48 protein-coding genes, 1 other RNA gene and 1 pseudogene (1 of these 50 running past the window's edge) are annotated in these 57,671 nt (G+C 64.1%); 36 read left to right on the forward strand and 14 right to left on the reverse strand.

The features are described 5' to 3' along the window. Positions 1-133 (forward strand): annotated as a pseudogene (locus tag AB4097_RS13445) (IS630 family transposase); the annotation flags it as partial. On the opposite strand, the gene AB4097_RS13450 reads toward AB4097_RS13445, so the two are convergent. From AB4097_RS13450 to AB4097_RS13460, 3 genes are all read right to left on the reverse strand, one after another. Further along, the gene (locus AB4097_RS13450; protein ID WP_442040304.1) at positions 105-1,649 is read right to left on the reverse strand and encodes an acyl-CoA synthetase; all 1,545 of its coding nucleotides are present in this window, start codon (positions 1,647-1,649) and stop codon (positions 105-107) included. The pseudogene AB4097_RS13445 and the gene AB4097_RS13450 overlap by 29 nt on opposite strands. A gap of 87 nt (positions 1,650-1,736) precedes the next feature. Beyond that, complete coding sequence (gene eda / locus AB4097_RS13455) at positions 1,737-2,402, reverse strand: bifunctional 4-hydroxy-2-oxoglutarate aldolase/2-dehydro-3-deoxy-phosphogluconate aldolase (RefSeq protein ID WP_442040306.1); 666 nt, start codon at positions 2,400-2,402, stop codon at positions 1,737-1,739. A gap of 36 nt (positions 2,403-2,438) precedes the next feature. Then, a complete protein-coding gene (locus AB4097_RS13460; RefSeq protein WP_442040308.1) occupies positions 2,439-3,335 on the reverse strand; it encodes a sugar kinase in 897 nt (298 codons plus the stop codon). A 410-nt stretch (positions 3,336-3,745) separates the two neighbouring features. On the opposite strand from AB4097_RS13460, the gene AB4097_RS13465 reads away from it, so the two are divergent. After that, positions 3,746-4,216, forward strand: a complete 471-nt coding sequence (locus AB4097_RS13465) for an HU family DNA-binding protein (protein ID WP_442040310.1) — start codon at positions 3,746-3,748, stop codon at positions 4,214-4,216. Between the two features lie 800 nt (positions 4,217-5,016). Here AB4097_RS13465 and AB4097_RS13470 read toward each other — a convergent pair. Continuing rightward, positions 5,017-5,256 (reverse strand): hypothetical protein, encoded by a 240-nt coding sequence (locus AB4097_RS13470; RefSeq protein WP_162820471.1) that lies wholly within the window; start codon positions 5,254-5,256, stop codon positions 5,017-5,019. Between the two features lie 287 nt (positions 5,257-5,543). Between AB4097_RS13470 and AB4097_RS13475 the strand changes: the two genes are divergently transcribed. Next, entirely contained in the window at positions 5,544-6,356 is an 813-nt protein-coding gene (locus AB4097_RS13475) for a DUF1194 domain-containing protein (RefSeq protein ID WP_442040313.1), read from the forward strand. A 23-nt stretch (positions 6,357-6,379) separates the two neighbouring features. On the opposite strand, the gene AB4097_RS13480 is transcribed toward AB4097_RS13475, so the two are convergent. The 3 genes from AB4097_RS13480 to AB4097_RS13490 form a co-directional block, all read right to left on the reverse strand. Beyond that, entirely contained in the window at positions 6,380-7,588 is a 1,209-nt protein-coding gene (locus AB4097_RS13480; protein ID WP_442040315.1) for an extracellular catalytic domain type 1 short-chain-length polyhydroxyalkanoate depolymerase, read from the reverse strand. Positions 7,589-7,827: 239 nt separating this feature from the next. Then, a complete protein-coding gene (locus AB4097_RS13485; RefSeq protein ID WP_442040317.1) occupies positions 7,828-9,663 on the reverse strand; it encodes a DEAD/DEAH box helicase in 1,836 nt (611 codons plus the stop codon). A 54-nt stretch (positions 9,664-9,717) separates the two neighbouring features. After that, on the reverse strand, positions 9,718-10,035 hold the full coding sequence (locus tag AB4097_RS13490; RefSeq protein ID WP_114946193.1) for a hypothetical protein: 318 nt from the start codon (positions 10,033-10,035) through the stop codon (positions 9,718-9,720). 158 nt (positions 10,036-10,193) lie between these two features. Between AB4097_RS13490 and AB4097_RS13495 the strand changes: the two genes are divergently transcribed. The 22 genes from AB4097_RS13495 (at position 10,194) to metH (ending at position 39,858) form a co-directional block, all read left to right on the forward strand. After that, positions 10,194-11,069, forward strand: coding sequence for a hypothetical protein (locus tag AB4097_RS13495; protein ID WP_442040320.1), 876 nt, complete (start codon positions 10,194-10,196; stop codon positions 11,067-11,069). A 77-nt stretch (positions 11,070-11,146) separates the two neighbouring features. After that, the gene (locus tag AB4097_RS13500; RefSeq protein WP_442040322.1) at positions 11,147-12,394 is read left to right on the forward strand and encodes an extracellular solute-binding protein; all 1,248 of its coding nucleotides are present in this window, start codon (positions 11,147-11,149) and stop codon (positions 12,392-12,394) included. Between the two features lie 367 nt (positions 12,395-12,761). Continuing rightward, on the forward strand, positions 12,762-13,646 hold the full coding sequence (locus tag AB4097_RS13505; RefSeq protein ID WP_442040324.1) for a carbohydrate ABC transporter permease: 885 nt from the start codon (positions 12,762-12,764) through the stop codon (positions 13,644-13,646). Further along, positions 13,643-14,497 (forward strand): carbohydrate ABC transporter permease, encoded by an 855-nt coding sequence (locus AB4097_RS13510; RefSeq protein WP_442040326.1) that lies wholly within the window; start codon positions 13,643-13,645, stop codon positions 14,495-14,497. The genes AB4097_RS13505 and AB4097_RS13510 overlap by 4 nt, the downstream gene beginning before the upstream one ends. Positions 14,498-14,507: 10 nt before the next feature. Next, entirely contained in the window at positions 14,508-15,179 is a 672-nt protein-coding gene (locus AB4097_RS13515; protein WP_442040328.1) for an N-acetylmannosamine-6-phosphate 2-epimerase, read from the forward strand. Between the two features lie 61 nt (positions 15,180-15,240). After that, positions 15,241-16,209, forward strand: coding sequence for a protein-methionine-sulfoxide reductase catalytic subunit MsrP (gene msrP / locus AB4097_RS13520; protein ID WP_442040330.1), 969 nt, complete (start codon positions 15,241-15,243; stop codon positions 16,207-16,209). Continuing rightward, positions 16,209-16,853 carry a protein-methionine-sulfoxide reductase heme-binding subunit MsrQ gene (gene msrQ / locus AB4097_RS13525; protein WP_442040332.1) on the forward strand — a complete coding sequence of 215 codons (645 nt, stop codon included), beginning with the start codon at positions 16,209-16,211 and terminating at the stop codon, positions 16,851-16,853. The genes msrP and msrQ overlap by 1 nt, the downstream gene beginning before the upstream one ends. Positions 16,854-16,917: 64 nt before the next feature. Next, on the forward strand, positions 16,918-17,733 hold the full coding sequence (gene modA / locus AB4097_RS13530) for a molybdate ABC transporter substrate-binding protein (RefSeq protein WP_442040334.1): 816 nt from the start codon (positions 16,918-16,920) through the stop codon (positions 17,731-17,733). Continuing rightward, the gene (modB, locus tag AB4097_RS13535) at positions 17,730-18,425 is read left to right on the forward strand and encodes a molybdate ABC transporter permease subunit (protein ID WP_442040336.1); all 696 of its coding nucleotides are present in this window, start codon (positions 17,730-17,732) and stop codon (positions 18,423-18,425) included. Before modA ends, modB begins: the two co-directional genes overlap by 4 nt. Then, positions 18,425-19,531 carry a molybdenum ABC transporter ATP-binding protein gene (gene modC, locus AB4097_RS13540; RefSeq protein WP_442040427.1) on the forward strand — a complete coding sequence of 369 codons (1,107 nt, stop codon included), beginning with the start codon at positions 18,425-18,427 and terminating at the stop codon, positions 19,529-19,531. The genes modB and modC overlap by 1 nt, the downstream gene beginning before the upstream one ends. 83 nt (positions 19,532-19,614) lie before the next feature. Then, positions 19,615-20,880: an aminopeptidase gene (locus AB4097_RS13545; RefSeq protein WP_442040338.1), complete on the forward strand. Its 1,266-nt coding sequence runs from the start codon at positions 19,615-19,617 to the stop codon at positions 20,878-20,880. Positions 20,881-21,051: 171 nt separating this feature from the next. Beyond that, on the forward strand, positions 21,052-22,932 hold the full coding sequence (locus tag AB4097_RS13550) for an ABC transporter ATP-binding protein (protein WP_442040340.1): 1,881 nt from the start codon (positions 21,052-21,054) through the stop codon (positions 22,930-22,932). A 27-nt stretch (positions 22,933-22,959) separates the two neighbouring features. After that, positions 22,960-24,486 (forward strand): ABC transporter substrate-binding protein, encoded by a 1,527-nt coding sequence (locus AB4097_RS13555; RefSeq protein ID WP_442040342.1) that lies wholly within the window; start codon positions 22,960-22,962, stop codon positions 24,484-24,486. Between the two features lie 107 nt (positions 24,487-24,593). Next, positions 24,594-25,514 carry an ABC transporter permease gene (locus AB4097_RS13560; protein ID WP_442040344.1) on the forward strand — a complete coding sequence of 307 codons (921 nt, stop codon included), beginning with the start codon at positions 24,594-24,596 and terminating at the stop codon, positions 25,512-25,514. A 4-nt stretch (positions 25,515-25,518) separates the two neighbouring features. Beyond that, positions 25,519-26,376: an ABC transporter permease gene (locus AB4097_RS13565; RefSeq protein WP_442040346.1), complete on the forward strand. Its 858-nt coding sequence runs from the start codon at positions 25,519-25,521 to the stop codon at positions 26,374-26,376. Next, on the forward strand, positions 26,373-28,121 hold the full coding sequence (locus AB4097_RS13570; protein ID WP_442040348.1) for a M14 family zinc carboxypeptidase: 1,749 nt from the start codon (positions 26,373-26,375) through the stop codon (positions 28,119-28,121). The genes AB4097_RS13565 and AB4097_RS13570 overlap by 4 nt, the downstream gene beginning before the upstream one ends. A gap of 143 nt (positions 28,122-28,264) precedes the next feature. Further along, a complete protein-coding gene (locus tag AB4097_RS13575; RefSeq protein ID WP_442040350.1) occupies positions 28,265-29,608 on the forward strand; it encodes an erythromycin esterase family protein in 1,344 nt (447 codons plus the stop codon). A gap of 593 nt (positions 29,609-30,201) precedes the next feature. Then, the gene (gene ettA, locus AB4097_RS13580) at positions 30,202-31,854 is read left to right on the forward strand and encodes an energy-dependent translational throttle protein EttA (RefSeq protein ID WP_442040352.1); all 1,653 of its coding nucleotides are present in this window, start codon (positions 30,202-30,204) and stop codon (positions 31,852-31,854) included. A gap of 560 nt (positions 31,855-32,414) precedes the next feature. Then, positions 32,415-33,893 carry an AMP nucleosidase gene (locus tag AB4097_RS13585; RefSeq protein ID WP_442040354.1) on the forward strand — a complete coding sequence of 493 codons (1,479 nt, stop codon included), beginning with the start codon at positions 32,415-32,417 and terminating at the stop codon, positions 33,891-33,893. 189 nt (positions 33,894-34,082) lie between these two features. Beyond that, complete coding sequence (locus AB4097_RS13590) at positions 34,083-35,096, forward strand: ArsR/SmtB family transcription factor (RefSeq protein ID WP_442040429.1); 1,014 nt, start codon at positions 34,083-34,085, stop codon at positions 35,094-35,096. Further along, positions 35,096-36,001 (forward strand): methylenetetrahydrofolate reductase [NAD(P)H], encoded by a 906-nt coding sequence (gene metF, locus AB4097_RS13595; protein WP_442040356.1) that lies wholly within the window; start codon positions 35,096-35,098, stop codon positions 35,999-36,001. Before AB4097_RS13590 ends, metF begins: the two co-directional genes overlap by 1 nt. 101 nt (positions 36,002-36,102) lie before the next feature. After that, the gene (metH, locus tag AB4097_RS13600) at positions 36,103-39,858 is read left to right on the forward strand and encodes a methionine synthase (RefSeq protein ID WP_442040358.1); all 3,756 of its coding nucleotides are present in this window, start codon (positions 36,103-36,105) and stop codon (positions 39,856-39,858) included. A 186-nt stretch (positions 39,859-40,044) separates the two neighbouring features. Here metH and AB4097_RS13605 read toward each other — a convergent pair whose 3' ends face one another. The 7 genes from AB4097_RS13605 to AB4097_RS13635 form a co-directional block, all read right to left on the reverse strand. Further along, positions 40,045-41,277, reverse strand: a complete 1,233-nt coding sequence (locus AB4097_RS13605) for an ABC transporter permease (RefSeq protein WP_442040360.1) — start codon at positions 41,275-41,277, stop codon at positions 40,045-40,047. Continuing rightward, positions 41,274-41,996 carry an ABC transporter ATP-binding protein gene (locus AB4097_RS13610; protein WP_442040362.1) on the reverse strand — a complete coding sequence of 241 codons (723 nt, stop codon included), beginning with the start codon at positions 41,994-41,996 and terminating at the stop codon, positions 41,274-41,276. The genes AB4097_RS13605 and AB4097_RS13610 overlap by 4 nt, the downstream gene beginning before the upstream one ends. Before the next feature lie 11 nt (positions 41,997-42,007). Further along, entirely contained in the window at positions 42,008-43,432 is a 1,425-nt protein-coding gene (locus tag AB4097_RS13615) for an efflux RND transporter periplasmic adaptor subunit (protein ID WP_442040364.1), read from the reverse strand. Positions 43,433-43,513: 81 nt separating this feature from the next. After that, on the reverse strand, positions 43,514-44,281 hold the full coding sequence (locus tag AB4097_RS13620) for an N-acetylmuramoyl-L-alanine amidase (RefSeq protein ID WP_442040366.1): 768 nt from the start codon (positions 44,279-44,281) through the stop codon (positions 43,514-43,516). A gap of 4 nt (positions 44,282-44,285) precedes the next feature. Beyond that, complete coding sequence (locus tag AB4097_RS13625; protein ID WP_442040368.1) at positions 44,286-45,011, reverse strand: TerB family tellurite resistance protein; 726 nt, start codon at positions 45,009-45,011, stop codon at positions 44,286-44,288. Positions 45,012-45,234: 223 nt separating this feature from the next. Next, positions 45,235-45,513, reverse strand: coding sequence for a hypothetical protein (locus AB4097_RS13630; RefSeq protein WP_442040370.1), 279 nt, complete (start codon positions 45,511-45,513; stop codon positions 45,235-45,237). Between the two features lie 103 nt (positions 45,514-45,616). Beyond that, positions 45,617-46,000 carry a glycine zipper domain-containing protein gene (locus AB4097_RS13635; RefSeq protein WP_442040372.1) on the reverse strand — a complete coding sequence of 128 codons (384 nt, stop codon included), beginning with the start codon at positions 45,998-46,000 and terminating at the stop codon, positions 45,617-45,619. Positions 46,001-46,290: 290 nt separating this feature from the next. On the opposite strand from AB4097_RS13635, the gene AB4097_RS13640 reads away from it, so the two are divergent. From AB4097_RS13640 to AB4097_RS13690, 11 genes are all read left to right on the forward strand, one after another. Beyond that, positions 46,291-47,088, forward strand: a complete 798-nt coding sequence (locus AB4097_RS13640; protein ID WP_442040374.1) for a transglycosylase SLT domain-containing protein — start codon at positions 46,291-46,293, stop codon at positions 47,086-47,088. Positions 47,089-47,134: 46 nt separating this feature from the next. Further along, positions 47,135-47,529: RNase P RNA component class A (gene rnpB / locus AB4097_RS13645), an RNA gene on the forward strand. Between the two features lie 311 nt (positions 47,530-47,840). Next, the gene (mraZ, locus tag AB4097_RS13650; RefSeq protein WP_114943002.1) at positions 47,841-48,338 is read left to right on the forward strand and encodes a division/cell wall cluster transcriptional repressor MraZ; all 498 of its coding nucleotides are present in this window, start codon (positions 47,841-47,843) and stop codon (positions 48,336-48,338) included. Further along, positions 48,335-49,384 (forward strand): 16S rRNA (cytosine(1402)-N(4))-methyltransferase RsmH, encoded by a 1,050-nt coding sequence (gene rsmH / locus AB4097_RS13655; protein WP_442040376.1) that lies wholly within the window; start codon positions 48,335-48,337, stop codon positions 49,382-49,384. The genes mraZ and rsmH overlap by 4 nt, the downstream gene beginning before the upstream one ends. After that, positions 49,381-49,776, forward strand: a complete 396-nt coding sequence (gene ftsL, locus AB4097_RS13660) for a cell division protein FtsL (protein ID WP_114943000.1) — start codon at positions 49,381-49,383, stop codon at positions 49,774-49,776. Before rsmH ends, ftsL begins: the two co-directional genes overlap by 4 nt. A 95-nt stretch (positions 49,777-49,871) precedes the next feature. Beyond that, complete coding sequence (locus AB4097_RS13665) at positions 49,872-51,662, forward strand: peptidoglycan D,D-transpeptidase FtsI family protein (RefSeq protein WP_442040379.1); 1,791 nt, start codon at positions 49,872-49,874, stop codon at positions 51,660-51,662. Beyond that, positions 51,659-53,128, forward strand: a complete 1,470-nt coding sequence (locus AB4097_RS13670; RefSeq protein WP_442040381.1) for a UDP-N-acetylmuramoyl-L-alanyl-D-glutamate--2,6-diaminopimelate ligase — start codon at positions 51,659-51,661, stop codon at positions 53,126-53,128. Before AB4097_RS13665 ends, AB4097_RS13670 begins: the two co-directional genes overlap by 4 nt. Continuing rightward, complete coding sequence (locus AB4097_RS13675) at positions 53,125-54,558, forward strand: UDP-N-acetylmuramoylalanyl-D-glutamyl-2,6-diaminopimelate--D-alanyl-D-alanine ligase (RefSeq protein WP_442040383.1); 1,434 nt, start codon at positions 53,125-53,127, stop codon at positions 54,556-54,558. Before AB4097_RS13670 ends, AB4097_RS13675 begins: the two co-directional genes overlap by 4 nt. Before the next feature lie 3 nt (positions 54,559-54,561). Next, on the forward strand, positions 54,562-55,647 hold the full coding sequence (mraY, locus tag AB4097_RS13680) for a phospho-N-acetylmuramoyl-pentapeptide-transferase (RefSeq protein ID WP_442040385.1): 1,086 nt from the start codon (positions 54,562-54,564) through the stop codon (positions 55,645-55,647). Between the two features lie 5 nt (positions 55,648-55,652). After that, complete coding sequence (murD, locus tag AB4097_RS13685; RefSeq protein ID WP_442040387.1) at positions 55,653-57,044, forward strand: UDP-N-acetylmuramoyl-L-alanine--D-glutamate ligase; 1,392 nt, start codon at positions 55,653-55,655, stop codon at positions 57,042-57,044. A gap of 2 nt (positions 57,045-57,046) precedes the next feature. After that, positions 57,047-57,671 carry the 5' portion of an FtsW/RodA/SpoVE family cell cycle protein gene (locus AB4097_RS13690; RefSeq protein ID WP_442040389.1) on the forward strand. Its footprint extends 521 nt past the window's final position, so only the first 625 of its 1,146 coding nucleotides appear in the window; its start codon is at positions 57,047-57,049; its stop codon lies off the right edge, out of view.

The following is a 57,671-nucleotide window of genomic DNA, read 5'->3' on the forward strand; positions in this document are numbered from 1 at the left end:
CAAGGCACTGCTGCGCAAGGCAGCCGCCCGCACGAAGGACGTGCTCTGGCAGACCATCGGTGAGCTCCTGGACGAGTTCTCGCCCGACGAATGCGCCAACTACTTCAGAGCCGCTGGATATGAACCGGAGTAGGCGGAAAGGGCTCTAGGATGTCTTCTGCCGGGATCGATTGATCGGGTTTCAGCTCGACGAAGGCGCAAGGCGTCTCGCCCCATTTCTCGTCCGGCATCGCGACGACGGCGGCCGCCTGGATGGCAGGATGCCGGTAAAGGGCGTCCTCCACTTCGATGGAGGAAATGTTCTCGCCGCCGGAAATGATGATGTCCTTGGAGCGGTCCTTCAGCTGCACATAGCCGTCGGGGTATCTCACGCCGAGATCGCCGGAATGAAACCAGCCACCCTCGAACGCCTTTGCCGTGCCCGACGGGTTCTTGAGATAACCCTTCATGACCACGTTGCCGCGGAACATGACCTCGCCCAGGGTCCGTCCGTCGGCCGGCACGGGCCGCATGGTGTCCGGGTCGAGCACGTCGAGGGCTTCCAAAACCGGATAGCGCACGCCCTGACGGGCCTTCTTGGCCGCGTAGTCGCTGGAGTCGAGCGCCTCCCAGTCCTCGTGCCATTCGTTGACGACTGCCGGTCCATAGACTTCTGTCAGGCCGTAGAGATGCGTCACGTCGAAGCTCGCAGCCTTCATGGCCGCGAGCACCGCTTCCGGCGGGGGAGCCGCAGCTGTTAGGAATTTGACCGTGTGGGGCAGGGGCCGCTTCTCGGAAGCCGGCGCATTGAGCAGTGCCGACATGACGATGGGCGCGCCGCAGAGATGCGTGACCCTGTGGTCGGCAAGCGCATCGTACATGGGCTTCGCGCGCACGGCTCGCAGGCAGACATGGGTGCCCGCGACGATGGACAGCGACCAGGGAAAGCACCAGCCGTTGCAATGGAACATCGGCAGGGTCCAGAGATAGACGGGATGCTGCCCCATGCCGGCGGTGAGGATGTTGCCCAGGGCGAGCAGATAGGCGCCGCGATGATGATAGACGACGCCTTTCGGATCTCCCGTGGTGCCAGAGGTGTAGTTCAGGGTGATCGCGTCCCACTCGTCCCGGGGCGGAGTCCAGGCGAAATCGGGATCGCCTCCGGCAAGAAACTCCTCATATTCCACGGTGCCCAGCCGCTCGCCCGGGCCGGTGAATTCCGGATCGTCATAGTCGATGACGAAGGGTTTGACCGAGGACAGTTCGAGAGCCGCCTTGATGGTGGCCGAGAACTCCCGGTCCGTGATCAGCACCTTGGCTTCGCTGTGCTCCAGGGAGAAGGCGATGATCTTGGCATCCAGGCGGGTGTTCAGGGTGTTGAGCACGGCACCGGCCATGGGCACGCCGTAATGGCATTCAAGCATGGCGGGCGTGTTGGGAAGCATGACCGAGACGGTATCGCCGCGGCCGATCCCGCGCCTGGCGAGCGCCGAGGCAAGCCGCCGGGTACGCGCGTAGAAATCACGATAGTCACGAACGAGCGGACCGTGGATCACAGCTGGGCGGTCCGGATGAACGCTTGCGGCCCGCTCCAGGAAAGAGAGCGGCGTCAGCGGCTGATAATTCGCCGGATTCTTGTCGAGGTTCGTGTCGTAGATTGTTGAGGTCACTGGCGTTCCTCCCGCTGGCGAGTATCGCCATGAGGGGGGAGACTGACAATCCTACGAAATGTCAGCCTTTGAACGGCCTGCGGAGCCTCATTCCTTGATCGACATCATGGCCCGCTGCGCTTTCGCCGTGATCTCACCCCAGGCCTGGGCACGGATGTCGGCGGGCTGACAGACCCACGATCCACCGATGGCCACGACATTCGACAGCGCAAGCCAATCCCGGGCATTCTTCTCGTCGATCCCGCCCGTCGGGCAGAATCGCGCCTGCGGGAACGGTCCGGCAAGGGCTTTAAGAGCCGGAATGCCGCCGGCTGCAACCGCCGGGAAGAACTTGACGGTCTGAAAGCCATGGGAGAGGGCCGCCATGAGCTCGGAGGCAGTGGCGATGCCGGGAATGAACGGCATCTCGCTCCGGCTCGCCGCTTCGAGCAGGTCGGGCGTGGCGCCGGGGCTCAAGGCATAGCGTGCGCCGAGCGCCTGAGCGCGCTCGAGATCCTTCGGAGTCAGAACAGTCCCGATGCCGACGATGGCCTCCGGCACCTCTCGGATGATGGCCGCCGCTGATTCTGCCGCCGCGGCAGTGCGCAAAGTGATTTCCAGCAGACGCAGCCCGCCCGCGACGAGAGCCCGCGCGAGGGGAACCGCATCCTCCACGCGCTCCAGCGTGATTACCGGAACGATGGGGCCGGCGCGGAGGAGGTCGGCCAGCGTCTTGCTGCGGGCGCTGGCGAGGTCCTTCTGATCTTGGGGCATGAGAGGAACTCCCTGGATGGAGATGGTGTCAAGATTTTATGGCATGGCCTCGCGCGGAATGATCGCGCCGCGATAGCGCACGACCTGTCCGGCGAGGTGATGTCCTGCCGCCGCGGCGGAACGAGGGCTTTCCCCCGAAAGGCGGGCATGCAGATAGGCGGCGGCGAAGCTGTCGCCGGCCGCCGTGGTGTCGACCACGTCGTCTGCAGGCTTGCCGGGCACGAGGATGTCCTCACCTTGCGACATGACACGGCAGGTCAGGTCGGGATGCTTGAGGACGATCTCGGCCCGGTCGGAGAAGGCCAGCAGCTCCTCCACACCCTTGTCGCCGAACAGGAGATCGAGGTCTTCCGTGGATGCGAGGATGATGTCGGCGCATGCGAAGGCCTGACGGAAGGCGGTTCGTGCGACTTCAGGATCCGGCCAGCCACGCGGGCGGAAATTCGTGTCGAAGGCAACCCGCCGGCCCTTGGACCGAACGTTGCGGAGAACGTCGAACAGGCGCTCGCGTCCGCTCTCCCCATAGAGAGAGAGGGAGATGCCCGACAGGTAGACGAGATCGTAGGTCTCGATGGCTTCGATGATGCTCGCGGCTTCCGGCGCCTGGAACAGCAAGCGCGCGGCCGCGGTTTCGCGCCAGTAGGAGAAACGTCGCTCGCCATTCGGGTCCGTCTGGATGATGTAAAGCCCCGGGAGGCGCCCGGGCAGGCGCAGGACCCGTTGTGTGCCAACGCCTTCCTTGTTCCAGGCCGCGATCAGCTCATCGCTCCAGCTGTCGTCTCCCAATGCGGTGATGTAGTCGGTTCGGGTCCCGAGACGGGCCAGATAGACGGCGGTGTTGAAGGTATCGCCGCCATAGCCCCTGGATAACCGGCCGTCGGCCTCCTCCCGAAGCTCGATCATGCATTCACCGATGCAGGCGACTTTTGTCATGTTTCCACCGTGGCGCTTTTCGGAACGTGGCGAGCTTCAGCCCTTTTCGATCCAATACCCGGAATACTGCGATTTTGCGACAGGGAAGGTGACATCAAAATATCCTCGAATGTCCAGCCCAAAGACGAGAAAGAGGCAGGGCATCGCGGGATAACCGGCCCCGGACTCGAAAGGCGGTTCTGCCATCGATATTTCTCGACAGGCGAGCCACTTCGATCCCCCCAGGGTTGCGCATGGAGCGCGCTTCAAAGCCCTGCGGAACCAGCATTCAGGCGCTTCTTGACGAGAAATCGACAAGTAACTCGTACTATTGTGCGGAAAGCTGGCTTTGCCATCTTTAATTCTTGGCTGAAAGCGTTATTGAGATTCTGCTGTCTTACGCATTCACCATCTACGATAAGGAGTTTCTGATGGCCAAGACTGCAACCAAGGTTTCCAAGAAGGCCCCGGCCAAGAAGGCTGCGGCCCCTAAGGCTGCAGCGAAGGCATCGTCGAAGGCTGCAAAGGCGCCCGCAAAGACCGCCGGCAAGGCTGCTGCGACCAAGGCACCGGCGAAGAAAGCGGCTGTGAAGAAGGTTGCGAAGGCTTCCTCCTCGGCATCGTCCCCGATCCTGACGCTGCGCCACATCGCTGAGAAGCTCTCCGAGCTGCACGAGGTTCCCAAGCGCCAAGCCAACGAGATGCTGACCCAGGTTGTCGAGATGATCGCCAAGAGCCTGAAGAAGGGCGATAAGATTCGCCTGAGCGGCCTCGGCATCCTTCAGGTGCGCAAGCGCGCCGCTCGCATGGGCCGCAATCCTCAAACCGGTGAGCCGGTGAAGATCAAGGCTTCGAAGAAGATCGCCTTCCGCGCGGCCAAGGACCTCAAGGAATCGATCTGATTCTCGGACAACGGGGCACGCTCGACGCGTGTCCCGATGAATTCCAGTCAGAGAGCAAGGCGGTCGTCGCCTTGCTCTTTTTCGTTCCGGAGCAATTTCCGGCAAGTGGATCAGGTTTACGGTCGAAGAATGCGCTCAGCAAAGGGATGAGTTGATTCCACGCAAGTGGCTCCGTGTCGTCTTCCTGAATGACAGGTTGGAATCATCCCAATTCTCACTGAGATTGAATGGAGCGTTCTCCACCACTTGCCTGCTCACGGTTACCCGGGCCGCTATCCGACACGCATCTCCTCCACTCCACGACCCAGCCGCACTTTAAGCGGGAGGTGTGGTGCTGGCTGCATTTCAGCGTAGCCATCTTTCGAAATGGCAGTGATCGCAGAAGCATCCGGTGCCGCGAAGAGGACGTCGACATTGCAGGTTCATTGTGGTCGGTGGAACGTGACGATGATCGAAGGGGGTTAGCGGGAAATACCCGTCTATCGGCGTTCCTTACCGCCCTCGAGCATCGGACTCGATAGCGTGTTCTTTTGGAATTGACTCGAAAGTGCGCCCAATGCGCTAGAGCATCGTCGGCGAAGTTGATCCGGTTCTCAGTCGAAAATGCGGCAAAGCAAAGAAGGGAGATGATTCCACGCAAGGGGAAACAGCTCTAATAAACGGTTCGCAATTCTTTGAAGTCTTGCTCAGCCCTGGCTGCGATGAGGCTTACCTCAATCGCATTCATTTCAATATGGATTCGTACCGGGCATGTCGCTGATGAGCGAATGATCTTCACGCCTCTGAAGGAGAGGCGTCGATCAGTTGAATGCGTAGCTCGGGGCCTCGCCCATCTGGGCCGCCTTGGCTGCGAGCAGCAGAGCCTCGCCGAGTTCCCGGGCATGCTCGGGTGTCATGGCAACGGGCATCTGGTGGCGGATGCCACGCTCGTATTCCTCAGGGGTCGTTGCGAGTTCGATCACCATCATCGCATCGCGACCGTCGAGCGTACCGACAGAGAAGCTGGTGAGAGCGCCGATCAGATCCATATCCGGTTTCATGGTTTTGCCCTTTGCGTAGCGTAAGAAATCAATACTCGACCCGGCACCCCCTGTCTGCTCTGCGTATAGAGGGTGGATTTTGTTACGTTATCTTTGGCCTTCCGGAACGGGGCGGCCGTGAAGCGTCTCGTCGTCTCGCAGGGATCACGGGTAAGAAAAAACGATCTGCTTCAAGTAAATTCGCCGATAAATCGACCAAGTTTGCGTATCAAATGCCTGACTGGAACGTTGACAGACAGGAATCTTGGCCGCGATCGCGAGATTGAGGGCCGGGAACGGAGGTGGTCATGGCGAACAGGTTCCTGAGTACTCTCGCGTTCTTTCTGCTGGCCGGTGATGTTCTTGCCGGGAGCCCCGTCGCACCGGAAAGCCAGCTCGATGTCGCTCTCGTGATCGCAGTCGATATCTCGTCCTCCATGGAAAGTGACGAGCAGGGTCTCCAGCGCGAAGGCTTCATCGATGCCTTCCGGTCCTCTCTTGTCCATGAGGCCATCGGGAGCGGCCTGAATGGCCGTATCGCCGTAACCTATGTCGAGTGGTCCGGCGTCAAGGATCAGCGGGTCATCGTACCGTGGATGATCATCGACAGTCCTGAGAAGGCCATGTCGTTCTCCAACCAGCTCGCCTACCAACCCATCCGCCAAGCGGGAATGACCTCGATCTCAGGCATCATCGACCAGGGCAGGAAGCTGTTCGAGCCGCTGGGAAGCGCCCCGCTTCGCCGCGTCATCGACATATCCGGAGACGGTCCCAACAATGACGGCCGCCATGTCACTTACGCGCGCGACGAAGCAGTTGCGGACGGCATCATCATCAATGGGCTGCCCATCATGTTCAATCGTGGATCCGGTAGTGCCGAGCAGGATGATCTGGATCTCTACTATAGGGAGTGCGTCATCGGGGGCGCCGGCTCCTTTGTGATTCCCGTGCATGATCCGGAACAGTTCGCCATGGTGGTGCGCACGAAGATCATGCGTGAGGTCGCGGGAATCGGCGATGCGCGGTCCTTGATCGTGCCGGCTCAGTCGGGAAGCATGAACTGCATCACGGGGGAAAGACGCAAGCAAGAGGATCTGCTGAGCCAGGAGAAGAAGCCCTGAGCGGCGCTTCGACTCCCCTATGCTCATTTCATGAGGCCCGCGGATCTGAGCGCCTTCGTGATCACCGAACCGATATCCAGATGAGACTGTGCCGGACGCCTGTTCTGCCGTGCCTCGCGCGGTGCGTCTTCCACGTATGGTGCTTCCGTTGGAGGGGGGAGGACATGCACGGTCGCGGTCGTGTCACGAGCGACGGCATTCTCTGGAGCCCGACGGATTGCCTTTTCTTCGACGTGCTCCGTCAGCCCCCAGAACTTCGCGATTCGGTAGCTCGACGAGATGCCCACGTCGAGCAGGAAGGGGCCGGCCGCACCGTAATTGTGCTCGTCATTGCCGACGGCTAGGGGCGTTCCATGCGCCATCCCGGTGATGACATATTCCTCAATGATCTCGTTGCCTTCTGCATCGGTCCAGGCGCGCCTCGGATAGCCGTCCACGACGTCGCTGCGGCTGGCCTCGCTACGCAAACCATGGACATTCGTCCATTGCTTGATGATCTCGCCCGCATTCATCGGCTTGACCGTCGCGTCGGCGCTGCCGTGCCACACGGAAACCTTGGGCCAGGTTCCTTTATGGGATGACGCCTCGCGCACCAGGGTGCCCCATTCCTCAGCGGAACGCGTCTGCCCCTGGAACATGCACTCGAAAGCTTCCGGAATGCTGGTGGCGCAGCGATAGGGCAGACCGGCAACGATGGCGCCTCCGGCAAAGACCTCCGGATAGGTTGCGAGCATCGTCGATGTCATGGCGCCGCCGGCCGAAAGCCCGGTCACGAAGATCCGGTTGCGATCCAGATTGTGCCGCTCGATCGCATGATCGACCATCTGCCGGATCGAATGAGCCTCGCCGTGATCCCGTTCGATGTCGGCAAGCTGAAACCAGTTGAAGCAGCGCTTCGGGTTGTTGGTCTCCTGCTGCTCGGCATAGAGGAGGACGAACCCGTAGCGGTCCGCAAGCGCCGACCAGCCGGAGCCATGATCGTAGCCTGCCGCCGTCTGCGTGCATCCATGCAGGACAACCACGAGTGCAGGAGAGGGCGGCAGACTTTCCGGAACGTAAGTCAACATTCTCAGATTGCCGGGATTGGAGCCGAAGCCGGTGACTTCAGTCAGGCGTGACGGCACCGACGGATGTCCCATGACAGGGGATGCCGCGTTCGACGCGTTCATCGCGGTTTCCCACTGGCGGCGGTATTGTGCCAACTGGCGAAGCATCTGCCCTAAGCGTTTCATAATGACTGGGCCCTTTCGGGTAAGGAGTTGTCTCGAAGTCAACGCCTCATATGGGGTCTATGTTGCAATGCACAATAGATTTGCTGCATCGCGTCATGTGGCCGATTTTTCCGGCGACCCTAGGGGAACTGGGCCGTTTCGCACACGAAACACGCATGGGAGGCGTGACCGGCTCACCGCAAAGGCCCGCAAGAAAAGTTCAGGCCGGGACACGCTGATGTCCCGGCCTGTTTCCTTCATCAGGAGCGCTTCTCCGAAGGTCTCTTCTTGTCCTTCGGACTTTTGTGATCTTTGGGCCCCTTACCTTCTTTCGCCGCCCGGTATGGAGGAGGACCGCCTCTCTCCTGCGGTCCCTTGCCTTTCGGCTTGTCCCACGGCTTGCCTTCGCGGGGGCGCCGGTCATGGGACTTGCCCTGTCCGGCATCGGCGGGCTCGATGCGAATGTCCTCGTCATTGGACTTGCGTGCGGCTGCGGCGAATTTCGGCGCATGCGACTTGACGATCTCGAACTTGGTCTCGCGATCGAAGATCTTGATCGAGCCGATTTCCTTCTTCGTCACGTGACCCAGGCGGCAGATGATCGGCAGCAGCCAGCGAGGATCGGCGTTGTTGCGGCGCCCGACGCTCATGCGGAACCACACCATGTCTTCGGACGAGCGTTCGAAACCTTCTCCCGATGAGCCGCGGCCTCCCTCCTTGAAGCCGCGCTGGCGATCCTCCTGCCGCTCGCGCTTGTCCTTGCGCTGGCGCGGCTCGCGATCCGCGCCCGCATCGACGATCTCTTCAGGCGCAGGCAGGCGCGCACGAAAGAACCGCGCCAGGGCATTGGCGATATCCTCGGCCGAGCGCTCCGCCAGAAGCGCCCGCGCCATGGCGAGATCCTCGTCCGTCACCTCTTCGGAGAAGATCGGATCCTGCATCATCCGCTCGCGGTCGCGCTGGCGGATCTCGTCGGCGGAGGGCGGGCCGGCCCAGGTCACGTCGACGCCGGCCATGTCGATCAGCCTCTCGGCCTTGCGCCGGCGCGTATAGGGCACGAGCATCACGCAGACGCCCTTGCGGCCCGCGCGGCCCGTGCGGCCGCTGCGGTGCAGGAGGGTCTCGTGATCGTTCGGCAGGTCGAAATGGATCACGAGGCCGAGATCGGGCAGGTCGATGCCGCGGGCGGCCACGTCGGTGGCCACGCAGACGCGGGCGCGGCCGTCGCGCAGCGACTGCAGGGCGTTGCTGCGCTCGTTCTGGGTCAGCTCGCCCGAGATGGCGACCGCCGCGAAGCCGCGCTCGATCAGGCTGGCATGCAGATGCCGCACCGCCTCGCGGGTGTGGCAGAACACCATGGCGCCACGGCTCTCATAGAAGCGCAGCACGTTGACGACCGCATGCTCGACCTCGTTCGGCGCGATCCGGAGCGCGCGATACTCGATATCGCCATGCGGCTCGTTCTCGACCAGGGTGTCGATGCGATGGGCCTCGCGCTGATAGCGCCGCGCCAGGGTGATGATGTTCTTCGGCAGGGTGGCGGAGAACAGGAGCGTGCGCCGATCCTCGGGCGTGGCGTCGAGGATGAACTCCAGATCCTCGCGGAAGCCGAGATCGAGCATCTCGTCCGCCTCGTCGAGCACCACGACGCGCATCTTCGACGTGTCGAGGCGGCCGCGCTCCAGGTGGTCGCGCAGGCGGCCCGGCGTGCCGACGACGATATGGCAGCCGTCGGCCAGGGCCCGCTGCTCCCGGCGCACGTCCATGCCGCCGACGCAGGAGACGACCCGCGCGCCCGCTGGGCCATAGAGCCAGATGAGCTCCCTGTTGACCTGGAGGGCGAGCTCGCGGGTCGGGGCGATGATCAGAGCCAGAGGCTCGCGCGGGGCGTCGAAGCGCTCGGCGTCGCCCAGGAGCGTGGACGCCATGGCGAGGCCGTAGGCGACGGTCTTGCCCGAGCCGGTCTGGGCGGAGACGAGGAGGTCGCGGTCGCGGGCATCCGGTTCCAGCACGGCGGCTTGGACCGGGGTCGGATCGTTGTAGCCTCGGTCGGCAAGGGCGCGTTCAAGGCTGGGATTGGTCTTGGGAAAAGGCATGTGAATAGGGCTGAACCGTGTTTGGGAGCCTCCTAAGGGCTCCGGTAAGGATGATCAGCCGGAGGCAGCGGCGTCGTCAATTTCGTCGATGGACACCAGGAACACGACATCGATATCGAGGTCGCCGTCATTGTCTTCGTCGTCTTCGTCGACCTCGTCCTCTTCGTCCAGGGCCTCATAGAAGGCATCGATCTCATGTTCCGATGCGGGCCGTGTCGTCAAGGCAGCTGAGCCGTCCCACAGGGACCGGCCCTCGCTCTTAAACGACTTTAAGTCATCTTTAAAGCTCTCACTGAAAAAGAGTTCGCGGGCTTGTTCCTCGTCCGCGTTCGTCACGGCAGCCGCCTTGCCGTCGATTTCCAGGGTGACCATGGCTCTTCCTTCGACAATAGGTTGATCAAAGCACTAACGCCTAGGTGCGGGATTCGATCAAACTGAGCTGTCTCAAGACTTTCGGGCCTCAGGAAGCATGTGAAAAGCACGTGAGACCAGTATAGACACGAAGCAACCAATATGAGACCAGTTAAGCCGTGAACCCGACTGGACTCATTCCCCATTTCCGGTCCTTGGACCGGCTGTCCCTGCCAGGCTCCCGTGTCAATGAGGACGGGATCGGCCTGCATGGACCTTTTGCCTGGGTCATCGACGGGGCGACCGGCCTCTCGGAGGAGCGGCTGACCTCCTGCGGCAGCGATGCCGCCTGGCTCGCCGGAATCGTCGGCGACTGGCTGATGGACCTCGCGGGGGACGTGGGTGCCGATGCGGTGCTGCGCCGGCTCGAGGCCGCTATCGATGCGGACTTCCGGGAAGCAACGGCCCATGTCCGGGAGATCGACGACCATCAGGCGCCGTCCGCCTGCCTCGGCCTGATCGAAACGATGCAGGGGGAGGGAGGGCGCGTCCACATCCAGGGCCGCTTCCTCGGCGACGTGATCGCCCTCGTGCCAACGGAGCAGGGGGTCCTTCGGTGGAGCGACGAGCGGGCAAAGCCCTTCGAGAGGAAGACCCTGGCGGCCCTCGGAGCCCGGGATCATGAGCCGGGCTCGATCCCCGAGGCGGTCAGGCTCCAGATCCTCGAGAACCGCGGCAGGCTCAACCGGCCGGACGGTTACTGGGTCGTGAACCCGCGCCGTCCATGGGCCGGGCAGGAGCTGCGCTTCGACGCGCAGGTGAAAGCGGGCGCCCCGATCGTGCTGGCGACCGATGGATTCATGCGGCTCGTCGATGTGTTCGGGGCTTATTCGGACGGTGCCCTTCACGCCCGGCTCGCGGCGGGCAAGGGGGCCGATCTGATGCAGGAATTGCGGGAAAGAGAGCGGGGCGACCTCATGGCGGGCGCCTATCCTCGTGTTAAGACCCACGACGACGCGACCTTTCTCGTGATCTCAGCCGAGCCATCCGGCTGAAGAAATTCCGTCCGGCATGGTCGAGGATCAGGCCGGACGGTGGGACGACAAGGACTTCAACGATGAGGGAACCGACAATGAAACTGACCCGACGCATTCTGATGGGCGCTGCCGCCGCAGGCTTCCTGCTTTCAGGCACGGCCGCCATGGCCCAGACCGAGCTGACCTTCTGGAGCTGGCGCCAGGAAGACAAGGCCTTCTACCAGGACATCATCAAGAAGTTCCAGGCCACGGAGCCGGGCATCACGGTGAAGTTCGAGACCTACGCACCCGAGAACTACCAGACGATCCTGTCCACGGCGCTTGCCGCCGGTCGCGGTCCGGACGTGATCCAGGTGCGCGCCTACGGCAACCTGGAAACCATCGCGACCCCCGGCTACCTGCTCGCCCTCGACAAGCAGAACGTGCCGGAGCTGGCGAATTTCCCCGAAGCGGCGCTCGCGGCCGAGACCCTGCGCTCGGACGGCAAGGTCTATGCGGTTCCCTTCGCCATGCAGGCGCAGCTCGTCGTCTACAACAAGAAGATCTTCAAGGATAACGGCCTGAACCCGCCGAAGACCTGGGACGAGATGATGGCTCTGTGCCAAGCGCTCAAGGCCAAGAACATCAACCCGTTCTCCAACGGCACGGCAACGGCCTGGCAGAACGAGACCATTGTGGGCGGCCTGCTCTCGTCCATACTCGGCAAGGACTTCGAGTCCGATATCGTGTCCGGCAAGGCGAACTTCACCGATCCGCGCTTCGTCAGCGCCCTCGCCAAGCTGAAGGACATCAGCCAGTACTTCGCGCCGAACTTCACCGGCGTGGATTACCCGTCCTCGCAGCAGCTCTTCGTGGCGGGCCGCGCGGCCATGTTCGCGGGCGGCTCCTACGAGGTGGCGAACTTCAAGAACCAGAACCCCACGCTCGATCTCGGCGTGTTCCCGGCCCCCGTCCTGAAGGCGGGCGACCAGGCGCTGATCGCCACCTATTACGACGGCGGTTATGCGGTGAACGCGAAGACCGAGAAGAAGGATGCCGCTCTCAAGTTCGTGCGCTTCCTGGCGACCCCCGAATACGGCACGGCCTTCACCAACACGCTGAAGAACCTGTCGCCGATCAAGGGCATCAAGATCGAGGACTCGATCACGCAGGACGTGGCGAAGCTCGCCGAGAACTCCATGTCGTACCTGATGCTCGTGCGCTTCCGCTATCAGGAGCCGAGCGGTTCGGTGCTGCTGCAGTCGAACGTGCAGAAGATGCTCGCCGGCCAGCAGACCCCGGAGCAGGCCGCTGCCGAGATCAACAAGGGCATCGCGACCTACTACAAGCCGTTCCAGAAGTAAGCGTCTGACACAGGCGGCGGCGAACTCATCCGTTCGCCGCCGCTCGAGCTCCAGCAGAATGCCACGAGAGCCCTCATCCTGAGAGGCAGGCCCAAGGCAAGGACAAAAGCCTCACCAGCCTTTCGTAGGCAAACTTTGGGTGTCATTCCCTCCTACGTCATGGCCGGGCTAGTCCCGGCCATCCCGATACTGTGAAGCGCTGCGCTTTACCAATCGGGATCACCGGCACAAGGCCGGTGATGACGACGGAGGTGAATGCTCGGTCAGCCTCTGAGGAGGTCGGTGTTTTGTCAGACGTTCACCCCGTAAGGTTTCACACATGCAAGCCTCGCGCCAACAGCCCCGCACATTGAAGCACCGTTTATGGGTGGCGTTCCTTGTCGTCCCGCCCATCGTCTTCATGTCGCTGTTCGTGGTCTATCCGATCCTGTCGGCCTTCGCCTATGCCTTCTACGACTGGCAGGGACTGGCGCGCGGGCCGTTCGTCGGCCTGAAGAACTTCAAGGAAGTGCTGTTCGGCGCCACCATGGCGCCGGTGGTGTGGAACGCCTTCCTGCACAACGTCTATGCGCTGATTGCGCTGATGATCATCCAGAACGGCGGCGGGTTCCTCCTCGCCTGGCTTCTCTACAAGGAGCCCTTCGGCTTCCGCTTCCACCGCATCGCGGTCTTCGTGCCGGTGGTGCTGTCGACGATCATCGTCGGCTTTCTCTGGAAGCTTTTTCTCAATCCGAATTTCGGCATCATCAATCAGGCCCTCTATTCGGTCGGGCTCGATTCATGGGCCAAGCCGTGGCTCGGTGATTCCTCGACCGCCCTGGGGGCGCTCATCCTGGCCAATGCCTGGCACTTCGTCGGCTTCCCGGCGCTCGTCTATCTCGCCGGCATGCAGCGCATCCCGCCGGAGGTCATCGAGGCGGCGCGGCTCGACGGCACCAACGAGTGGCAGCTTCTGAAGAACATCGTGTGGCCGCTGGTGGCACCGAGCACCACGATCCTCTTCACGCTGCTCTTCATCGGCGCGTTCAACTGGTTCGAGATTCCCTATGTGATGGTCGGCCTCGACGGTTCGCCCTTCGGCTCCACGGACGTGCTCGGCCTCGTCTTCTACCGCACGGCTTTCGGCAACCAGAGCGCCAGCATCCAGAATTTCGGCATGGGTTCGGCCCTGGCCACGCTCCTCTTCCTCTTCATCGTCGTCTTCGCGTCCATGCTGACCCTGTGGCTGCGCCGTCGGGAGATCCAGTTTTGACCGCCATCACGTCCGATACGCCGGCCACGCGGCAAGCCATCCCCTTCGTCCTGCTCGCCCAGGTCATCCTGATCGCGAATTCCTTCATCATGCTCTATCCGGTCGTGGTGATGGTCCTTTCCGCCTTCAAGACGACGGGCGAGATCTTCGAGCATCCCTTCGCGCTACCGGATTTCACGCAAGTTCAGAACTTCGCCAAGGTGCTCGGCGAAACCGCGATGCCGACCTACTTCGTCAACTCGGTCCTCGTGACGGGCACCTCGATCATCCTGATCTTGGTACTCGGCACGATGGCGGGCTACGCGGTGGCGCGTTACGAGTCGCGCACCAACACGTTCATCCTGCTGTTCTTCCTGGCAGGGCTGATGCTGCCCCTGAAGCTCGCCGTGATCCCGCTCTTCATCCTGCTGCGCGACCTTGGACTTCTGGACAGCCGCTGGAGCCTGATCGTCACCTATACGGCCATCGGGTTGCCTTCGACCGTGTTCATCATGGCGGGCTTCCTGCGCACCCTGCCGGCGGAGCTCGAGGACGCGGCTCGCATCGACGGCGCGTCCGAGCCCCGCATCATGTGGTCGGTCATGCTGCCGCTGGCGCGTCCCCCCATGGCGATTGCCGCGATTCAGAATGCGGTGCCGATCTGGAACGACTTCTTCTTCCCGCTGGTCTTCATCCAGACGGATAGCCGCAAGACCCTGCCGCAGGGCCTGACCTCCTTCATGGGCGAATACACCACCGATTGGGGCATGCTGTTCGCGGGTCTCACCATCGCGGCGGCGCCGATCACGCTGCTCTACATCGCCCTTTCGCGCCAGTTCATCCAGGGCATGACAGCAGGCGCCGTGAAGTAGGAGACGGATAATGCTGATCCCGAAAGGCGCCCTCGTGGTCTCCTGCCAGGCCCGGGCCGACAACCCGCTGCACGGTCCCGTCTACATGTCCGCCATGGCGCAGGCTGCGGAGGCAGGCGGCGCGAAAGGCATCCGCGCCAACGGCGAGGCCGATGTGGCGGCGATCCGCGCCGTGACGAGGCTCCCGATCATCGGGATCTCGAAGGTGTGGGACGAAAGCTTTCCGGTCTACATCACGCCGGGTTTCGCGCAGGCGGAGCAGATCGCGAAAGCCGGCGCGGACATCATCGGCATCGACGCCACGCCGCGCCCGCGCAACGGCGATCCGGTGGAGCGCCTGATCGGACGCATTCGAACGGAACTCGGCCGGGAGGTCTTCGCCGACATCGCCACCCTGGAGGAGGGGCGGTCTGCCCATGCGGCAGGTGCGACCTATGTCGCGACGACGCTTGCCGGCTACACGGAGGAAACGGCGTCCCGCAAGGGCCCAGGGCCCGATCTGGAGCTTCTGTCGGCTCTCGTTGTGGAACTTCCTGTGCCGGTCGTTGCGGAAGGCCGGTTCGATACGCCTGATCTCGTTGCGGAAGCTTTTCAGCGTGGAGCCCACGCGGTGGTAGTGGGGACTGCCATCACGAACCCGCGCGAGATCACCAGGCGGTTCGTTCAGGCCGTCCAGCATTGAATGAAAACTTGTAACGGAAACGTGAGACTACTTCTGGCGTTCTCGGGTGTACCCATTCACAATGGGTCCCAAACGAGGTGATGCCGTGCTGATCCGCCGCCCTGACGATATCCTGCCCTCCGAAATCACCCCTCGCGAGGTGTATTTCAATCGCCGCCAATGGATGACGGGCGCTGCCGGGCTGGCCTTGGCCGCGGCCCTTCCCAGAGGCCTGGAAGCCGCGCCCCTGTCCGCCGCCAAGAGCCCCTTCTCGACGGACGAGAAGAAGACGAGCCGCGAGGACGTCACGAGCTACAACAACTACTACGAGTTCGGGACCGGCAAGGAGGATCCGGCGGCCAAGGCCGGCCGCCTCAAGTCCTCGCCCTGGACGGTCAAGGTCGACGGCATGGTGGGCAAGCCTGCCGAATTCGCCGTCGAGGATCTCATCAAGTCGTCGGCCCTGGAGGAGCGCATCTATCGCATGCGCTGCGTCGAGGGCTGGTCCATGGTCATCCCCTGGGTCGGCTTCCCGCTGGCGGACCTGATCAAGCGGGTGGAGCCCCTGGGCAACGCGAAATACGTCGCCTTCGAGACCGCCTTCCGGCCCGAGGAGATGCCGGGCATGGATTCGATCTTTCCGGTGCTCGAATGGCCCTATGTGGAGGGACTGCGCCTGGACGAGGCCATGAACCCCCTGACCATCCTGGCGGTCGGGCTTTACGGCGAGACCTTGCCGAACCAGAACGGCGCGCCGATCCGGCTGGTCATTCCGTGGAAGTACGGTTTCAAGGGCATCAAGTCGATCACCCGGATCAGCTTCGTCGACAAGCAGCCGGCGACCTCCTGGAACAAGCAGGCGCCGAGCGAATATGGCTTCTACGCCAATGTGAACCCGAATGTGGACCATCCCCGCTGGAGCCAAGCCACCGAGCGGCGCATCGGCGAGGGCGGCCTGTTCGCGAAACGCCGCCCGACGCTGATGTTCAACGGCTATGCCGAGCAGGTGGCGAGCCTTTACACCGGCATGGACCTGCGGAAGCTCTACTGATGGCGGGACGAGCCTCCGTTCAGGGCGGGAGGAAAGGCTTCGTCCTGCCTCAGGTGCCGAAGATCGCCGTCTACATCGTCGGCTTCATCCCGGCCGTCTGGCTGTTCTATGCGGGCATCGAGGATCGCCTCGGGGCCGACCCGATGCGCTATCTGGAGCAGGCGCTGGGTCTTTGGGCCCTGCGCTTCCTGATCGCCACCCTGGCGATCACCCCGCTGCGCCAGCTTTTCAACGTCAACCTGCTGCGCTACCGCCGGGCCTTGGGCCTGCTGGCGTTCTATTATGCCGCCCTGCATCTCACCACGTATCTCGTGCTGGACCAGGGACTCGATCTCGCGGCCATCGGGGCCGATATCGTGAAGCGGCCTTACATCACCATCGGCATGGCGACGTTCGTCATACTCATTCCCCTGGCGGTGACCTCCAACAATGCCGCGATCCGGCGAATGGGGGGACAGGCCTGGGCAAAGCTGCATCGCCTGGTCTATCTCGCGGCCATCGGGGCGGCGCTGCATTTCCTGCTGGTGGTCAAATCCTGGCCGACCGAGCCAATCGTCTATGCGGCCATCGTGGCCGTGCTGCTCGGCTATCGGCTGCTCCGCCCGATGGTGAGGAAGCCGTCTCCCCGGCGGCGCGCCGCTTGAAAGGGCCGCCAGCTTCGTTAGGATAGCCGTACCGGGTGGGCCACCGCCAAGCGTGAGACAGAGAATGCATTCGAAAGGGCTTTCGATCGGAAAGTTTGCGAAGACGCTGGTCTTCGGGCTGCTTCTCTCAGGCTTCGCGTTGGTCGGCGGTGCTTCGGCCCAGACCAGGGACGTCGTGGTATTCGCCGCGGCCAGCCTGAAGAATGCGCTCGACGACGCCGGCGCCGCCTGGATGCGCGAGACCGGCAAGCGGGTCACGATCTCCTACGCGGCCAGCAATGCCCTCGCCAAGCAGATCGAGGCCGGCGCCCCGGCGGATCTCTTCTTCTCCGCCGATCTCGACTGGATGGACTATCTGGCCTCGAAGGGTCTGATCAGGCCGGAGAGCCGCGTCAGCCTGCTCGGCAACGCGCTTGTCCTCGTCGCGGCCAAGGGCTCGACCATGCAGGTTGCGCTCCAGCCCGGAATCGATTTCGCTGCTATCCTCGGCAGCAATCGCTTGGCCATGGGCCATGTGGATGCTGTGCCGGCGGGAAAATACGGCAAGGCCGCGCTCCAGTATCTCGGCGCCTGGGCCGGCGTGAAGGACAAGGTCGCGCAGGCGGACAACGTGCGCGCCGCTCTCCTGCTCGTGTCGCGTGGCGAGGCGCCGCTCGGCATCGTCTACAGGACCGATGCGGTCTCCGATCCGAATGTGAGCATCGTCGCGACGTTCCCGGAAGAGAGCCATCCCCCGATCGTCTATCCGGTCGCGCTCACGAAGGATTCCGCCAATACTGACGCCGCGGCGTTCCTGGCCTTCCTGCGCTCGGACAAATCCAGGCCGTTCTTCGACAAGCAGGGCTTCACGTTCGTCGGCAAGGCGGCCTCCGGTTCGTGACGGATTGGCTGTCTCTCGAGGAATGGACGGCCGTTCGCCTCAGCCTGAAGGTCGCCCTCGTGGCGATGACGGCAAGCCTCGTTCCCGGCATCGCCATCGCGCTGCTGCTGGAACGCGGCCGCTTCTGGGGACGGCAGGCGCTCGACGTGATCGTCCATCTCCCGCTCGTGCTGCCTCCGGTCGTGGTCGGCTGGTTTCTCCTCATCGGCTTCGGCCGCCGTGGACCCATCGGGGCCTTTCTTGCCGAGCAGTTCGGCATCGTCCTGTCGTTCCGCTGGACAGGAGCCGCGCTCGCCTGCGCCATCATGGGCTTTCCGCTTCTGGTGCGTGCCATCCGCCTGTCCATCGCCTCGGTCGATCGCAAGCTCGAGGACGCCGCCGGCACATTGGGCGCGCATCCCGTGTGGGTCTTCGCGGTCGTGACGCTGCCCCTGATCCTTCCCGGCCTCATCGCCGGCATGATGCTGTCCTTTGCGAAGGCCATGGGCGAGTTCGGCGCGACGATCACTTTCGTGTCCAACATCCCCGGTGAGACGCAGACCATCCCGAGCGCCATCTATGCCTATACGCAAGTGCCGGGAGGCGAGAGCGGCGCGATGCGGCTGACGCTCGTGTCCATCGTCATCTCCATCGCGGCGCTCTGGATGTCCGAATGGCTGGCCCGGCGCGCGCGCTCGCGGGTTCATGCGTGATGATCCTCGGGGTCGATATCCGGCATGAGCAGGGCGGGTTCGAGCTGCAGGCGCGCTTCCAGTCCGGCGGCGGGCTGACGGCCCTGTTCGGGCCGTCCGGTTCCGGCAAGACGACCATCGTGAATGCGATCGGCGGCCTCGTCCGGCCGGAACATGGCCGCATCGTCGTGCAGGATCGCGTGCTGCTCGATACGAAGAAGAACGTCTTCGTGCCCAAGCACAGGCGGCGGATCGGCTACGTCTTTCAGGAGGGGCGCCTCTTCCCGCATCTCGACGTGCGCCAGAACCTGCTCTTCGGCCGCTGGTTCACGCCCCGGCCGGAAAGGACGACGAGCTTCGATCATGTGGCCGATCTTCTCGGCATCGGGCATCTGCTGGAGCGGCGGCCGTCCACCTTGTCGGGCGGCGAGAAGCAGCGGGTCGCCATTGGGCGGGCGCTTCTGGCCGACCCGCACTTGCTGCTCATGGACGAGCCGCTGGCCTCTTTGGACGAAGCGAGAAAGGCCGAGATCTATCCCTATATCGAGCGGCTGCGCGACGAAGGCGCGGTGCCCATCGTTCTCGTCAGCCACTCCGTGGCCGAGATCGCAAGGCTTGCAACGTCGATTGTCGTTCTGTCCGAAGGCCGGGTGACGGCATCGGGCACCGCATCGGAAATCCTGCGGCATACGAATCTCTTCGCGCAAGCCGGTCCGGCCGAAGCCGGCGCCCTGGTCGAGGCCCGGGTCCTGAGACATGAGGACGGCTACGGTCTGACGATCCTTCAGGCAAAGGCCGGTCCTCTGACCGTCCCGCGGGTCGACCGCCCCGTCGGGACCTCTCTGCGTGTGCGCCTGCGGGCCCGCGACATCATCCTCTCGCTGCACAGGCCCGAGGGTTTAAGTGCGCTCAATGTCCTGCCAGGACTTGTTTCCTCCATCGACGACGCCGGCGGGCCGAGCGTCGACGTGATGCTGGACTGTCACGGGGACGGGCTGGTCGCCCGCGTGACCCGCAAATCCGTGACCGAGCTCGGCCTTGTTCCAGGGCTTCCCGTTCATGCCATCATCAAGAGCATCGCCTTCGATCCGGAGGCTCTCGGGACCGTGGCGCCGCAGGATATGTGATATTCCCGCCCGTCGAGGTTGCGTCGGCGGCAGAGCCGTGTAGCCTCTTCGGCCAATGTTTCCAGCTTCGAAAGCCTAAGACCATGAACGAACAATTCCGCAGCCCGACCGATGCCGCGTCCCATGCCAAGCTTCTCGACCGCTTGGGGGAAGTCGCCGTGCGCGTCGGGTTGGGGCTGAAGCCCGGGCAGGAATTGGTCGTGACGGCGCCGCTCGAGGCCGTCGCGCTCGTGCGGCGCATCACGGAACATGCCTACAAGGCCGGAGCCTCCCTCGTCACGACGATCTTCTCCGACGAGGAGAGCGCGCTCATGCGCTTCCGAAATGCCCGGGACGAGAGTTTCGACACGGCTGCGGCCTGGCTCTACGAGGGCATGGCGGCCGCCTACAGGAACGGTGCGGCGCGGCTCGCCGTCGTCGGCGAGGATCCGTCCCTGCTCGCCAAGGAGGATCCGGAGAAGGTGTCCCGCGCCAACCGGGCGCGCTCGAAGGCCTACATGCCGGCTCTCAACATGATCGCCGGCTTCGACATCAACTGGACCATCGTGTCCGCCGCGACGCCCGCCTGGGCCAAGACCGTGTTCCCGGACGATCCGGAGGACGTGGCCGTCGCCAAGCTCTGGAAGGCGATCTTCTCGGCCTCGCGCGTCGATACGCCCGATCCCATCGCCGCGTGGGAGACCCACAACGCGAACCTCCAGGCGCGCACGCGCACGCTCAACGGGAAAAACTATGCCGCGCTCCATTTTCGCGGCCCCGGCACCGATCTGCGCGTCGGCCTCGCCGACGGGCACGAATGGAACGGCGGCTCGACCCGGGCGAAGAACGGCGTCGTCTGCAACGCCAATATCCCGACCGAAGAGGTTTTTACCACGCCCCACAAGGACCGGGTGGACGGGCATGTGACCAGCACCAAGCCGCTCTCCTACAACGGCACCCTGATCCAGGACATCCAGGTGCGCTTCGAGGCTGGGCGGATCGTGGAGAGCAGGGCGCGCACCGGCGAGGCCGTGCTGGGCAAGGTTCTCGATACGGACGAGGGCGCACGCCGCCTCGGCGAAGTGGCTCTCGTGCCCAATTCGTCGCCGATCTCGCAAAGCGGGCTTCTCTTCTTCAACACCCTGTTCGACGAGAATGCCTCCAGCCACATCGCGCTCGGCCAAGCCTACAGCAAGTGCATCCGCGACGGCGGGACGATGAGCGAGGAGGAACTCGCCTCGCGCGGTTCCAACAAGAGCCTGATCCATATCGATTGGATGATCGGCTCCGACCGGATCGACGTGGACGGCATCACGCAGGACGGCAGGGCCGAGCCGCTCATGCGCGGCGGTGAGTGGGTTACGTCATAACGAAAGTCTGGCGTATCGCAGCGTTTTCGGCACCCATGACGCCGGAGATTGCCTGATCCGACGCAAACAGACCTTGACGGACCGGGTCCGTCACTGTGATGGAAGACAGGTATCAAAGAGGTACTGGGCTTATGCAAGTTAAGCTCGGGGCCGTCTCGCGAGCATGGATGGATGTCGGATACTGCCAATCGTAGGTCTCAGGACCAAGCCCTCCTGTCGGTTCGCTCCCTCTCGGTGGAGTTCGGCAAGGGGGAGGGCGCCTTCAGGGCCGTCAAGGACGTCAGCTTCGATGTGCAGCCGGCCAAGACCCTGGCGGTCGTCGGCGAGTCGGGATCGGGCAAATCCGTCACCTCCCTGGCGATCATGCGCCTGACTGACTACACGGGCGGACGCATCACCGGCGGGCAGGTGCTGTTTCGTCCCGACGGCGGCGAGGCGCTCGATCTCGTCAAGGCATCGGATGCCAGGCTCAGGGAGATCCGCGGTAACGACATCGCGATGATCTTCCAGGAGCCGATGACGTCGCTCAATCCCGTCTTCACGATCGGCAACCAGATCTCCGAAACCCTGATCCTGCATCAGGGCCTGGGCGGACGCGACGCACGCCAGCGCGCGAAGGAGCTTTTGCAGAAGGTGCGTCTGCCCGACGCCGACAAGCTCCTCGACCGCTATCCGCACCAGCTCTCCGGCGGCATGCGCCAGCGCGTGATGATCGCCATGGCGCTCGCCTGCAACCCGAGGCTCCTGATCGCCGACGAGCCGACGACGGCCCTCGACGTTACGATCCAGGCGCAGATCCTCAACATCATCCGCGATCTGCAGCAGGAGATGGGCACCGCCGTCATCTTCATCACGCACGACATGGGCGTGGTGGCCGAGATGGCCGACGACGTGGTGGTGATGTGGAAGGGCGAGAAGGTGGAGCAGGCGCCGGTGCGCGACATCTTCGCCGCGCCTCAGCATCCCTATACCAGAGCCCTTTTGTCCGCCGTGCCGCGCCTGGGCAGCCTGAAGGGGCAGCCTTTCCCGAAGCGCACGCCCGTGATGGTGATGGATGGCGGCGTCGCCAAGCCCGTCGGCGAGACCCATGAGCAGAACACCGCCGATTACACGAAGCCGATCCTCCAGGTGGACAAGCTCACCACGCGCTTCGATGTGGGCAAGACCTTCTTCGGCCGCGTGACCCACCGGGTCCATGCGGTGGAGGAGGTGAGCTTCGACATCTATCCCGGCGAGACGCTGGCTCTGGTGGGCGAATCCGGCAGCGGCAAGTCCACCATCGGGCGCACGCTGCAGCAGCTCGTCGAACCGACGGGCGGCACCGTGCGCTTCGACGGGCGCGACATGGCCGCCATGAGCCAGGGCGAGCGGCGGCGCCTGCGGCAGGAAATCCAGTACATCTTCCAGGATCCGTTCGCGTCGCTCGATCCGCGCCACACGGTGGGCTACAGCATTGCGGAACCGATCATCGTCCATGGCCTGATCAACGACCGCAAGGCGCGGGACCGTCGCGTACACGAATTGCTGGAGCAGGTCGGCCTGCAGCCGCAGCACGCCAAGCGCTATCCGCACGAGTTCTCGGGCGGCCAGCGGCAGCGCGTCTGCATCGCACGGGCGCTTGCGAGCAATCCGAAGCTCGTGATCGCGGACGAATCCGTGTCCGCGCTCGACGTGTCGATTCAGGCGCAGATCGTCAACCTGCTTATGGAGCTGCAGGAGCGAAAGCGGCTGTCCTATCTCTTCATCACCCATGACATGGCCGTGGTGGAGAAGATCAGCCATCGCGTCGCAGTGATGTATCTCGGACAGATCGTCGAACTCGGCACCCGTCGGGCGATCTTCGAGAACCCGCAGCATTCCTACACCCGCAAGCTGCTCTCGGCGGTGCCGATCGCCGATCCGCAGCGGGAGCGGGCCAAGACGCGGATCGAGGGCGAGATTCCGAGCCCCGTGCGCCCTGTGGGGCAGGAGCCCGCCATCCATCGCATGCGCGAGGTCGAGCCGGGCCATTGGGTTGCCATCGAAACCGATCAGCTCCGTGGGGCTGCTTGAGAAGCGAATGATAAGGGAGACAACACAATGAAGTTCTCTGCTACGATGAAGGCCCTCGGCCTGACGGCCGCCGTCGCGCTGGCGCCGCTGATGGCATCCGGCGCCCAGGCCGCCGGAACGCTGACCACGGCGGTTGCCATCGATCCCGGCAGCTGGGATCCCATCGACACGTTCCTGGTCGATTGGTCGTCCGCCGCCAACAACATCTTCGACGGCCTGACCGCGCGCGGCGCGGACATGAAGCTGAAGCCCGGCCTTGCGACGTCGTGGGAGTTCCTCGACAACAACAACCGGATCCGCTTCAAGCTGCGCCAGAACGTGAAGTTCCACAACGGCGAGCCGTTCAATGCCGAGGCCGTGAAGTTCACCTTCGACCGCCTTCTCGGCGAGGAGGGCAAGAAGGGGCCGCAGCAGTCGAACTACAACTCCATCGATCACGTGGAAGTCGTCGACGACAACACGGTCGATTTCGTCATGAAGCAGCCGGATCCCGTCCTGCTGACCAAGCTCGCCGGCTATGGCGGCATGATCGTGCCGCCCAAGTATATTCAGGAAAAGGGCGACGCCTATTTCAACATGAACCCGGTCGGCACCGGGCCGTTCAAGTTCGTGGAATACACCCCGAAGGTCAGCCTCACGCTCGAAGCCTTCCCCGAGCATTGGGGCGGCGCGCCGAAGCTCGACAAGGTCGTGACGCGCTTCATCTCCGAGGCGAACACCCAGGTGGCCGAGCTGCAGGCCGGCCGCATCGACGTGGCGACGCTCATCCCGTTCGGCCTTGCACCGACAGTGGAGAAAAGCCCCGACCTGAGCCTCATCAGCATCACCGGCCCGACCGTCGTCGCGCTGCGCCTGAACACCAAGGAAGGCATCACGAAGGACGTGAACGTCCGCAAGGCGCTGATCATGGGCATCGACCGCGACGCGATCATCAAGGCCGTGCTCCTCGGTCACGCCAAGCCGATCGCAAGCTTCCAGTCCGACCTGTCCTTCGGCTATGATCCAAGCATGAAGCCGCTTCCCTTCGATCTCGCCAAGGCGAAGCAGATGCTGCAGCAGGCCAAGGTTCCCGCCGGCGCTCCGGTGCGGATCGACTTCCGCGGCAACGACGCGACCTTCCGCGAGGTGGCGCAGGCCGCCGCCGGCTTCCTCCAGGCGCTGGGCCTCAAGCCCTCGCTCCAGCCGCATGAGCCCCCGGTTCTGCTCAACGACATCATTCCGAACGGCAAGACCGGCGAAGCCTGGCACAACGCCTGGGGCGGATGGACCTTCGACTACGACAACACCGCTTACCTGATGTATCACTCGGGCGAGAAGTGGAACCCGTACGACAACGATCCCAAGCTGAACGCCCTGCTCGAGAAGCAGCGCACGATGTACGACGTGAAGGAGCGTGAGAAGGTTCTCCAGGAGATCGCCCGCTACGTGGCCGATCAGGCGCTCGAGATTCCCCTCTACAACCAGAACACGCTCTACGGCGTGAACAAGCGGGTGAAGAACTTCGACGCTCCCTCCGACCGCCGCTTCCGCTTCACGGAAACGACGGTGGAGTAAGAACCCGCCTCGGACACGATCTCTTCGGGCCTGTCCGAGGCGCTGAGATTCACGATGAGGCCCCGCATCTGCGGGGCCGTTTTTCCGAGAGCAAGAAGGGCCACCCGATGGCGGGCTTCATCCTCAAACGATTGTTGCAGGCTGTTTTCGTGGTCCTCGCAGTGACTCTGATCGTCTCCTTCGCGATCAGGCTGTCGGGCGATCCTGCGATCATGCTCATGGGTGGCGGCAACGTGACCGAGCAGGACCTGCAGAACATCCGGCAGGCGCTTGGGCTCGACCGGCCGTTCTTCGTGCAATACCTCGACTTTCTCGAAGGCATGACGATGGGCGATTTCGGCACGAGCTTCATGGGCGGAACGCCCGTTTCCATGCTCATCGCCAATGCCCTGCCGGCCACCCTCCTGCTGGCGTTCACGTCCCTGATCGTGTCCATCGTCCTGTCGGTGCCTCTCGGCGTCTATGCGGCGGTCAATCGCGGGCGCTGGCCGGATCAAATGATCCGCATCCTGTCGCTGGTCGGTCTGTCCTTTCCGAATTTCTGGCTCGCCATCATGATGGTGCTCCTGTTCTCCATCGTGCTCGGCCTGCTGCCGCCGAGCGGCATGGAGGGGCCGGAGAGCTTCGTCATGCCGGCGCTGACCATGGCGATCATTCTCACCGCCACGAATGTGCGCCTCGTGCGCACCTCCATGCTGGAGACGCTCTCGCAGCAATACATCATGGTGGCGAGGTCCAAGGGCCTGCGCGACCGCGTCGTCCTCTACAAGCACGCCCTGCGCAACTCGGCCATTCCGCTCGTCACCTATATCGGCCTGCAGTTCGGCGGCCTCATCGGCGGCATCGTCATCATCGAGCGCGTGTTCAACTGGCCCGGCATGGGAACGCTCGCCTTCGACGCCATCTCGAATCGCGACTACCCGGTGCTGCAGGGCACGATCACGGTGCTCGCGCTCTTCATCGTTCTCATCAACCTCCTGGTCGACATCGCCTATGGGCTGATCGACCCGCGCATCCGGACGGAGTAGGCCCATGGCTGCCGCTCAGGCTGTATCGTCGGCGCGCCGGCACTTCCGCTCGCTCGAACTCGTTCTCGGCCTCCTGTTGACCGCCGGCATGAGCTTGGCCGTGCTGTTCTCGGGCTTCCTGTTTCCGGATGGCGGCGAGAGCATGGACCTCATGGCGCGGCTCACGCCGCCGTTCCAGAATCTCGCGCATCCCCTCGGCACGGATCCGCTCGGCCGCGACGTGCTGGCGCGGGTGATCGTCGGCGGCCAGATCTCGCTGACGGTCGGCGTTCTCTCGGTGGTGGGAGCGGTGATCGTCGGGACCATCGTCGGCCTCGTCGCCGGTTACTACCGCGGCATCGCCGAGGTTCTGCTGATGCGCTTCGCCGACATTCAGCTGGCGCTGCCCTTCATCCTGCTCGCCATCATGTTCCTCGCCATTCTCGGCACTGGCGTCGACAAGATCATCTTCTTCATGATCGTCGCCCAATGGGTGCAATACGCGCGGCTCGTGCGCGGCTCCGTGCTGGCTCTGCGAGACCGGGAGTTCATCCTGTCGGCCCGCGCCATCGGGGTCGGCAACGGGCGCATCATCTTCACCCACATCCTGCCCAACGTGCTCGGTCCCATCGTCATTCTCATGACGCTCAACGTGGCCAACAACATCCTTCTCGAAAGCAGCCTCACGTTCCTCGGTCTCGGCGTCGATCCCCTTATCCCGAGCTGGGGCGGCATGCTGGCCGACGGACGCACCTATCTGCAGACGGCCTGGTGGGTCAGCGTGTTTCCGGGACTTGCCATCATGTTCACCGTGCTCGGCCTGAACCTTCTGGGCGATTGGCTGCGCGACCTTCTCGATCCGACAGGACAGACATCACGATGACGATTTTGCTCGACGAGCGTATCTCGCGCACTCTCGATATTCTCCTGCGCGATTGGGCCAGGAACGACCACCGCGGCGCGATGCTCGAAGCCTGGCTCTTCGAGGACGAGGCGGCGCGGCGCGCGGCGGAAGCCGTGCTGGCGGAAGCGGGCGTCCGGGCACGGCTGCGCAGTGCCTACAAGCCGCTGGTTCATGCCTTCCTCGAAGAGTTCGAGACCGGGAACCTGAAGCGCGTCACCGTGCATTATCCGGTGCACGAGGAAGCGGACCCGCTCCGCTTCCTCTCGGAGGCCTATCCTTTGGCGGCGCTCCTCGGTGGCGTTGAGGCCCATTTCGAACCCGGCGCCGCCGACATGACCTACCATGTGGCGCTTGAATACCAGGACGGTCATGTGGCGGAGCATGCGGTCTTCGCCCCGAACTGCCTGAGCCACAATCATCTCGATCAGGACGATCTCACGCCGACCGGCTGGCTGAGGGTTACCGAGCGACCGGATGGAGCGCGGGATCTCGACGCGCCGTTCGAGACCGAGATCGAACAGGTCTTCCACTCGGTCATGGCGGCGGTGGCAGCCCATGAATGGCCCGACACAGAGCCTTATGCGGAAACCATCGCCATCGACGTGACGATTCCCGGCATCGAGCGCCCGCTCGATTACGGCGACGAGGTCATGAGCACCCGCGAGGCGCTGCACGAGGACTTCTATTTCTCGCTGCTCGAATTCTTCAAGCGCAAGTCGGGCCGTCCGCCCGAGGACCGGAGCGTGCAGCCGGGCCAGATCGTGCCCGATATCCGCGCCGGAAACGGCGATGCGCATGTTCGCGTGACGCTGCGCGCCTTCGGGCCGCCCGAGAACCCGGCAAGACCGGAGCAGGACATCGAGACGGCCGATGCCGCGCCCGGGCTCGAGCAGATCTATCGCGAACTCGCGGCGCTTCCCGGAAAAGCCTTCGAGGGGATCTCCCGCGAGGGACGTCCCGTGCGGGGCCTTTACCGGACCGGCTCACGCCCGGCCGTCCTCGTCACCAGCGGGCAGCACGCCAACGAGACCTCGGCCCCGGTGGGAACGCTGAGAGCCGTGCAGCGCCTGCTGGCCAATCCTGATGCCAACATCGCCTATGTTCCGGTCGAGAATCCCGACGGCTATGCGCTCCACGGGCGGCTGTGCGAGAGCAATCCGCGCCACATGCACCATGCAGCACGCTACACCTCGCTCGGATGCGATCTCGAATATGGGCGCAAGGAGCCGGTCTATGAGATCGGCGCGCGCAACCAGGCGCTGGAACTGTCCGGCGCCCAGCTGCACCTCAACTTCCACGGTTACCCGGCCCATGAATGGACGCGGCCGTTTACCGGCTATCTGCCGCGCGGCTTCGAGCTCTGGTCGATCCCGAAGGGCTTCTTCCTGGTCATGCGGCACCATCCCTCATGGGGCGAGACGGCGCGAACCCTGGTCGAAGCGGTAACGACCGGCCTCTCGGCCGTGCCGGGGCTGGCCGAGTTCAACCGCCGCCAGGTCGAGATCTGCTCGATCCATTCCGGCGGAACGCCCTACGAGATCATCAACGACATTCCGTGCCTGATCACCGCGGACGAGCGCCATCCATCGCCCCTGACCCTCATCACGGAATTCCCGGACGAGACGATCTACGGCGATGCTTACCGCTTCGCCCATACGGTCCAGATGGCGACCGTCATCGCCGCCGAGGAGGCTTTCGCATCGATCATGGCGGCGCAGGTCTAGCGCTCCGTTCCGAGTTGATTCTCTAAAGACACAAACGGCCGGAGAGCTTCTCCGGCCGTTTTCCTTTCTGGAACAAGCCGAGTCGCGCCATCGTTCTTCGGCAGAGCCGGCGCTCGAGATGTCGGCCCTGCGGAGTGACCATCATGGCCCGGCTGTCCTGGAAGCAGAACGAGAACGAAGCGTCGATCAAGGAGGCCGTCGATCTCGTGCGCGAGCACGGGGAAGCTCTGCCGCCGGTATCCGACGAGGAAGCCTTCGGCGCCATGTTCGACCGCTTTTCCGACGCCAAGGTCGTGCTTCTGGGCGAGGCGACCCATGGCACGTCGGAGTTCTACCGGGCCCGTGCCGCGATCACGAAACGCCTGATCGAACAGCATGGTTTTTCCATCGTGGCCGTCGAGGCCGATTGGCCGGATGCGGCGCGCATCGACGCTTATGTGCGTCACCGCCAGGTTGCCGATGACGATGATACGGCCTTCCAACGATTTCCCACATGGATGTGGCGCAACGAGGAGGTCTACGACTTCGTCAACTGGCTGCGCGATTTCAACAAGGAGCGGGCGGAGGATGAACGGGCCGAGTTCCGCGGGCTCGACGTCTACAGCCTGAACACGTCGATCCGCTCCGTTCTCGATTATCTCGACAAGGTCGATCCGGAGGAGGCCCGGGAGGCGAGGGGACGCTACGGCTGCCTCAGCCCCTGGCAGTCCAACCCGGCCCGTTACGGTCGCGCCGTGCTGACCGGGCAGAAGAAGCCCTGCGACGATGCGCTGCTCCGTCAACTCCAGGACATCCTCGACAAGCGCATGGACTATCTCCAGGCCGATGGCGTCGAGGAATTTTTCGACGCGGTGCAGAACGCCAAGATCGTCCACGCGGCCGAGCATTACTACCGGATCATGTACGAGGGCGCGACGGAATCCTGGAACCTGCGCGACCGGCACATGTTCGAGACGCTGCAGAGCCTGCTGGCGCGGCGCGACAACGCCAAGGCGGTCGTCTGGGCCCACAACTCCCATATCGGCAACGCAGCCGCCACAGCCATGGGCTGGCAGGGCGAGTTCAACATCGGCGAGCTTTGCCGCAAGGCTTATCGCAACGAAGCCGTCCTCGTCGGCTTCGGGACTGACCGGGGCACCGTGGCGGCCGCCGACGACTGGGACGAGCCCATGCAGGTCAAGGCTGTGCGGCCTGCGCGGCCCGACAGCCATGAGCGCATCTTCCGAGACACGGGCCTCGGGCGCTTCCTGACCGATTGGCGCGAGAACGGCCAGGCCGAGTTGACGGCAATCCTGTCACGGCCGCGCCTGGAGCGGGCCATCGGCGTCGTCTACCGCCCGGACACGGAGCTTTATAGCCATTACTTCGAGGCAGTCCTGGCCGAGCAGTTCGACGCCTTCGTCTGGTTCGAGGAAACCAGGGCCGTGACGCCGCTGACGCATGCCCATGGCAAGGGAATGCCGGAGACCTATCCGTTCGGGCTCTGAGCAGGCTCAGCCTCACTCCTGCACCTCTCCCACCCGGGAGAGGGAATGACACCCTCTCACGTCATGGCCGGCCTTGTGCCGGCCATCCCGATGCTGTGAAGCGCGGCGTTTCAGTCAATCGGGATCACCGGCACAAGGCCGGTGATGACGTAGAGAGGTGGTCAGGGCAGAGGCATGTTCTCATTTTGTTCTTGACAGATGCTGCAACCTTGGCTATATCGTTGCACAGCCTGATCCGACGAGGGGCGCGCTTCGCGAGGCGTCGCAAGTTGTGGGAGCAGGCACGGTCCTGTCCGCCGGTCACGCAGCCGGCGGCAGGAGGCCCTTGGCAGCCCTGTGCTGGTCCAAGTCGAAACGCCTAAAAGAACCGTGCGCGAAGCGGCCTCCCGGCTCTTCCATTTACCATTCACAGCGAGCCGGACGGCCCGACGCGCCACCCTCGAACCCACAAGGCTCGGAGCTTCACGGCTCCGGGCCCCAAGGTGCTGGCTGTCCGGACTCGCTGGCGACACTCCTCCGCCTTGCCCCGGCAGGCCGCCCCTGATAACTGACAGCCAATCCCATTCAACCGACCATCAAGCAGGGCTTTTTCCGTGTCCCGTCAGTTCATCTACCACATGCGTGGCCTTACCAAGACCTATTCGGGCGGCAAGAAGGTTTTGGACAACATCCATCTCTCCTTCTACCCCGATGCCAAGATCGGCGTCCTCGGCGTCAACGGCGCCGGTAAGTCGACGCTTCTGCGCATCATGGCCGGAACCGACACCGACTGGAACGGCGAGGGCTGGGTCGCCGAGGGCGCCCGCGTCGGCTACCTGCCGCAGGAGCCTCAGCTGGACCCGTCGAAGAACGTCCGCGAGAACGTCATGGAAGGCGTGGCCGCCAAGAAGGCGATCCTCGACCGGTACAACGAACTCGCCATGAATTATTCCGAAGAAACGGCGGACGAGATGACCCGTCTCCAGGACGAGATCGAGGCCAAGGGCCTGTGGGATCTCGATTCCCAGGTCGATCAGGCCATGGATGCCCTGCGCTGCCCGCCGGACGACTGGTCGGTGGACAAGCTCTCGGGCGGTGAGCGCCGTCGCGTCGCCCTGTGCAAGCTGCTCCTGGAGCAGCCGGAACTCCTGCTCCTCGACGAGCCGACCAACCACCTGGACGCCGAGACGACCGCTTGGCTCGAAGGGCATCTGCGCAATTATCCGGGCGCGATCCTGATCGTCACCCACGACCGCTACTTCCTCGACAACGTGACGGGCTGGATCCTCGAGCTCGACCGGGGTCGCGGCATCCCCTACGAGGGCAATTACTCCTCCTGGCTGGAGCAGAAGCAGAAGCGCCTCGAGCAGGAGGGCCGTGAGGAAGCGGCGCACCAGCGCACCATCGAGCGCGAGCGCGAATGGGTTGCGGCCTCGCCGAAGGCGCGTCAGGCCAAGTCGAAGGCGCGCATCCAGCGCTATGAGGACCTCGTGGCCAAGGCCAACGAGAAGGGTCCGACAACGGCCCAGATCATCATCCCGATCGCCGAGCGCCTGGGCAACAACGTCATCGAGTTCGACAATCTGAAAAAGGCCTTCGGCGACAAGCTGCTCATTGACGGGCTGTCCTTCAAGCTGCCGCCGGGCGGCATCGTCGGCGTCATCGGCCCGAACGGCGCCGGCAAGACCACGCTCTTCCGCATGATCACGGGCCAGGAGCAGCCGGACGAGGGGTCTATCCAGATCGGCGAGAGCGTGAAACTCGGTTATGTGGACCAGAGCCGTGACTCGCTCGATGCCAACAAGACGCTCTACGAGGAGATCTCCGGCGGCAACGAGGTGCTCTATCTCGGCAAGCGCGAGATCAATGCCCGCGCCTATTGCGGCGCCTTCAACTTCAAGGGCTCCGACCAGCAGAAGAAGGTCGGCGTGCTCTCGGGCGGCGAGCGCAACCGCGTTCACCTCGCCAAGATCCTGAAGTCGGGCTCCAACGTGCTGCTCCTCGACGAGCCGACCAACGACCTCGACGTGGACACGCTTCGCGCGCTCGAAGAGGCGCTGGAGGATTACGCGGGCTGCGCCGTGATCATCTCGCACGACCGCTGGTTCCTCGACCGCATCGCCACCCACATCCTCGCCTTCGAGGGCGACAGCCACGTGGAATGGTTCGAGGGCAACTTCGCCGATTACGAGGAGGACAAGAAGCGCCGCCTCGGCACGGATTCCACGATCCCGCACCGGATCAAGTACAAGAAGTTCTCGCGGTAATTCGCGTGGGGACGCATCTCATCACTAGCATCGGGCAAACTCTCGCCCGGTGCAGCGCCTTAAAACGATCTTCCAGATTCATGAGATTTGACAGGGAAACTTAATGCTCAGCGCAATGTTGAGTGCGCCTTCCATTGCCATGACATTGTAAGGCCAAGGCTCCGCGAATTCCTTAAGGGCACTGGCGACTTGCTCCGTAGGCGTGTTCTCAGGCAGGCAGTACGAGTTGGAAATTTTGCCGTTCCGTACAAGTCCTTCCCTAGCATCCAGAAAGCCCTCGATGTAGGCCTTGCATATTGGCCAGTCTGCCGAGCTGGGATCGCACACATCCAAATACTCATACGCCCATTGTCGCCTCTCGCCCTTTGCAGATGACGAGTTCACTGGAAGGCATATGCAAAATATCGGTAAGGCTATAACAAATCTCATCATCATGAGTTCTTCATAGTCAATGTGATATATAGTATCAACAGAGATGCCAGATTCTATTCATCTTAGTTGGGTTCCGACCCAAAACGGTGTATGACCCTTGAGGCACGAGACATAAGAAGAGAGTCCACGTGCCCGCCGATCATCTGACGACCTTCCAATCCGTTGCCACGCCTGAAGAAGCCGTCGAGCGGCTCATTGCTCTCCATGACAGCGCCATCGAGGCGCAGCGCCAGTCCCTTGATCATTTCTTCTCCACCGGCACGTCGCCCACGCCCTTCGAGCGGTCCCGCTTCCGCTATCCGGAATTGCGGCTCGATTACCGGTCGACCTCCCTGCCGCCGGTCAAGCAGCGCGCCTATGCCAAGTTCCAGGGGCCGGGGGTCTATGCCACCACGATCACGCAGCCGGCCTTCTTCCGGAATTATCTCCTGGAGCAGCTGAACTATCTGGTCCGCGATTACGGGGCCACCATCGAAATCGGCGTCAGCGACCAGGAAATTCCCTATCCCTATGTCTTCGAGCGCGGCGACGAGCTGGGCCGCGGAGCCCATTCGGCTTCCGAGCTCGCCCAGCATTTCCCGACGCCGCTTCTCGCCAAGGTGGGCGACGAGATCGCCGATGGGACCTGGGTTTTCCATGAGAACGAGCCCCGGCCGCTGGCGCTCTTCGATGCGGCCCGGGTCGATTACTCGCTCCGCCGTCTCGTGCATTATACCGGCAGCGACTGGCGCTGCGTCCAGCCCTGGATCCTCCTCACCAACTACCACCGCTATGTGGACCAGTTCATCCGCTGGGCCGTCACGGAACTGGCGAACGACGAGGGGCCTTATACTCGGCTCATCCTTCCCAGCGGCGTCACCATTGAGCGTGGATTGGACGAGGCCGTCGTCGAGGAGTTGATCGGCTCATCGCCCTGGCACCGGTTCCAGATGCCGGCCTATCACCTGATGCGCAAGGACGGGCAGGGTGTGACCCTGGTCAATATCGGTGTCGGTCCCTCGAATGCGAAGAACATCACCGACCATCTGGCGGTGCTGCGGCCCCATTGCTGGCTCATGGTCGGGCATTGCGGCGGCTTGCGCCAGTCGCAGTCCATCGGCGACTACGTGCTGGCCCACGGCTATCTGCGGCGCGACCACATCCTCGACAGCGCCGTGCCGCCGGAAATCCCGATCCCGGCCCTGGCTGAAATCCAGGTCGCTCTGCAGGACGCGGCGGTCCAGGTCACCGGCGAACGGGGCGAGGAGCTGAAACGGCGCCTGCGTACCGGCACGGTCGTGACATACGACGACCGGAACTGGGAGCTGCGCTGGAGCCAGGAACGGCGCCAGATCAACCTGTCCCGCGCCATCGCGGTGGACATGGAGAGCGGCACCATCGCGGCCCAGGGCTACCGGCTCCGCGTCCCCTACGGCACCCTCCTGTGCGTCTCGGACAAGCCCCTGCACGGGGAGATCAAGCTGCCGGGGGCAGCCAATGCCTTCTATGAGCGGGCGGTGAGCGAGCATCTCATGATCGGTCTCGCGGCCCTCGACATCCTGAAAGGGCAGAGGTCGTCCCTGCATTCGCGCAAGCTGCGCAGCTTCGACGAGCCGCCGTTCCGGTAGGCGGGGTCAGGTGGTAGCCGATCGGCAGCGGCTACCACTTCGCCTGATAAATACCCTCCCGTCGCGGTCGGAGCCATCAGACCTTCGAGGAACGCTTCCGATAGAATGGAGAAGCGGCCTATACATTCGCTTGCTCTCTCGTCAAAATAGACATAAATATATCTTTATATGTAAGAGCGAGTTTTGGCTGTGCCGGACACTCCGTCCCCATCACTGGACCTGACTCTGGATGTCCTTAGGGCAGCCGCCGAGGAGACGCGCCTGCGGATCCTCGCCTTGCTGACCGAAGGTGAGCTCTCTGTTTCCGACCTCACGGATATCCTCGGGCAGTCCCAGCCGCGCATTTCCCGTCACCTGAAGCTTCTCGTCGAGGCCGGCCTTGTGGAGCGGCACCGGGAAGGGGCCTGGGCCTTCTTCCGGCTCACCGACCGTGGCGTCGCTCTCAGGATCATCCGCCCGACCCTGGAGAGCCTCGACCGGTCCGATCCGCAGCTGCTGGAGGACCGCACCCGCCTCGACGGTGTGCGGGCCCAGCGCTCCCAGGCCGCTCAGGCCTTCTTCTCCCGTCTGGCCCCGGACTGGGACCGCATCCGCTCCCTCCATGCCCCCGAGACCGTGGTCGAGGCGGCGGTTGTGGAGGCCCTCGGACCGGCCAGGATCCGCAACCTCGTCGATCTCGGCACCGGCACCGGCCGGATGCTGCAGCTGCTGGCGCCGCGAGCCAGCCGCACGGTGGGGCTCGATGCCAGCCACGCCATGCTCTCGGTGGCGCGGGCCAATCTCGAAAAGGCGGGCCTGCGGGGCATCGAGCTGCGCCAGGGCGACATCTATGCGCCCCCGTTCCCGCGCGACACCTTCGACCTCGTGGTGATCCATCAGGTGCTGCATTACCTGGACGACCCGGCGCGGGCGATCCGGGAGGCGGCGCGCCTCGTGGCGCCCGGTGGGCGGATCCTCGTGGTCGATTTCGCGCCGCATAATCTTGAATTCCTCCGTGAGGCCCAGGCGCATCGCCGCCTCGGCTTCACTCCCGCCCAGGTCGCCGGATGGCTCGACGAGGCGGGCCTCGACTGCACCCTCAATCGGGAGATCGCTCCGCCGGCGAAAGGCGACGAGCAGTTGACCGTATCCCTATGGCTTGGCCAGGATCGCCGCGTGGTGACGGATTGGCCCTTGAGTGAACCCGACAGAGAGGTCGCCTGATGTCACCGCTCGCCCTTCGCCCAAGCCGGCAGAACGCCTCTCCCATCAAGGTTTCGTTCGAATTCTTCCCGCCGAAGACGCCGGAGATGGAAGCGACGCTCTGGTCGTCCATCCAGCGGCTGGCGCCGCTTCAACCGCATTTCGTCTCCGTGACCTATGGCGCGGGCGGCTCCACCCGTGAGCGCACCCATGCCACGGTGTCCCGGATCCTGAAGGAAACGCCTCTCAAGCCCGCCGCGCATCTCACCTGCGTGGCCGCCACGAAGGACGAGGTGAACGACGTCGTCCGCTCCTATTGGGATGCGGGCGTGCGCCATATCGTGGCCCTGCGCGGTGACCCCGCGGGCGGAATCGGAACGGCCTATGAGCCGCATTCCGGCGGCTATCGGCAAACCTGCGATCTCGTCGCCGGCATCAAGTCCATCGGCGATTTCGAGGTGTCCGTTTCCGCCTATCCGGAGAAGCACCCCGAGGCCGCTTCCCTCGATGCCGATATCGACGCCTTGAAAAGCAAGGTCGATTGCGGCGCGGACCGCGCCATCACGCAGTTCTTTTTCGATAACGACCTGTACTTCCGCTATCTCGACCGTGTCCGCGCACGCGGCATCGACATCCCGATCGTGCCCGGCATCGTGCCCGTGCAGAATTTCAAGCAGACCGCGAACTTCGCGTCCAAGACCGGCGCCAGCGTTCCCGATTGGCTGGCAGCACGCTTCGACGGCCTCGAGAACGATGTGGAGACGCGAAAGCTTATCGCGGCCGCCGTCGCCGCCGAGCAGGTGTTCGATCTGCTCGATCGTGGCGTGAACGAGTTCCACTTCTACACGATGAACCGCGCCGATCTGGTCTACGCCATCTGCCATCTGCTCGGCCTGCGCGATCAGAGCGTGAAGGCCGCAGCCTGAATGTCCCGATGCCCGGCCAAGCCGAGCATTCATATTTGTAACGTTGAACGGATTTCATCGGCCGGCATACATCCGACCGCGGTGAAAAGAGAACAGATCGAATGACTGCGTATCATCCTCGCCCGGCACATGGTGCCGATGTGATCAAGGCGCTCCGAGAAGCGGCCTCCAAGCGGATCCTCGTGCTCGACGGCGCGATGGGAACGGAGTTGCAGCGCTCGCGCTTCTCGGAAGAGGATTTCCGGGGCGAGCGGTTCAAGGATTGGAAGCAGGACGTCAAGGGCAACAACGACCTGCTCATCCTCACGCAGCCCGACGCGGTGCGCGATGTGCACCTGGATTATTTCCGCGCGGGCGCCGACATCGTCGAGACGAACACCTTCTCCGGCACCTCCATCGCCCAGGCCGATTACGGCATGGAGGAGATCGTCTACGAGCTCAACGTCGAAGGCGCGCGGCTTGCGCGCGAGGCCGCGCTCATCGCGGAAAAGGAAGACGGCCGCCGCCGCTTCGTGGCCGGCGCCATCGGCCCGACGAACCGTACGCTCTCGATCTCGCCGGACGTGAACAATCCCGGCTACCGCGCCGTGACCTTCGATCAGGTGCGCGACGCCTACGCCGAGCAGGTGAGGGGCCTCGTCGACGGTGGCGCCGAGATCATCCTGATCGAGACGATCTTCGACACGCTCAACGCCAAGGCCGCCATCGTGGCGACGCACCAGGTCTTCGCCGAGAAAGGCGTGAAGCTCCCGGTCATGATCTCGGGTACGATCACGGATCTCTCCGGCCGTACCCTCTCGGGACAGACGCCGACGGCCTTCTGGCATTCGGTGCGTCATGCGGAGCCGTTCTCCATCGGCCTCAACTGCGCGCTTGGCGCCCGTGAGATGCGCGCGCATATCCAGGAGATCGGCAAGGTCGCCGATACCTTGGTCTGCGCCTATCCGAATGCGGGACTGCCGAACGAGTTCGGCCTTTATGACGAAAGCCCCGCGGCTACGGCGCGCATGATCGCGGAATTCGCCGATTCCGGTCTCGTCAACGTGGTCGGCGGCTGCTGCGGCACGACGCCGGACCATATTCGCGCCATTGCCGAGGCCGTCGCCGGAAAGGCACCGCGCTCGGTTCCGAAGATTCAGCCGCTCATGCGCCTCTCGGGCCTTGAGCCCTTCAACCTCACATCCGACATTCCATTCGTGAACGTGGGCGAGCGCACGAACGTCACGGGCTCCGCCAAGTTCCGCAAGCTCATCACCAACAACGATTACGCCGCTGCCCTCGACGTAGCGCGCGATCAGGTGGCGAACGGCGCGCAGATCATCGACGTCAACATGGACGAAGGCCTGCTCGATTCCGAGAAGGCCATGGTGGAGTTCCTCAACCTCGTTGCGGCGGAGCCCGATATCGCCCGCGTTCCGGTGATGGTCGACTCGTCCAAGTTCCACGTGATCGAGGCCGGCCTCAAGTGCATCCAGGGCAAGGCCATCGTGAACTCGATCTCCATGAAGGAGGGCGAGGAATCCTTCATCGAGCATGCAAGAATCTGTCGTTCCTATGGTGCCGCCGTCGTCGTCATGGCCTTCGACGAGCAGGGCCAGGCGGATACGCTGGAGCGCAAGGTCGAGATCTGCACGCGGGCCTACAGGATCCTGACCAAGCAGGTCGGGTTCCCGCCGGAGGACATCATCTTCGATCCGAACGTCTTCGCGGTCGCCACCGGCATCGAGGAGCATAACGGCTACGGGGTCGACTTCATCGAGGCGACGCGGATCATCCGCGAGACGCTGCCACATGCCCATATCTCGGGCGGCGTGTCGAACCTGTCCTTCTCGTTTCGTGGCAACGAGCCGGTGCGCGAGGCCATGCATTCCGTGTTCCTGTTCCACGCCATCAAGGTCGGCATGGACATGGGCATCGTGAATGCCGGGCAGCTCGCCGTTTACGACGAGATCGACGCTGAGCTGCGCGAATTGTGCGAGGACGTCGTCCTCAACCGCCGTCCCGACGCGACGGAGCGGCTGCTGGATGCGGCGCCGCGCTTCAAGGGCGATGGATCGGGCGTCGTGAAGGCCACCGATCTCGAATGGCGCTCCTGGCCTGTGGGCAAGCGCATCGAGCACGCGCTCGTCAACGGCATCACCGAGTTCATCGAGCAGGACACGGAAGAGGCGCGGCAGCAGGCCGAGCGTCCGCTGCACGTGATCGAAGGCCCGCTCATGGCCGGCATGAACGTGGTGGGCGATCTCTTCGGCGCCGGAAAGATGTTCCTGCCCCAGGTGGTGAAATCGGCACGCGTCATGAAGCAGGCGGTCGCCTATCTCATGCCGTTCATGGAGGCCGAGAAGGAAGCTAACGGCGACACCGGACGCTCCGCCGCCGGCAAGGTGCTGATGGCGACCGTGAAGGGCGACGTGCACGACATCGGCAAGAACATCGTCGGCGTGGTTCTCGCCTGCAACAACTACGAGGTCATCGACCTCGGCGTCATGGTGCCGGCCCAGAAGATCCTGGAGACCGCGCGCAGGGAGAAGGTGGACGTGATCGGCCTCTCGGGCCTCATCACGCCGTCCCTCGACGAGATGGTGAACGTCGCCAGCGAGATGGAGCGCGAAGGCTTCGACATTCCGCTCCTCATCGGCGGTGCCACCACGAGCCGCGTCCACACGGCGGTGAAGATCCATCCGCACTACAACAAGGGCCAAGCCGTCTATGTGACGGATGCGAGCCGCGCTGTCGGCATCGTGTCGTCGCTTCTGTCGCCCGACATGAAGGACGGTTACGTGGAGACCCTTCGCTCCGAGTATCGCAAGGTGGCCGATGCCCATGCCCGCTCGGAGGCCGACAAGCAGCGTCTGTCCATCGAGAAGGCGCGGGCCAACAGGTTCACGCCTGACTGGTCGTCCTACCAACCGCCGAAGCCCAGCTTCACCGGCGCGCGCGTGTTCCGCAGCTACGATGTGGGCGAGCTCGTGCCCTATATCGACTGGACCCCGTTCTTCCAGACCTGGGAGCTGAAGGGACGCTTCCCGGCCATCCTCGAAGACGAGAAGCAGGGCGAGGCCGCGCGGCAGCTCTGGGAGGATGCTCAAGGCATGCTCAAGCAGCTCGTGGAGGAGCGCTGGTTCAACCCGAAGGCGGTGATCGGCTTCTGGCCTGCCAATGCGGTCGGCGACGACATTCGCCTCTACACGGGCGATAGCCGCACGGAGCAGCTCGCGACGTTCCACGGCCTGCGCCAGCAGCTCTCGAAGCGCGACGGCAAGCCCAACCTCTGCCTGTCCGATTTCATCGCTCCCACTGAGAGCGGAAAGCCCGATTGGGTCGGCGCCTTCGTGGTGACCTCCGGCATCGAGGAGGTTCGCATCGCGGAACGCTTCGAGCGCGCCAACGACGATTATCGTTCGATCATGGTGAAGGCGCTCGCCGATCGCATCGCGGAGGCCTTTGCCGAGCGCATGCACGAGCGCGTGCGCAAGGAGTTCTGGGGCTACGCGTCCGACGAGAACCTCAGCAACGATGGGCTGATCGGCGAGGAGTATCAGGGCATCCGCCCGGCTCCGGGCTATCCCGCGCAGCCCGACCATACGGAGAAGGCGACCCTGTTCGGCCTGCTCAACGCCGAGCGCAGCATCGGCGTGACGCTCACCGAATCCTACGCCATGTGGCCGGGTTCCTCCGTGTCGGGCCTCTATCTCTCGCACCCGGACGCCTATTACTTCGGCGTCGCCAAGGTCGAGCGCGATCAGGTGGAGGATTACGCGGCGCGCAAGGACATGAGCATTGCCGAGGTCGAGCGCTGGCTCGCCCCGATCCTCAACTACGATCCGGCAAGCTACCGCGTGATGGCGGCGGAGTAGGTGAGCGTCCTTCGCTGAAGCTCGGGTCGGGAAGAACACCCTCCACGTCATCACCGGCCTTGTGCCGGTGATCCCGATTGCATGAAGCGCCGCACCCTTCCGATCGGGATGGCTGGGACAAGCCCGGCCATGACGTTCAGTGTATCCTCTCACGCAGCGCTGAATCCTGCGTTCGTCCATTCGGACCTACTCCCGCCGCAATGCCTCGATCGGATCGAGCTTCGCCGCCCGTTGTGCGGGATAGAACCCGAAGAAGATGCCCACCAGCGCCGAGAAGCCGACGGCGATCATGATGGCGTTAGTCGACACCAGCGAGGGCCAGCCGGCGAGTTGCGCCACGAGGTAGGCGGCGCCTGCGCCGAGGCCGATGCCGAGCGCTCCGCCGATGGTGGACAGCGTCGTCGCCTCGATCAGGAATTGGCTCAGGATGTCGCGCGGGCGCGCGCCGACGGCGAGGCGCAGGCCGATCTCGCGGGTGCGCTCGGTGACGGAGACCAGCATGATGTTCATGATGCCGATGCCGCCGACGAGCAACGACACGGCAGCGACGGCGGCGAGCAGCATGGACAGTGTGTTGGCCGAGGCGGACGCGGTGTTGGCGATCTCGGTCAGGTTGCGGATGGAAAAGTCGTCCTCCTGGTCGCCCGTGATGCGATGGCGCTGGCGCAGCAGCTCCGTCATGTTGGCGATGCCGGGTTCGATGTCGCTCTCATCGGCGAATTTCACGAAGATCGAGCCGACGGACCCGTCCTTGGCGTAGTTGCGGCCGATGACGCGGCGGCGTCCCGCATCGAGCGGCACGAAGACCACGTCGTCCTGATCCTGCCCGAAGGCCGACTGGCCTTTCGACGCCATGACGCCGATCACCCGGAAGGGCACGTTGCGCACGCGCACGGTCTGGCCGATGGGATCGTCCTCACCGAAGAGATTGCGCGCGACCGTCTGGCCGAGAAGGATGACGATGTCGCCGCGCCTGACCTCTTCCGGATCGAAGGTGCGGCCGGTGGCGACATCCCACTCGCGGGCCGAGAACCAGTCGTTGTCGATGCCGTAGATGCGTGTGCCCCAGTTGCTGCCGCCGGCCACGACCTGGGTGCCGCCCTGCACGAAGGGCGCGGCCGCCACCACGCCGTCGATCTCGCGCCGGATGGCGCGTGCGTCTTCGTCCGTGAGCGAGGAGGCCGCGCCGGCGCCGAGCCGGGCGCCGCCCTGGGTCACGTTGCCGGGCGTGACGATGGCGAGGTTGGCACCGAGCGAGCGGATCTGGCTGTCGACGAGATTGCGCGCGCCCGATCCGATCGCCACCATGGCGATGACGGCGGCGACGCCGATGACGATGCCGAGCATCGTCAGGAGGCTGCGCAGGGCATTGGCCATGATGGCAGACAGCGCGGAGCGAATGGCCTCGATCAGCCTCATTCTGCGGCCTCCGGGGCAAGGGCGCGCGCATCGACTGGGATCTGGCGGTGGTCCTCGATCACATGGCCGTCCCGGAAGCGGACGAGGCGATGCGCATGGCGGCCCACTTCCGCGTCGTGGGTGACGAGCACGATGGTGACGCCCTCGCGGTTGAGCTCCTGGAACAGGGCCATGATCTCGTTCGCCGTGCGGCTGTCCAGCGCCCCGGTGGGCTCGTCTGCAAGGAGCAGGCTCGGGCTGTTGACGAGCGCGCGCGCGATGGCGACGCGTTGCTGCTGCCCGCCGGACAACTGCATTGGCCGGTGATGCGCGCGCTCGGCGAGGCCGACGCGTTCGAGCGCGTGCAGGGCCCGCTCGCGACGCGTCCTGCGGTCGAATCCCGCATAGACCATGGGCAGCTCCACATTGCCGAGCGCATCGACGCGCGGCAGCAGGTTGAACTGCTGGAAGACGAAACCGATCTCCCGGTTGCGCAGCCGTGCCAGGCCGTTCGCGTCGAGGCTTTCGACGGCCGTGCCCGCGAGCAGGTACTGGCCGCTGGTCGGCTTGTCGAGGCAGCCGATGAGATTCATGAACGTGGATTTGCCCGAGCCGGACGGACCCATCACGGCGACGAAATCGCCTTTCTCGATGTCGAGTGAAACGGCATCGAGAGCCACGACGCAGCCCGCATCGAGATCGTAGATCCGCCTGAGTTCGTGCGTTTCGATGAGAGCCACGGCCTGTCCCTTCAGAACATGCGCGGCGGGCGCGGGCGGCGGCCGGTCGCCGAAGCGCCGGCATCGTCGCCTGCACCTGCACGCTGGGCTCCGATGATGATCGCCGCCCCTTCCCGCAGATCACCGCGCAGGATCTCGGTATAGGATCCGTCGGTCGCGCCGAGCCGCACATGCACGGCCTGCGGATTGCCGTCCTGCCCGACGCGGTAGATGCGCCCGCTCGTGCCCTCGTCGGCTTGCATCTCCGCATCCTGAGCGCGTCCGCGCCGCCGCGGGGGGGCGTCCTGCGCCACACTTGGCGCGACGGAAACCGGCGGCCGGTAGCGCAGCGCCGCATTCGGAACGCGCAGCACGTCCTCGCGTTCGTCCGTGACGATCTGGAGGTTCGCCGTCATGCCGGGGAGAAGGGCCTGATCCAGGTTCTTCACGCCGATGACGGCCGTGTAGGTCACCACGTTCTGCACCGTCTGGGCGGCCAGGCGCACCATGCGCACGGTGCCCTCAAAAGTGCGGTTCGGATAAGCGTTGACGGTAAAGGTCACCTTCTGCCCATCCTTGAGACGTCCCACATCCGCCTCGTCGATATTGGCATAGATGTCGATCTCCCTCAGGTCCTGCGCGACGGTGAACAGGGTCGGGGCGGAGAGCGAGGCCGCGACGGTCTGGCCGAGTTCGATGTCGCGCTTCACCACGACGCCTTCGACCGGGGATTTGATGTCGGTGCGGGCGAGGTCGATCTCGATATCCTTGAGCTTCGCCTGCCGCTGCAGGATCATCGCCTCGGCGGATTTCAGGCTCGCTTCGGCCAGGGCGAGGTCCGCCTTGAGCCCATCGGTTTCGGCCTTGTTCGAGGCGATCTGCGCCTCGGCCGATGCGAGATTCGCCTTCTGCACGTCGAGCTGCGTTCCGGCCTGCTCGAGGGCCGTCTGGGTTCCCACCGAGCGGGTGGTCAGCTCCCGCTGCCGGTCGAGGTTGCGTTGGGCTTCGGTGAGCTGGGCACGGGCCCGGTCGCGCTGCGCGGAAAGGTCGTTCGCCTGCGCCTCCGAGCGCTGCAGCGCGGATTGCGCCTTGTCGATCTGAGCGCGCTTGGTGTCGAGGTCAGCCTTCGCCTGAGCGAGGTCCGCGAGGGCCGCGTCGCGGCGCGACTTGATCTGCTCCGCATAGAGGCGGGCGACCACCTGACCTTCCTTCACGGGCGTGTTGTAGTCGGCCAGGATCTCGACCACCTGGCCCGAGAGCTGCGAGCCGACGAGCACGGTCGTGACGGGGTTGAGCGTGCCGGTGGCGCGCACGCTCGCCGTGATCGATCCGCGGTCCACGGCGCCGAGGCGATAGGGCTGATCGGATGCGCTGCTCCCCGTGGGCTTCCACAGCACGAAGCCGAACGCTCCTGCCACGAGCACGATGCCGATCAACCACAGCCAGACGCGACGCACCGAAAAACCCTCTCCGACATGTGAAATATCATGAGAGCCGATTGTGGCCGATTTTCCGGATTGTTACGAGTTAACTCTTTGTCATGCGACAGGCTGCGGCCGGGTGGCGATCAGGTTGCGCAGGGTCATGATGGTCGAGGCATCCGCGACGCCATCGACGCGCTCGGGCCGGAAGTGGCGCTGGAAGGCCGCGACGACCTTTTCCGTGTCCTCGTCGAAGATGCCGTTGATCCTCACGCCGTAACCGTACATGGCGAGCATCGCCTGGAGCGCCTCGATGGGCATGCCCTGGTCGCCGCGCGAGAAGAAGCGGCCGTCGCTCGTGGCCGATGGGGCAACCCAGTGGCCCGCACCTGCCTCGTGCAGACGCTGCCATGGGAAGAGCTCGCCCGGATCGACCTTGCGGCCGGGAGCGACGTCGGAATGGCCGAGCACACGGGTCGCGGGGATGCGCCAGCGGGTGACAATGTCCTTGACCAGCGCCGCGACGCTTTCGATCTGCGCATCCGGGAAGGGAGGCAGGCCGCCTGGATGGCCGGGATTGGCGATCTCGATGCCGATGGAACAGGAATTGATGTCGATCTCGCCGTCCCAGGAGGAGAGGCCCGCATGCCAGGCCCGGCGCATCTCCGGAACGAGCTGGAGGACGCGGCCGTCGCCGAACACGAAGTAATGGGCAGATACCTGGGACACGGGATTGCAAAGCCACTGCAGGGACTCGCCTTCGTCAGGCATGCCCGTGTAGTGGAGAATGACCATGCTGGGGCGCTGAGCGTCCTTGCGTTCCCCGTGATTGGGCGATGGAAATACCTTGCCGGCGATCGGGCTTTCCGGGGAAAGAGCGTTCATGCGGTCACCTGATGTTCCGCTCGGCCGCAACGCTTTCCCAGGCGGCGTTGATGGCGGCCACGCGCTCGGTGGCGATCTTCACGGCTTCCGGCGGCAGGCCGCGGGCGATTTCCCGGTCGGGATGGTTCTCGGCCACGAGCCGGCGATAGTGCCGCTTCAACTCCTCGTCGCTCATGCTTCGGTCGGCCTGAAGAATGAGATAGGGATCGTCGGCGCGCCGCACGTGCCGGGCGGCGATCCGCTCGAAATCCTGGTCCGAGAAGGCGAAGATCGTCGCCACGTCCTTGAGGTAGGCGTATTCGGCCTCGTGGATGGCCTCGTCCGCCTTGGCGATGTGGAACAGGCCGTCGAGCACGTCTTCGAGCAGGGCAGGCTCGTCCTTGAAGGCGTCGCCGATCTGGCGGGCATAGGCCTCGAAGCCGTCCGTGGTCTGGATGGCGAGGTTGAACAGGCGTTCCACCTTGTCGTGCTCGCTGTCCGGCACCTCGACGATCTGCTCGAAGGCCCGGACCTCCACGTCGACCACGACGCCGTCGGCCTTCGCCATCTTGGCCGCGAGGGCCACGAGCCCCATGGTGAAGAGCACGTCGCGCGGCGGCTTCCCGAAGGGAGCACCTTCACGGTCAATGAGAACGTGGCCGGCGACACCACCCAGGAGAGCGCCGATCGGCCCGCCCAACGCAAGCCCGATGCCGGCGCCACCCAGCTTACCCCAAATCGACTGAATCATCTTGCCTTAGCGCATCGTGCGGACCCGAAGGGCCGCGTAAGCGAAAAGTGGATCCGGTTTTCCGCTCGAGACGATGCGCTCGTCGAAGAGTGGAGCATCGGAACCGATCCCAAAAGTGCAAGTCCACTTTTGGGTCCGATGCTGTAGTCGTAATCTCAAGTGCGGGCAAAAAGAAAGGGGCCGGGAAGGTCCCGACCCCTCAAATTCCGTTTCTGACGCGCGATCAGCGGCAGTAAATGTTGCCGTAGACGTCCTGATACGTGCCATAGGGGCAGGCCGGGCGACCCGGAGCCGTCGCTGCGCCCACGATGGCACCACCGGCGGCACCGATGGCCGCACCTGCCAGAGCGCCGCTTCCACGACCCGTGGCAGCACCGCCGATAGCCGCGCCGGCAAGGCCGCCCACTGCGGCACCGCCGACTGCGCGCTCGCCCGGGGTGTTGCAGGCGGCGATCGAGAGGGTGAGAGCACCCGCGGCGACAGCGGTGATGATTTTCTTCATGGACGTGTCCTCTTGAGTCAGCGACAGACAATTGGAGAAAGCTTGAGCAACTTAGCTTAGCCTTATTGCCAACTTTTTCCTAGCCGATCGGTTCCATCAGGTGTCAAGGGGAGCAAACGAGGGAGCCATGATGCATCATGGTTCCGTACTTGCAGTCTTTGGGCGACCAACCCTGGCTGCTCTGATTGGCCCGGCCCTGACCGGAAGGACGCGCTTCGCTGCGGACCGGAGCGGCGGGCATCGGCTCAGCGACAAACATGGGCTCGGGTTCGGGCGTTGTCGCGGCTCCGATCACGGCGCCGCCGGCGGCACCGACGGCCGCGCCCGCAAGAGCGCCGCTCGCATGGCCGGTCGCCATGCCTCCGATGGCCGCTCCGGCGAGGCCCCCGATGGCTCCGCCGCCGAGGGCACGCTCTCCCGGCGTGTTGCAAGCTGTCAATGAAAGCAGGAGCGCCCCTGCGGCAGCCGCGACGATAATGGTCTTCATCGAAATTTCCCTCGGATAACGGTCAAAGAATATCGATATGTAATTTCATGTCTTTGATTCGTGAAGCCGCCGTATTGCGAGCGGAAGATGGCCCATACGTGTGAGAGCAACGAATAATTTCTCACGTCGCCCTAAGGCTATTTCTGCCTTATTCTGTCTCGTTTTCAGGCCTCGAAAGCGTTTAGCTTAAGCATTGTGCGGACATGATTGTGTCTTGCCGAGCCACAACTTTGCCTTATTTCGCCACCACCCACCGCCGCTCGACGGCCTATGCCATCTGGAGTTTGCATATGACTTGGCAGCGTGAAGTGAGAACGGTGGCAGCCGTCATCATAAGCTTGGCTACGCTTGGACTTGCGCCGCAGGCGCGGGCGGAAAGCACCCTGATTTCTCCGCAGGACGCGGAGGAGCTTGTGCGCGCACAGTTCGAGGAGCAGAAGGCTGCCGAGGCCGCTCTCAAGGAAGAACAGGCGGCGATCGAGGCGGAAGAGGCGGCCGAGGCCGCCAAGGCTGCGAAATCCGGCAAAACGGCCAAGGGCGAGCCCAGAAAGGCCAAGGACGCCGTCAAGGCCTCTAAGGCCACCATCGAGCCTCCCGCCGCCGTGGCCAAGGCTGCTGCGGGCGAGGAGGAGGCGGCTGCTGTCGAAGAGACGTCCGCTCTCCCGGTCGATCTGTCGGGACTTTCCCGTTCCGCACGTGCCGATGCTGTCAAAGCCAGCGCCCTCAAGCCCTTGATCGTGCGCTATGCGTCCGAGAACGGCCTGCCTTACGGGCTGGCCGATGCCGTCGTCCGGCTCGAGAGCCGCTATAATGCCGGCGCGCGCAACGGCCCGCACTTGGGCCTGACGCAGATCAACATGCGGACCGCGCAGTCCCTCGGCTACGAAGGTCCGGTCGCAGGTCTTCTCGATGCGGAAACCAATCTGCGCTACGGGCTGAAGTATCTCGCCAAGGCTTACAAGCTCGCGGGCGGCGACACCTGCGGCACGATCCTGCGCTATCAGTTCGGGCATCGGACGACCACCATGACGAGCGCTTCGCGCGCCTATTGCGCGAAGGTGAAGGTGCTGACGGCCGCGGCCGAGTAACCTTCGGCCTTGACGCGGGGCCTGCTTTTGCACCACATCCCCTTCGTCAGCTGGCCGGGCGGCCGCTTCGAGCTCACGCTCGGGGAGGAAAGTCCGGGCTCCATGGAAGCAAGGTGCCGGATAACGTCCGGCGGGGGAAACCCCAGGGAAAGTGCCACAGAGAGCAGACCGCCCCGCAAAGGTTCTCGGACCTCGGGGTAAGGGTGAAAGGGTGCGGTAAGAGCGCACCGCGGACGCAGCAATGCGCACGGCAAGGTAAACCCCACCAGGAGCAAAACCGAATAGGGACGACAGGCGTTCGCGCCAGGCCTGCTTCCAGGCTGGTCGTCCGGGTTGGTTGCTTGAGGCGGTCAGCAATGATCGTCCCAGAGGAATGGTCGCCACGTCCAAGGTCTTAGACTTTGGGCCCTACAGAACCCGGCTTACAGGCCGGCTGACCCCATCTATCCACAGGCCCGAAATCTGCATGAAAGCGGCGCAAACCTTTGCGTCGCTTACGATTCATTAACCGTAAATGCGTCTCATGGGGAACGCATGCCGAGAAGCGTGTCCACCATCCCCGTTCCGTTGACGCCCATATTATCCCATGTTATCCCAAATCATCCCGTCGACGGTGTCTTCCGAAGGGGGCGTCAAGCACTCAAGAAATGCTGACGTTTCGCTTTGGAAAGTAGCGTCATCACCGGCTGCGGGTGGTGGATCCATGAGATCCGCCTGGGGGCTGACAATCAGGAGCGTGCGAGCTGCGGCCAATGAACCGCTTCGTGTCCAATTTCACCAACAAGTTGGATTCGAAGGGTCGCGTCTCGATCCCTGCATCCTTCCGGGCCGTGCTGGCCAGGGATGGATTCGAGGGGCTCTACGTTCATCCGGCGCTCGACGCGCAGGCATTGGACGCGGGCGGCAATACGCTTCTGAACGAGATCGATGCGTTCTTGTCGACGCTGTCGCCCTATTCGGACGAGCGGGATCAGCTGTCGACGGCGTTGTTCGGGACAAGCGAAATTCTGAAGGTCGATCCGGAGGGGCGTGTCATCCTGACGGACACGGTAAAAGTGCATGCCGGGATCGGCGATACGGTGACGTTCGTCGGACTTGGTCACAAGTTCCAGATTTGGGAGCCCGAGCGCTTCCGTGCGCACTTGGAGGAGGCGCGCACGAAGGTCCGAGACCTGAAGAAAGCATTGGGAAGCCGAGTGATGGAGCCAAGGTTAGTGCAGAACACCTCACCAGGAGTACGGGAGCGATGATGGGACGCGGCGACGGCCCAGGAGCCGGAGCCGCTGGCGGACCGTCCCGTCACGTTCCTGTTCTCCTGGAGGAGGTGTGCACGGCTCTCGATGTCAAGCGCGGCGGCACTTTCATCGACGGCACATTCGGCGCAGGCGGTTATACGCGCGCCATTCTCGACGGACATCCGCAGAACAAGGTCGTCGCCATCGACCGCGATCCCGATGCGATTGCGGGCGGCGAGTCCCTTGCGGCCAAATTCAAGAAGCGCCTGATGCTCGTTCCCGGGCGCTTCGGCGACCTCGACGATCTCGCGCATGCGCAAGGGTTCGAGAGCGTCGATGGCGTCGTTCTCGACATCGGCGTGTCGTCCATGCAGCTCGATCAGGCCGAGCGTGGCTTCTCGTTCCGCAACGAGGGGCCGCTCGACATGCGCATGGAACAGAGCGGCCCGAGCGCGGCCGATCTCATCAACGAATCCTCCGAGGCCGAGCTTGCGGACATCTTCTATCATTACGGCGAGGAGCGGCGCGCCCGCGCGGTGGCGCGCGCCATCATCGAGATGCGCCGCCGTCAGCCGTTCGAGACCACGCGGCAGCTGGCCGATCTCGTCGCCTCGCTGATCCGGCAGGAGCCCGGCGGCATCCATCCGGCCACGCGCGTGTTCCAGGGCCTGCGCATCGCGGTCAACGACGAGCTCGGCGAACTGGTGCGTGCCTTGCATGCGGCCGAGCGCATTCTGAAGCCCGGCGGCCGCCTCGTGGTCGTCACGTTCCATTCGCTGGAAGATCGCATCGTGAAGCAGTTCTTCGCGGCCCGCACAGGCCGCGCGGCCACGGGCTCGCGCCATCTGCCGACGGCTGCCGCACCGGAGCCCACTTTCGATGCGATCACCAGAGGTCCGGTCGGTCCGAGCGAGCAGGAAATGGCGCGCAACCCGCGGGCGCGCTCGGCGAAACTCCGGGCCGGCGCGCGCACGGAAACGCCGCCGCAGGAGCCTTTGAGCGCTATCGCCATGCTGGCTGAGCTGCCGCAGACGGCTGAAAAACGGGGAGGGCGCCGATGATCCGGCTGCTCCATATCATCGCGATTTCCGCCCTCATCGCATCGGCGGGTTATGCCTATTCGATCAAGTACGACACGCTCTATTACGCCGAGCAGGTGGCGAAGCTGAAGACCAAGGTGCAGCGCGAGCGCGAGGCCATCGCGGTGCTGCAGGCCGAGTGGCAATATCTGGACCGTCCCGACCGGCTCCAGGAAGCCGCCGACAAGCATCTCGATCTGCAGCCCCTGAAGATCCAGCAGCTCGCGCGCCTGTCCGAGCTGCCGAACCGTCCGTCCCGCGAAGACGAGATCGGCCGCAAGCTCGAAGCGCTCGGCCTTCTCGGGCCGACCTCGACGCCGAAGGACAAGAACTCGGACGCCCGCACCCCGACGACCCAAACCCCTAGACGGTGAGCCTCGTGTTGCAAGAGCCCCAAACCGAATGGCAGGGTAAGAGCCTTCCCGCAGAATCACACCCCGAGGGGGACGCCGCCTACGCGTCCGATCCGATGCTCGATTCTTCGAACGACGTATCGTCGTCGTACGCGGAGAGCCGCGTCCACGCGTCTTCGCCACGCGTGAAGCGTGGCATCCTCGGTCACGCCCGCGAGCTGTTTCGCCTTCGTCACGACAAGAGCACGTCGCGCGTGGGCCTCGCGGCCGCCTGCTTCGTCGGGCTGTTCAGCCTCATCGGCGGACGCCTCGTCTTTCTTGCCGTCACGAGCGAGAATACGAGCGAAGTGCGCCGCGCGGCCTCATCGGAAATCTCCGCGGCCCGTCCCGACATCGTCGACCGGAACGGCGAGATTCTGGCGACGGACGTGAAGATGGTGTCGGTCTTCGCCGAGCCTCGCAACATCATCGACAAGGACGAGGCGGTCGAACTGCTCACCGCTGTCCTGCCCGATCTCGACGCCACGGATCTCCGTAACAAGCTCGGCACCAAGAAGGGCTTCGTCTGGGTCAAGCGCGAAATCACGCCGCGCCAGCAGGCGGAAGTGCATCGCCTCGGCATTCCAGGCATCGGGTTCCTGCCGGAGAACAAGCGCATCTATCCCAACGCGGAAGCCGCAGCTCACGTGCTCGGCTTCGCCAACGTGGACAATGTCGGCATCGCCGGGATGGAGAAGTATATCGACAGCATGGGCCTGCAGGATCTCAACGGCGCGGGCTTCAACATCTCCGCCGCCGATCTGAAGCCCGTCCAGCTGTCCCTCGACCTGCGCGTGCAGCACGCCCTGCGCGACGAGCTCGTGAAGGGCATGGCGAAGTTCAAGGCCAAGGCGACGGCGGGCGCGATCCTCGACGTGAACACCGGCGAGATCATCGCCCTCGTGTCGCTGCCTGACTACGACCCCAACAATCCGGTGGATGCGCTCGACAAGGACCGGATCAACCGCATCAATGTCGGCGTGTTCGAGATGGGCTCGACCTTCAAGGCCCTGACGGTCGCGATGGCGCTCGATTCCGGAAAGTACAACATCAACTCGACCTTCGATGCGCGCTCCGGCCTGCGCTACGGCAAGTTCACCATCGGCGATTACCATGCCACGCACCGGGTGCTCACCACGCCGGAAGTCTTCGTGCACTCGTCGAACATCGGCACCGCGCGCATGGCGCTCGGCATCGGCGTGGAGGGACACAAGGCCTTTCTGCGCAAGATGGGGCAGCTCTCGCGTCTCGAGACCGAGCTGCCGGAAAGCGCTCTTCCGATCGTTCCGCCGCGCTGGGGCGAACTCAACACCATGACCATCGCGTTCGGCCACGGCCTCGCGGTCGCACCGCTGCAGGCGCTCATGGCCGTCGGCGCCTTGGTCAACGGCGGCGTGCTGATCAAGCCGACCTTCATCAAGCGCACCGAGGCCGAGGCGCGGCAGAACGCCCTGCAGGTGATCAAGCCCGAGACGAGCGAAGCCATGCGCTACGTGATGCGTCTCAACGCCTCCGTGCCGGAAGGCTCGGCGAGCGCTGCGGCCATCGCGGGCTTCTTCGTGGGCGGCAAGACCGGTACGGCCGAGAAGGTGATCAACGGCCGCTATTCCAAAAACAAGAACCTCACGACCTTTACGGCGGTTGTGCCGGCCGACAAGCCGAAATACGTGTTCCTCACCATCATGGACGAGCCACAGGCCGTGGAGGGGACCTATGGCTTCTCGACAGCAGGCTGGAACGCTGGCCCCGTGACGGGAAACATCGTCGAGCGCGTGGCGCCGCTGCTCGGCGTGCCGCCGCGCTTCGAGCCGCCTTCGCAACCATTCCCGTTGATGTCGCGCCTCGGCGCCTGGGGCAGCAACCGATGAGCGCGCAGACCAGGACACTCGGTGATCTGATCGTTGAAGCACAAGGGCATGAGCATGCCCCTCTTGCTATCTCGAAGATCGCCTCCGACAGCCGCAAGGTGGGGCAGGGCACCCTGTTCTTCGCCGTGCCCGGCACGAAGGTGGATGGCATGAGCTTCGTGCCGCAGGCGGTGGCCGCCGGCGCGGTCGCTGTCGTCGGCGAGGCGGCGCGTCCGTCCGATCTGCCGGGGCATGTCGCCTATGTTCAGGTCGCCGACGTGCGCTGTACGCTGGCTCTTGCGGCGGCGCGCTTCTATCCGAGGCAGCCGGAAAAAGTCGTCGCCGTCACGGGGACGAGCGGCAAGAGTTCGGTGGCCGACTTCACGCGCCAGCTTTTCGCGCATCTGGGCTACAAGTCCGCGAGCGTCGGCACGCTCGGCATCATCACGTCCGATGGGGCCGCCTACGGCTCGCTCACGACGCCGGATCCGATCTCCCTGCACGAGAGCTTCGACCGCTTGGCCCATGACGGCGTCACGCGGCTTGCCATGGAGGCGTCCTCGCACGGCATCGACCAGCGTCGTCTCGACGGCGTGCGCCTGCAGGCTGCGGGCTTCACCAATCTCGGGCGCGATCATCTCGATTACCATGCCACGACGGAAGCCTATGCCAAGGCGAAGATGCGCCTGTTCGACACGCTTCTGCCCGACGATGCGCCAGCCGTCATCAATGCGGACGGACCCTATGCGGATGTCTTCCTGCAGGGCGTGCGCGACCGCGGGCTGAGGCTCATCACCACGGGCAGCACGGGCGAGACGATCCGTCTCGTCGAAGCCCGCACTGAGGGCTTCACCCAGGCTCTCACCGTCGAGGCATTCGGAAAGACCATCCGGACGATGCTTCCTCTGCTGGGAGCCTTCCAGGTCGAGAACGCCCTCGTGGCGGCGGGCCTCGTTCTCGCCGTCGAAGGCGAGGGCAGGGCGGAACAAGTGCTCGAAGGTTTCAAGACGCTCAAGGGCGTGTCGGGCCGCCTGGAGCAGGTGGGCGAGGTCGATGGCGCGATCTGCATCGTCGATTACGCGCACAAGCCCGATGCGCTCGCCCATGTGCTCGATGCCCTGCGGCCCTTCGTGAAGGGCCGTCTCTTCTGCATCGTCGGGTGTGGCGGCGACCGGGATCGGGGAAAACGTCCGCTTATGGGACGCATCGCCTCCGACAAGGCCGATATGGTCATCGTCACGGACGATAATCCTCGCTCCGAGGATCCGGCCGCCATTCGGGCCGAGATCATGAAGGCCGCGCCCGGCGCACGGGAAATCGGCGACCGTGCCGAGGCCATACGCACGGCCGTGAACGAACTCCGAGCGGGCGATATTCTGGTCGTGGCCGGCAAAGGTCATGAAACCGGCCAAATCATCGGCGACCGGACCCTGCCGTTCTCGGACCACGATGAGGTCCGGGCGGCCATTGCGGAGAGGCAGGGATGAATTCGCCCCTATGGACCCTGGATGAAATCCTAGCCACCACCGGCGCCCGCGTCGGTGGTGGCTTCGCGCAGGCGACAGGCGCGTCCATCGACACGCGCACGCTGGAGCCGGGCGATCTCTACTTCGCCATCAAGGGCGATGTGCATGACGGGCACGATTTCGTGGCGGCGGCCCTGGAGAAGGGCGCAGCGGCGGCTTTCGTGTCGGAGGAAAAGGCTCCTGCCTTCAAGGATTCCGACAGGCTCATCGTCGTGCCGGACGTGCTCGAAGCCATGCGCCAGCTTGGGCGCGCCGCGCGCCAGCGCACGGATGCGAAGATCGTCGCCATCACCGGTTCCGTCGGCAAGACCGGCACGAAGGAGGCCATGCGCCTCGCGCTCGGCCGTCAGGGTGCGACCCATGCCTCGGTCGCTTCCTACAACAATCATTGGGGCGTGCCGCTGACCCTCACCCGCATGCCGCGCGAGACCGCCTACGGCGTGTTCGAGATCGGCATGAACCATGCGTATGAAATCCTGCCCCTGACCGGCATGGTGCGTCCGCACGTGGCCGTGATCACCACCGTCGAACCCGTCCATATCGAGTTCTTCCCTTCGCTTTGGGGCATCGCGGATGCGAAGGGCGAGATCTTTGCGGGGCTGGAGCCCGGCGGCACGGCGGTCATCAGCCGCGACAACGCCTATTTCGAGCGCATGCGCGCCCATGCTCATGCGTCCCCAGCCGGCCGCGTAATCACTTTCGGCGAGCACGAGGCGGCCGATATCCGGGCTCACCGCATCATCGTGAAGCCGGATCATTCGGTCGTGGATGCGACGATCTTCGGCCAGCCGCTGACCTACAGGATCGGAACGGCGGGCCGGCATATCGCGCTCAATTCCTTGAGCGTGCTGGCTGCCTCCCATGCGCTGGGCGCCGACCTTGCGCTGGTGGCGCTCTCCTTTGCAGAACTGAAGCCGCCGGTCGGCCGGGGCGAGCGGACCATGCTCGCCATGGGCGACCATGAGGCCTTGCTGATCGACGAGAGCTACAACGCCAACCCGGCCTCCATGCGCGCGGCCTTTGCCAATCTGGGTGCTGTCGAACTCGGCCGCGGCGCACGGCGTATCGCCGTCCTGGGCGACATGAAGGAATTGGGCGAAACGGGTCCGCGTCTGCACGCCGAACTCGCGGAGGCCATCGAGGCGAACAGGATCGACCTCCTGTTCGCGGCCGGTCCCCTCATGCAGAACCTCGTCGATGCATTGCCGAAGGCCAAGGTCGCCGCCCATGCGGAAACCTCCGCCGAACTGATCGACGCCGTCTGCGCGGCGATCCGTCCCGGCGATGCCATCATGGTCAAGGGCTCGCTCAGCATGAAGATGGCCCTGGTTGTCAAAGCTTTGAAAGAACGTTACGGCGCGAGCCCAACGGCAAACGCGCTGAAAGGATGATCGATGTTGACCTGGTTGGCTGAGTTCAGCCCCTATTTCAGTCCGCTCAATATTTTCCGCTACATCACGTTCCGAACCGGCGGCGCGACGGCGACCGCCTTGCTGATCGTCTTTCTCTTCGGCCCGTGGATGATCTCGCTCCTGCGCCTGCGCCAGGGCAAGGGGCAGCCGATCCGCGAGGACGGGCCGCAATCGCACCTTCTGACCAAGCGCGGCACGCCGACCATGGGCGGCCTGATGATCCTGGCGGGCGTGCTGATCTCGACGCTGCTGTGGGCGAACCTCGCAAACCATTATGTCTGGGTTGTGCTGTTCGTCACCGTAGGCTTCGGGGCCATCGGCTTCTACGACGATTACCTGAAGGTGACGAAGCAGTCGCACAAGGGCTTCTCCGGGAAGTCGCGCCTCGCCATCGAAGCGCTCATCGCGGCGATTGCCTGCCTAGCGATCTCCTACATGGCGACGCCGGGGCTCGCGAACAAGCTAGCGCTGCCCTTCTCGAAGGACCTGATCTTCAATCTCGGCTGGTTCTACATCGTCTTCGCCGGCTTCGTGATCGTCGGCGCCGGCAATGCGGTCAACATCACCGACGGTCTCGACGGTCTTGCCATCGTGCCGGTGATGATCGCGGCCGGCACCTTCGGCTTCATCGCCTATCTGACCGGCAACGCGGTGTTCTCCAACTACCTGCAGATCCATTTCGTGCCCGGCACCGGCGAGCTTGCGGTGATCTGCGGAGCGCTCATCGGCGCGGGCCTCGGCTTCCTGTGGTTCAACGCGCCTCCGGCCCAGATCTTCATGGGCGATACCGGCTCGCTCGCTCTCGGCGGGCTTCTCGGCACCGTCGCGGTGGCTGCCAAGCACGAATTCGTTCTTGCCATCGTCGGTGGCCTCTTCGTGCTGGAGATCATGTCCGTGATCATCCAGGTCACGTCGTTCAAGCTCACGGGCAAGCGCGTCTTCAAGATGGCGCCGATCCACCATCATTTCGAGCAGCTGGGCTGGACCGAGCCGCAGGTGGTGATCCGCTTCTGGATCATCTCCGTCGTGCTGGCGCTCACCGGCCTCGCAACCCTCAAGCTGCGGTAAGGCGCATGATCCCGGTCACCACCTTCGCGGGCAGAACGGTTGCGCTCTTCGGCCTCGGCGGATCGGGGCTGGCGACGGCGCTTGCCCTGAAGGTAGGCGGGGCGCATGTGGTCGCCTGCGACGACAATCCGGTGAAAATGGCGGAAGCCGCCGCGAAGGGCATCGAGACCGCCGATCTGCGCCATGCGGATTGGTCGCGTTTTGCGTCGTTCATCCTCTCGCCCGGCGTGCCGTTGACGCATCCCGAGCCGCACTGGTCGGCGAAGCTGGCGAAAGAGGCGGGCGTCGAGATCATCGGCGACATCGAGCTGTTCTGTCGCGAGCGGGCGAAGATCGCGCCGAATGCGCCGTTCGTCGCCATCACCGGCACCAACGGAAAGTCCACCACGACGGCCCTGATCGCGCATATGCTGCGCGAGGCCGGCCGCGACGTGCAGATGGGCGGCAATATCGGAACGGCGATCCTGTCGCTGGAGCCGCCTTCCGACGACCGCATCCACGTGATCGAATGCTCGTCGTTCCAGATCGACCTTGCGCCGTCGCTAGCCCCGACCATCGGCGTTCATCTCAACCTCTCGCCCGATCACATCGACCGGCATGGGACGATGGAGCTTTATGCGACCATCAAGGAGCGGCTGGTTGCAAAGGCGGGACTTGCCGTCATCGGCGTCGATGATCCGATGAGCCGAGCGATTGCCGAGGTCTGTAAGGCGAGAGGCGTGAACGTGGCTCGGATCTCGGTCGAGCCGCTCGGTGAGAAGGGCGTCTTTGCAGATGGGGAAACGCTCGTTGGCGTGACGGATTCCGGCGCTGCTCCGTTGGCCGATCTGGTGGGAATCGGCTCCTTGCGCGGCGCCCATAATGCGCAGAACGCCGCTGCGGCGGTGGCGGTCGCTCTGGCGCTGAACGTTTCTCCGGAAACGATCCGGTCCAGTCTCTCCACCTTCCCCGGCCTCCCGCATCGCATGGAGGAGGTCGGCCGTATCGGCCATGCCCTCTTCATTAACGATTCGAAGGCCACCAATGCCGATTCCACCGAGAAGGCGCTGAAGTCCTTCGACGATATTTTCTGGATCCTCGGCGGCAAGGCGAAGGAAGGCGGTATCGAGCCGCTGACATCCTACTTCCCGAAAATCCGCAAGGCTTATCTCATCGGCGCGGCTGCGGACGAATTTGCAAAGACGCTCGGCAGCGATGTCGCGTATGTCCGGTCCGGCACGCTCGACAAGGCGGTTGAACAGGCAGCCGCGGACGCGCAGGCTATCGGCGGACCCGCCGTCGTCCTGCTCTCACCGGCCTGCGCATCCTACGATCAATTTCCCAATTACGAAGTGCGCGGAAACCATTTCCGCGATCTGGTCCGGGCATTACCCGGCATCGAAGCCAAGGGGGCTTGAAGATGGTGTCACGCGCGGAACGCTCGGCTTTCGGCGATTGGTGGTGGACGGTCGACCGTCTGCTTCTCGCAGGCCTCGCCATCCTCATGCTGGCGGGTCTCGTCTTCCTCATGGCGGGCGGTCCGCCTGTGGCGGAGCGCCTTGGGCTCTCCACGTTCCACTTCGTGAATCGGCAGGTGATGTTCCTCATCCCGGCGCTGTTCATCATGATCCCGGTCTCGTTCCTGTCGCTGCGCCACATCCGTCGCCTGGCGCTGCTGATCTACGCGCTCGGCATGGCGCTGATCCTGCTGGCTTTCCAGTACGGTCCTGAGATCAAGGGCGCGCATCGCTGGATCATGATCGGCCCGCTCGGCCTGCAGCCGTCGGAATTCGTGAAGCCCGCCTTCGTGGTGCTCTCCGCCTGGGCCTTCTCGGAAGGCGCGCGGCGCAAGGACGTGCCGGGCACGCTGCTGGCGCTTCTTCTCCTGCCTGCCACCATCGTTCCGCTCATTCTCCAGCCCGATTTCGGCCAGACCATGCTCGTCACCATCGTGTGGTGCGGCCTGTTCTTCATCGCCGGGCTGCACTGGTTCTGGGTGATGGGCCTCGGCGGCGCCGGGCTCGTCGGCATCGTGGCGGCCTATG

The sequence above is a fragment of the Microvirga sp. 2MCAF35 genome (assembly GCF_052115545.1).
GTDB lineage: Bacteria > Pseudomonadota > Alphaproteobacteria > Rhizobiales > Beijerinckiaceae > Microvirga.

Coding starts and splice junctions, on each gene's coding strand:
- eda (WP_442040306.1), bottom strand. CDS start 2,402: ATGCCCCAAGATCAGAAGGACCTCGCCAGCGCCCGCAGCAAGACGCTG.
- AB4097_RS13460 (WP_442040308.1), bottom strand. CDS start 3,335: ATGACAAAAGTCGCCTGCATCGGTGAATGCATGATCGAGCTTCGGGAG.
- AB4097_RS13465 (WP_442040310.1), top strand. CDS start 3,746: ATGGCCAAGACTGCAACCAAGGTTTCCAAGAAGGCCCCGGCCAAGAAG.
- AB4097_RS13470 (WP_162820471.1), bottom strand. CDS start 5,256: ATGAAACCGGATATGGATCTGATCGGCGCTCTCACCAGCTTCTCTGTC.
- AB4097_RS13475 (WP_442040313.1), top strand. CDS start 5,544: ATGGCGAACAGGTTCCTGAGTACTCTCGCGTTCTTTCTGCTGGCCGGT.
- AB4097_RS13480 (WP_442040315.1), bottom strand. CDS start 7,588: ATGAAACGCTTAGGGCAGATGCTTCGCCAGTTGGCACAATACCGCCGC.
- AB4097_RS13485 (WP_442040317.1), bottom strand. CDS start 9,663: ATGCCTTTTCCCAAGACCAATCCCAGCCTTGAACGCGCCCTTGCCGAC.
- AB4097_RS13490 (WP_114946193.1), bottom strand. CDS start 10,035: ATGGTCACCCTGGAAATCGACGGCAAGGCGGCTGCCGTGACGAACGCG.
- AB4097_RS13500 (WP_442040322.1), top strand. CDS start 11,147: ATGAAACTGACCCGACGCATTCTGATGGGCGCTGCCGCCGCAGGCTTC.
- AB4097_RS13515 (WP_442040328.1), top strand. CDS start 14,508: ATGCTGATCCCGAAAGGCGCCCTCGTGGTCTCCTGCCAGGCCCGGGCC.
- msrP (WP_442040330.1), top strand. CDS start 15,241: ATGGGTCCCAAACGAGGTGATGCCGTGCTGATCCGCCGCCCTGACGAT.
- msrQ (WP_442040332.1), top strand. CDS start 16,209: ATGGCGGGACGAGCCTCCGTTCAGGGCGGGAGGAAAGGCTTCGTCCTG.
- modA (WP_442040334.1), top strand. CDS start 16,918: ATGCATTCGAAAGGGCTTTCGATCGGAAAGTTTGCGAAGACGCTGGTC.
- modC (WP_442040427.1), top strand. CDS start 18,425: ATGATCCTCGGGGTCGATATCCGGCATGAGCAGGGCGGGTTCGAGCTG.
- AB4097_RS13545 (WP_442040338.1), top strand. CDS start 19,615: ATGAACGAACAATTCCGCAGCCCGACCGATGCCGCGTCCCATGCCAAG.
- AB4097_RS13550 (WP_442040340.1), top strand. CDS start 21,052: ATGTCGGATACTGCCAATCGTAGGTCTCAGGACCAAGCCCTCCTGTCG.
- AB4097_RS13555 (WP_442040342.1), top strand. CDS start 22,960: ATGAAGTTCTCTGCTACGATGAAGGCCCTCGGCCTGACGGCCGCCGTC.
- AB4097_RS13560 (WP_442040344.1), top strand. CDS start 24,594: ATGGCGGGCTTCATCCTCAAACGATTGTTGCAGGCTGTTTTCGTGGTC.
- AB4097_RS13565 (WP_442040346.1), top strand. CDS start 25,519: ATGGCTGCCGCTCAGGCTGTATCGTCGGCGCGCCGGCACTTCCGCTCG.
- AB4097_RS13570 (WP_442040348.1), top strand. CDS start 26,373: ATGACGATTTTGCTCGACGAGCGTATCTCGCGCACTCTCGATATTCTC.
- AB4097_RS13575 (WP_442040350.1), top strand. CDS start 28,265: ATGGCCCGGCTGTCCTGGAAGCAGAACGAGAACGAAGCGTCGATCAAG.
- metF (WP_442040356.1), top strand. CDS start 35,096: ATGTCACCGCTCGCCCTTCGCCCAAGCCGGCAGAACGCCTCTCCCATC.
- metH (WP_442040358.1), top strand. CDS start 36,103: ATGACTGCGTATCATCCTCGCCCGGCACATGGTGCCGATGTGATCAAG.
- AB4097_RS13605 (WP_442040360.1), bottom strand. CDS start 41,277: ATGAGGCTGATCGAGGCCATTCGCTCCGCGCTGTCTGCCATCATGGCC.
- AB4097_RS13620 (WP_442040366.1), bottom strand. CDS start 44,281: ATGAACGCTCTTTCCCCGGAAAGCCCGATCGCCGGCAAGGTATTTCCA.
- AB4097_RS13625 (WP_442040368.1), bottom strand. CDS start 45,011: ATGATTCAGTCGATTTGGGGTAAGCTGGGTGGCGCCGGCATCGGGCTT.
- AB4097_RS13630 (WP_442040370.1), bottom strand. CDS start 45,513: ATGAAGAAAATCATCACCGCTGTCGCCGCGGGTGCTCTCACCCTCTCG.
- AB4097_RS13635 (WP_442040372.1), bottom strand. CDS start 46,000: ATGAAGACCATTATCGTCGCGGCTGCCGCAGGGGCGCTCCTGCTTTCA.
- AB4097_RS13640 (WP_442040374.1), top strand. CDS start 46,291: ATGACTTGGCAGCGTGAAGTGAGAACGGTGGCAGCCGTCATCATAAGC.
- mraZ (WP_114943002.1), top strand. CDS start 47,841: ATGAACCGCTTCGTGTCCAATTTCACCAACAAGTTGGATTCGAAGGGT.
- rsmH (WP_442040376.1), top strand. CDS start 48,335: ATGATGGGACGCGGCGACGGCCCAGGAGCCGGAGCCGCTGGCGGACCG.
- ftsL (WP_114943000.1), top strand. CDS start 49,381: ATGATCCGGCTGCTCCATATCATCGCGATTTCCGCCCTCATCGCATCG.
- AB4097_RS13665 (WP_442040379.1), top strand. CDS start 49,872: ATGCTCGATTCTTCGAACGACGTATCGTCGTCGTACGCGGAGAGCCGC.
- AB4097_RS13670 (WP_442040381.1), top strand. CDS start 51,659: ATGAGCGCGCAGACCAGGACACTCGGTGATCTGATCGTTGAAGCACAA.
- AB4097_RS13675 (WP_442040383.1), top strand. CDS start 53,125: ATGAATTCGCCCCTATGGACCCTGGATGAAATCCTAGCCACCACCGGC.
- mraY (WP_442040385.1), top strand. CDS start 54,562: ATGTTGACCTGGTTGGCTGAGTTCAGCCCCTATTTCAGTCCGCTCAAT.
- murD (WP_442040387.1), top strand. CDS start 55,653: ATGATCCCGGTCACCACCTTCGCGGGCAGAACGGTTGCGCTCTTCGGC.